This is a genomic window from Nonomuraea basaltis (genome assembly GCF_005893125.1).
In the GTDB taxonomy this organism is placed as follows: domain Bacteria; phylum Actinomycetota; class Actinomycetes; order Streptosporangiales; family Streptosporangiaceae; genus Nonomuraea; species Nonomuraea basaltis.
In genome coordinates this window covers 56,813-107,590 of record NZ_VCJS01000017.1, presented here as the reverse complement: position 1 = coordinate 107,590, position 50,778 = coordinate 56,813, and the positions used below count along the sequence as shown (strand labels likewise).

Here is a 50,778-nt window from a genome sequence, read left to right as displayed (position 1 = left end):
AGCTCACGGCAGGTCTGCCACACATCCGGGCCGACCAGTTCCCCACTCCATTCGCCCTGCATATCGACGAGTCTGACCCCTCGTCCACAGCACGACTAGAGCCCAACATCTTCAGTGATCTTCTAGGCGAGCCATACCGGGCGACCCAGCCGGTGGTGAACGCCGGCGGGGAGCCAAAAAGGTGCTCGCGAGGAAGAGGGAAAACCTGCAGACTCTAGTCATGTTGTGGGCAGGAAGGTCCGCCATCGAGATCGCCACGGCCGTCCGGCACGGCGAGGTCACCGCCACGACCGTCGTCGAGGAGCATCTCCACGTCATCTCGGAGCGGGATCCCAGGGTAGGAGCGTTTCGACGGGTCAGGGAGCAGGCCGTGGAGGAGGCCCAGGCCGTGCAGAAACGCCGTGACCTGGCGGAGCTGCCGCTCGCCGGAGTGCCGGTGGCCGTCAAGGACAACCTGGAGGTCGCGGGCGAGCCGACCCGCGGCGGATCCGCCGGGACCGCCGACTCGCCCGCGCCGCAGGACCACGTGACGGTGGCACGGCTGCGCGCGGCGGGCGCGGTGATCGTCGGGCTGACGAATCTGCCCGAGCTGGGGCTGACCGCGTTCGGCGACAGCGCGTACGGCATCGTCCGCAACCCCTGGAACCCGGCGCGCACCTCCGGCGGCTCGTCGTCGGGCAGCGCCGCGGCCGTGGCGGCCGGCATGGTGCCGATCGCGCTCGGCAACGACGGCATGGGCTCGTTGCGCATCCCGGCCGCGGCCTGCGGCGTGCTGGCCATCAAGCCGGGCACCGGCCTGGTGCCCGGGCCGGCCGACGACTGGGACGGGCTGACCGAGAACGGCCCGCTGACCACGACCGTGGCCGACCTGTCACTGATGCTGTCCGTACTGGCCGCCGACCCGGCGCTGGCGGAGGCGTGGCGCACCGGCCGGAGGGTCGATCCGCGACCGCCCATGCTGCGCTCGGTCTGGGCCGACGACGCCGAGGTGTGGGATCCGCAGCCGCCGCCGGACAGCCCGGAGCCGTTCGACCTGCGGGTGGCGTACGCCCCTCAGCCGCTGCCCGTCGGCCTGCCCATGGACAAGGAGTTTCAGGCCGCGGTGCGCGCGGCGGCGGAGACGTTGCGCGTGGCCGGGCACACCGTGGTCGAGCACACCCGCAGGCTGCCCGCCTGGCTCGGCCACGCCACGATCGCCACGTGGCTGTGCCGGTCCGCCGCCGCGGCGGAGGGGCTGGACCGGCGGAGCCTGGAGCGGCGCACCCGGTCGCTGGCCCGCGCGGGCCGGGTGCTCGCCGCGCTGAAGCTGAACGGCGTACGCGGCCGCGAGCGCTGGCGCGCCTACGGGGCCGACCAGTGGTTCGGTGACGCGGACGTGCTGATCACGTCCGTCCTGGCCACCATCCCGCCCAGGGCGGAGCGCTGGGGCGAGCGCGGCTTCCTCCGCAACGCGCTGGCCAACGTCAGGTTCGCCCCCGCCGCGAGTCCCTGGAACATGTGCGGCTGGCCCGCGATCACCGTCCCCATCGCCACCCACTCCAGCGCGATGCCGATCGGCGTCCAGCTCGTCGCGCCGCCCGGCGGTGAGCCCCATCTGCTCGGCCTGGCCGCCCAGCTCCAGTCGGCCCACCCGCTCGTCAGAGCGCCCGGCTATAACTAACAGCTCCTCGCCGCGCACGAGCCCGACCTGATCGTTCCCGCCACCGGCCCCGACGACGTCGGACAGGCCGTGGCCCGCGCCGCCGCCGACCTGCCCGTCGCCGTCCAGGCCACCGGCCACGGCCTCCCCGTCGCCGCGTCGGGCGGCCTGCTGATCACCACCGGCCGGATGAACGGGGTCCGCGTCGACCCCGCCACCGCCACGGCCCGCGTCGAGGCAGGCGCGAAGTGGGAGCGCGTCATCGAGGAGGCCGCCCGGCACGGCCTGGCCCCGCTGTCCGGCTCGTCCCCTCAGGTGGGCGCGGTCTCCGGGCACGGACACGAACGCCCTGCGCCCGGCGCACGACCGGGTCGCGCGGGCGCTGGCCCCGTGGGCCACCGGCGGGCGCGTGCTCAACTTCCTGTACGGCGACAACGCCACGCCGGCGGAGGTGCGCAAGGCGTACGAACCGGAGGACTACGAGCGCCTGACCGCGCTCAAAGCCCGGTGGGACCCGCGCCACCTCCTCCGCCTGAACCACAACATTCCTGCCTGAACCAGCTCAGATCCCGACCGGATGCCAGACGGTCTTGGTCTCCAGGAACCGCGTCATCCGCCCGATCCTCGGATCGGCCGCCCAGTCCTCCTGGACCGGGCGCAGGACGCGCTTGAGGTTCTCCGCCGCCTCCTGCTCGCACCTCAGCGCCAGGTCGGCGTCCGTCACCCCGGTCAGGTCGATCCCGTTGACGTCCATGTGCGCCGCCAGCCAGGGAGCGAGCTCGGCCTGCCGTCCGGTGAGGACGTTCACGACGCCGCCGGGCAGGTCGGAGGTGGCCAGCACCTCGGCCAGGGTGATCGAGGCCAGCGGCGACGGCTCGGAGGCCACCACGACGCAGGTGTTGCCGGTGACGATCACCGGCGCGACCACCGACACGAGCCCGAGCAGCGGATCGGCGGGCGCGACGATCGCGACCACGCCGGTCGGCTCGGGCGAGGACAGGTTGAAGTACGGGCCGGCGACCGGGTTGGCGGCCCCGTGCACCGAGGCGATCTTGTCGGACCACCCCGCGTACCAGACCAGGCGGTCCACCGCGGCGTCCACCGCCTCCAGTGCCGCCTTCTTGCCGCCGCCCAGCTCCTCGGCGAACTGGGCGCGGCGCCCCTCCAGCATCTCGGCGACCCGGTAGAGGATCTGCCCCCGGTTGTAGGCGGTGGCGCCCGACCAGCCGGCGAATGCCTTGCGCGCGGCCACCACGGCGTCGCGGGCGTCTTTGCGCGAGGCCCGCGAGGCGTTGGCGAGGAATTCGCCCTTGGGCGAGGTCACGGGGTAGGACCTCCCACTCTCAGAGCGCGGGAACGCCCCTCCGATGTACAGCTTGTAGGTCTTTCTGACGGACAACCTACTCATCGCCCCGGCCTCTCCACGTGGACTCATGCGACATCTCGACCGACAAGAAGACGTGCCCGCACCGGCTCACGCCGCAGCGGTGTGCGTACCAGCCGGTGCGTACGGGACGTCCGGCCCGGGCGAAGGCATGGCCGCGGGTGGCCTGGGCACGCCGTTTCCCGCGTCCCGGGCGGCGGTGCTCACACATCGAGGTATGCCTCCCACCCAGCAATCTCACGCTCACCCATCGAGGTATGCCTCCCCCCAGCAATCTCACGCTCACCCATCGAGGTATGCCTCCAGCCCGAGCAACCCGCCTTCGCGGCCGTAGCCGGATTCCTTGTAGCCGCCGAAGGGTGAGGCGGGGTCGAACTTGTTGAAGGTGTTGGCCCAGATGACGCCGGCCCGGAGCTGGTCGGCCATCCACAGGATGCGCGAGCCCTTCTCCGTCCAGATCCCGGCCGACAGCCCGTACGGGGTGTTGTTGGCCTTCTCGACGGCCTCGGCCGGAGTGCGGAAGGTCAGCACGGACAGCACCGGGCCGAAGATCTCGTCCCTGGCGATCGTGTGCGACTGCGCGACCCCGGTGAAGACCGTGGGTGGGAACCAGAAGCCGCGCTCGGGCAGCTCGCACGCCGGCGACCAGCGCTCGGCCCCCTCCGACTCGCCGATCTCGGACAGCTCACGGATCTTGGCGAGCTGGTCGGCGGAGTTGATCGCGCCGACGTCGGTATTCTTGTCCAGCGGGTCGCCCACGCGCAGCGTGCCCATCCTGCGCTTGAGTGCCTCCAGCAGCTCGTCCCGGATCGACTCCTGCACCAGCAGCCGCGAGCCCGCGCAGCAGACGTGGCCCTGGTTGAAGAAGATGCCGTTGACGATGCCCTCGACGGCCTGATCGATGGCGGCGTCCTCGAACACGATGTTGGCCGCCTTGCCGCCCAGCTCCAGGGTCAGCTTCTTGCCGGTGCCCGCCACGGTCCTGGCGATGATCCGGCCGACCTCGGTGGAGCCGGTGAAGGCCACCTTGTTCACGTCGGGATGGGCGACCACGGCCGCGCCGGTCTCGCCCGCGCCGGTCACGATGTTGACCACGCCCGGCGGCAGGTCGGCCTGCCGGCAGATGTCGGCGAACAGCAGTGCGGTCAGCGGCGTCGTCTCGGCCGGCTTGAGCACCACCGTGTTCCCGCACGCCAGCGCCGGCGCGATCTTCCAGGCCAGCATGAGCAGCGGGAAGTTCCACGGGATCACCTGCCCGGCCACGCCCAGCGCCTTTGTGCCGAACCCGGCATAGGCCAGTTTGTCGGCCCAGCCTGCGTAGTAGAAGAAGTGCGCCGCCACCAGCGGCACGTCCACGTCGCGCGACTCGCGGATCGGCTTGCCGTTGTCCAGTGACTCCAGCACCGCCAGTTCGCGGGCGCGTTCCTGGATGATGCGGGCGATGCGGAACAGATATTTGGCCCGTTCGGCGCCGGGCAGCGCACTCCAGACCCCGAACGCCTTGCGCGCGGCCTGCACCGCCCGGTCCACGTCGTCGGAGGTGGCGGCGGCGATCTCGGCCAGCGGCTCCTCGGTCGCCGGATTGATCGTCTTGAAGGAGGGGCCTGAGCCGTCGGTGAACTCGCCGTTGATGAACAGCCCATATGACGGCTGGAGATCGACGACGTCGCGGGACTCGGGCGCGGGGGCGTACTCGAAGATCGCCATCATCGGTCCAGGGTGAAGTAGTCGGGGCCGGCGTAGCGGCCGGTGGCCAGCTTCTGGCGCTGCATCAGCAGATCGTTCAGCAGCGAGGACGCACCCAGCCGGAACCACTCCGGCGTCAGCCAGTCATCGCCGGCGGTCTCGTTGACCAGCACCAGGTGCTTGATCGCGTCCTTGGTCGTGCGGATCCCGCCGGCCGGCTTGACCCCCACCTGGCGGCCGGTCGCGGCACGGAAGTCCCGCACCGCCTCCAGCATGATCATCGTCACCGGGAGCGTCGCCGCCGGGGACACCTTGCCCGTCGAGGTCTTGATGAAGTCGGCGCCCGCCAGCATCGCCAGCCACGAGGCCCGCCGCACGTTGTCGTAGGTCGCCAGCTCGCCGGTCTCCAGGATCACCTTCAGGTGCGCCGCACCGCACGCGGCCTTGACCGCGACGATCTGCTCGAACACCTTCAGGTAGTCGCCGGACAGGAACGCGCCGCGGTCGATCACCATGTCGATCTCGTCGGCGCCCGCGGCCACGGCCAGCGCGGTGTCGCTCACCTTGACCTCCAGCGACGAGCGCCCGCTGGGGAACGCGGTCGCCACCGAGGCCACCTTCACCCCCGACCCGCGCAGCGCCCCGGCCGCCACGGCGACCAGGTCGGGATAGACGCAAACGGCCGCCACCTGGGGCGCGCCGCCGCCGGGACGCACCGCCTTGGCGCACATCGCGCGCACCTTGCCGGCCGTGTCGGCGCCCTCCAGCGTGGTCAGGTCGACCATGGAGATGGCCAGGTCGATGGCCTGGGCCTTGGCGGTGGTCTTGATCGATCGGGTGCCGAGCGTCGCCGCCCGCTGGTCCGCGCCGACCCGGTCGACACCGGGCAGGCCGTGCAGGAATGCCCGCAGAGTCGCGCCGGACGCGGCGGCCTCCGCGAGCGAAGTAGTCATGGTTGACACCCCCTCAGCATCGCCGACCAGGGCCGCCAGCTCCAAACCGGACCGCCTTAGGGCCATCGCCGCCCAGGTCCTAGGTATGCCGTACGCCTGCGCGGCCCAGAGATAAGGCATCCACCCGATGTGGCGTACCGGGCCTTAGACCGAGTCTTAAAGAAGTCAGGAAGAAGCACGAAATACCAGGAGACATGAGATGCACCCCGAGATCGAATACGAGCTCATGAAGAGCCACGCGAGCGAGCTGCGCAAGGCGGCGGCCGAGCACCGCCGCGTACGCGAGGCAGAGAAGGGAAACAAGTCCGAGCGCCGCTCGTTCTTCGGCAAGCGCCGTTCCTCATGACCGCCCCACGAGAGCCCGGCCACCACCTCCCTCGTGGCCGGGCCTTCATGCCCCCGTAGTGGGGGCCGCCATGCCCCCTCAAATGCGTCGAAAGTAATCCGTGAGGCATGACATGCTGGATGACATGCGGGGACGATCTGTCAGTCCCGTCTTCGTCGGACGGGAAGAGGAGCTGGCGGCTCTCTCTGAAAGCCTCGACGAGGCACGAAAAGGCAAGGTGACAGCCGTCCTGCTCGGGGGCGAGGCCGGCGTCGGCAAGACCAGGCTCGTGCACCGCTTCGCCGAGCACTGCGCCGCCGGGGGCGCGCAGGTGCTGTTCGGCGGCTGCGTGGAGCTGTCCACCGAGGGTCTGGCGTACGCGCCCTTCACCGCGGCGCTCCGGCAGCTCGTCAGGGAGCAGGGCCCGGCGGCGGTGGCGGCGCTGCTGCCCGAGGGCGCGGAGCGCGACCTGGCCCGGCTGCTGCCCGAGTTCGGCGAGCCCAGCGGCCACGGCGAGACCGACACCGGCCGCGCGCGGCTCTTCGAGCAGTTCCTCACCCTGCTGGAACGGCTCGCCGACAGCCGCCCCACCGTCCTCCTCATCGAGGACATCCACTGGGCCGACCGGTCCAGCCGCGACCTCATCGCCTTCCTCAGCCGCAACCTGCACATCCCGCAGGTGCTGATCGTCATGACCTACCGCTCCGACGACCTGCACCGCCAGCACCCGCTCAGGCCGGTGCTGGCCGAGCTGGGCCGGGTGCACGGCGTGCACCGGCTCGACCTGCCCCGCCTGTCGCGCGACGAGGTCGCCCAGCAGATGACCGGGATCCTCGGCAAGGTCCCCGAATACGGCAGCGTCACGAAGGTCTACGAGCGCAGCGAGGGCATCCCGCTGTTCGTCGAGGCCATGCTGGAGAGCGGCGAGGACTGCACGTTCCCCGAATCCATGCAGGACCTGATACTCAACTCCGTCGAGCGGCTGCCCGAAGAGACCCAGCGGGTGCTGCGCATCGCCGCGGCCGGCGGCATCCGGGTCGGCCACGCGCTGCTGGCCGCCGTGAGCGGCCTGTCCGACGTCGAGCTGGAGACCGCGCTGCGCCCCGCCATCGCGGGCAACGTCTTACAGGTGGCCGACAACCGCGCCTACGTCTTCAGGCACTCGCTGATCCGCGAGGCCGTCCACGAGGAACTGCTGCCCGGCGAGCACCAGCGCCTGCACGCCAGATACGCCGAGGAGATCTCCAAGGACCGCACGCTCGTCCCGATGGGCCGCGCCCCTGTCGAGCTGGCGCACCACTGGTACGGCGCCCGCAACGACCTCTGGGCACTGATCTCCGCGTGGGAGGCGGCGCAGAAGTCTTTCAAGGCGTTCGCGTACACCGAGTCCGTGCCGCTGCTAGAACGAGTGCTCATGCTCTGGGACCGGGTGCCCGGCGCCGCCGAGCGCATCGGCGCCGACCACACCGCCGTGCTGGAGCGGGCCGCCGAGGCCGCGAACGCGGGCGGCGAGGTCGACAAGGGCATGAAGTTCGTCAAAGCCGCCCTGTCCGAGCTGGACGAGACCCTCGAGCCGGGCCGCGTCGCGCAGCTGATGGTGCGGAGAGCCGGGTTCAAGACATCCAAGGGCCATATGAGCGTCATCGAGGACCTCAGGCACGCTCTCCGGCTCGTCCCCGAGGAAAGCCTCGACCGGGCCGAGGTCCTCGGCCCGCTGAGCCGCCAGCTCATGCTGCGCGGCGAGAACGACGAGGCGAGCGAGATCATCGCCGAGGGCCTGCGGCTCGCCAGGGAGCACGGCGACCGGTGCCTCGAGGCCGACCTGCTGCTGAACCTGGCGCTCGGCCACTCGCTCAACGGCGAGCTCGAATCCACGATCATGGTGAACGAGCAGGCGCTGGAGATCGGCCACGAGGAGCACTCCGGCCGCATCATCACCCGGGCGATCGGCAACACCGTCGACGCGCTGATCGACATAGGCCGCGAGGAAGAAGCCATACGCCTGTCCGAGCAGGGCTGGGAGATCGCCAAGAAGTACGGCAGACTCCGCGGCAGCGGCCTGTTCATCATGAACAACTGGGCCGAGGCACTGGAGTCGATCGGCCGCTGGGACAAGGCCGTCGAAATCGTCGACACCGCGCTCAGCCATGGCCCCCACAGGAAAACGAGGTACTGCCTGCTGCGCGTGCGCGCCGACATCGCCCTGGCCAGGGGCGAGCTGCAGCTGGTCGAGAGCATCCTGTCCGAGATCGGGGTGCTGAAGGACCGCGCGGAGGACTGGGTCCAGGACATCACCGCCAACGCGCGCTTGCACATCGGCTGGCACCTGCTCAGGGGTGAGCCCGGCGCCGCCCTGGCCGTGGCCGAGCGGGTGCTCTCGCATCCCCGGCAGTCGAGCAAGGCCATGCTGGGCTGGCAGCTGCTCGCCCTGCTCCGCACCGTCTGCGACGCCGCCGAGGCCACCGAGCCGGAACGAGCCGCCGCGGTACGCGCGCACGCCGCCGAGGTGGCGGCCGAGCTGTCGGTCATCGGGCCGGTCGTGGAGGCGTACCGGCTGTCGTACACCGGCGACTTCGACGCCGCGGCGGCCGCCTGGGAGCGGCTCAAGCGCCCGCACAACCAGGCCAAGGCCCTGCTGCGGGCCGCCACGGCAGCCGCGCGGAGCGGCGATCGCGAGGGGGCGGCGACCCGGCTGGCCCAGGCGCTGCCGCTGGCCCGGGCGCTGCGTGCCACCCCCCTGATCGAGGAGATCGAGACGCTGTCGCGGCGCGTGGGCGGCGGTCCGCAGTCGGCACAGGAGCCGTCGGAGCTGCTGACGCCGCGCGAGCTCGAGGTCTTGCGGCTGGTCACCCAGGGCAGGACAAACCGGGACATCGCCGCCGAGCTGTTCATCTCGGCCAAGACGGTCAGCGTGCACGTGTCGAACATCCTGGCCAAGCTCGGCGTCACAACCCGCGGCGAGGCAGCCGCCGCCGCACACCGGTTCTCCCTCCTGGTCTAGGGAGTACGGACCGCGCTGCGGCCTCTGTCCGTCCGATCACCGCGGATCCATCGTCGGCGGTGATGATCGGCCGCTGGACGAGGATCGGATGCTCGACCAGCATCGTGTTCATAGAGGTGAAGGTCCCTGGCGGGCAGATCCACGTGCAAATGACGCCAGGCGATCACCTGACGGCCGCCTGTGGGCGAAGGCCGTCCATCACGACGGTGATGAAGCCGTCAATGAGCTCTCGCGACGCGGGCCGTGACCGTGCGATCGCGTAGGCGACCTCGCCAAGCAGCACCGAGACGACGGCGGGATCGACGTCGGTGCGGATCGCCCCGTCCTGCCGAGCGCCGGCGATCATCTTCTCCACGGCCTGTACGAGCCCTGCCCGCAGAGCCGTGGTGGCGGGCAGGTTCAGGCCGCCCAATTGCTCGCTGATGGGGTGGTGCGCGGACTGGAAGGCGACCAGCTCGGCGAAGAACGTCCGCAGCGCCTGCTCAGGGCCGGCCTCGGCCGGCAGGTCCCTGGCACGTTGAACCACGGGTTCGAGCAGGCCGGACACGGCAGCGTCGATGAGCGCCTCCTTGCCACCGAAGCTGCGTACGACGGTCGCCGCCCCCAGCCCCGCCTCCTTGGCGATGGCTTCGACGGTGAGGGTGGCGCCCGGTCGGGCCAGGAGCGCCTTGGTCGCCTCAAGCGCGAGCCGGCGGTTGCGTACGGCGTCGGCCCTGCGTCCAGTCTCTCCCGATGTTGACATCTGGAATGACCCTTCCATATCGTGCAACTGGAATGAGCATTTCAGTTATCGTATCGCAGAGGAGACCCGATGAACGGGCGGATCCTGATCTCAGGGGCGAGCATTGCGGGGCTGACGCTGGCGTACTGGCTGGCCAGGCACGGCTTCCACCCCACCGTGATCGAACGCGCGCCGCGCCCACGTGTCGGCGGCAACGGGATCGACGTGCAGAACCTGGCCATCGACGTGGTGGAACGCATGGGGATCATGCCGCGCGTCCGGGCGGCGGCGGCCGACGTCCAGGGCATGAAATTCGTGGACGCCCGCGACCGCGCCATCGCTCGCATCACCCTCCCGACCGGCGGCGTGGAGGTCATGCGCGGCGACCTGGTGGCGATGCTGCACGAGATCACCGACGCCGAGTACGTCTTCGGCGACTCCATCCGTGACCTGAGCCAGCACGCCGACGGCGTGAGCGTCTCCTTCGATCGCGGGCACACCCGCCGCTTCGACCTGGTCGTCGGCGCCGACGGCCTGCACTCCGCGGTCCGCAGGCTGGCCTTCGGCCCGGAGTCGCACTTCATCCAGCACAAGGACCACTACTTCGCGTTCGCCGACGCCGGCACCGCGCTGGGCGAGGACCGCTGGGTGACCATGTACAACCTGCCGGGCAAGATGGCCGGGATCTACCGCTCGGGTAACCACCCGCAGGCCAAGGCGTACTTCATCTTCCGTTCGGGGCCGCTGACCTTCGAGCACCGCGACGTCGAGCAGCACAAGCGCCTGATCAGTCAGGCGTTCGCCAGTGAACCGACGTGGCGGATCAAGGAATTGCTCGCCGCCGCGCTCGCCGACCCCGGCTTCTACTTCGACGCGCTGAGCCAGGTGCGGATGCCGTCGTGGTCGTCGGGCCGGGTGGCGCTGGTGGGCGACGCCGCCTACTGTGCCTCCCCGGCTTCAGGCGCGGGCGCGGAGCTGGCCTTGATCGGCGCGTACCGGCTGGCCGGGGAACTGGCGGCCGCCTCCGGGGACCACCGGATCGCCTTCTCCCGCTACGAGGACGCCCACCGCCCGCTGGTCAGGCAGAAGCAGCAGATCGGTCCGAACGTCCGCCTCATGGTGCCCAAGACCGTGGGCGGCATCCGGGTTCGCGACGCGGCCGCCCGGCTACCACTGATGCGGGCTATGGCGGCGGCGGAGCGCTTGATGCGGGCCAAGGGCTCCATGAGGCTGCCGGATTACGCCTTGGCCTAGAACATCGCCTCCGCAAGCAGGACCATGCCGAAAAGGGCGAACGCCGCCGCGGCGCCGTAGCGGATGACCTTCTCCGGCAGGTGCCTGCCCAGCAGGCGGCCGACGAGGATGGCCAGGGCGTCAGCCGCGACCATGCCGACCGTCGAGCCGATCCAGGTGCCGACCCAGCCGTGCTGCGTCGCCAGCGTGATCGTGGCCAGCATCGTCTTGTCGCCCAGCTCGCTCAGGAAGAACGCCACGGTCACCGCGATCAGGGCGCTCCTGGTGACGCTCTGGGCCTTGCGCGACTCCTCCTCGGTCAGCTCGTCCCCGCGCAGCGTCCACACGGCGAACCCGAGGAAGGCCACCCCGGCCACCACCGAGATCGCCGTCGTCGGCAGCGCGTCCCCGACGAGGCCGCCCACGGCCACGCTGAGCAGGTGCACGACGGTCGTGGCGATCGTGATGCCCAGGAGCACGGGCCAGGTCTTGAAACGAGTGGCGAAGGTCATCGCCATGAGCTGGCTCTTGTCACCGAGCTCGGCCACGAAGATGACGACGAGACTGATCCAGAACGCTTCCAACGGTCCTCTTCCGCGCGACCGGACCGGAAGCTGGAACCCAGGGAGTTTCGGGCACGACTTCGGCCCGGCAGCGTCTTGTCCACATGACTGCCAGGCCGAAGGTCTCGTCCGCCCGCGAAGGCCCGCGTGACCGGACGCGAACGCGCCAGCATGTCGATCACGCGATTGGGACTACTCCCCTTCGGAATTCCAAACCACCATAACAGCCCAAACCGGGGCACCTATTCCGGGGCGGGCTCGTCTCCAAGGCTGCAGCCGACGAGCACGGGCTCGTTGACCAGCGTGACGCCGAACTTCTCCCGCACCCCGTCCCGCACCTCCCGCGCCAGCGCGAGCAGGTCGGCGGTGGTGGCGCCGTTGGGGTTGGTCAGGGCGAGGGTGTGCTTGGTGGAGATGCGTACGGGGCCGCGTTCGTACCCCTTCGGGTAGCCCGCCTGCTCGATCAGCCACGCGGCCGGCACCTTGATCGTCCCGTCGGGCAGCTCGTAACGCGGATGATCGGGCGCGCGAGTGGCCAGCACCGCTGCCTCCTCGGCTGTCAGAATCGGGTTGGTGAAGAACGAGCCGGCGCTGCGCGTGTCGGGATCGTCCGGGTCGAGCACCATACCCTTGCCGCGCCGCAGCCCCAGAACCGCCTCACGGGCCTGCCCCAGCGGCACCCGGCCGCCGAGCTCGACCTGCAGCCTCCCGGCCAGCTCCTGGTATGCGACAGGCCCCGACACTTCCGAAATATCCAGCGCGTACGTCACCGCCAGCACCACGTACCGCGCCAGATCCCGCTTGAAGGCGCTGTCCCGGTACGAGAACCCGCACTGCCGCGCCTCCAGATCGATCACCTGCCTGGTGCGCCGATCGTAGGCCCGCACGCACCTGATGGTCTGGGAGACCTCCTGCCCGTACGCGCCGACGTTCTGGATGGGCGTCGACCCCACCAGCCCGGGGATGCCCGACATGCACTCGATGCCCGACCAGCCCTCCGCCACCGCGCGGGCCACCAGCGGGTCCCAGTCCTCGCCCGCCTCGACCGTGACCAGCACCTCGTCGACGTCGCGCGAGACGGCCACGCCCGCGGTCGCCACCTTGATGACGAGCCCGTCGAACCCGTCGTCCGACACCACAACGTTGCTACCCCCGCCGAGCACCAGCGTGGGCACCGCTTTGCTGTCGGCCTCGGCGATCAGGGACACGAGCTGCTCCGCCGTGGTGGCTTCGGCGAATTCGCGGGCGGGGCCGCCCAGGCGCAGCGTCGTGTACGGCGCGAGCATCTCCATGGGCAACTAGCTTATGAGGCACTCAGCATGCGGAGCACCCCGTCATAGTTGCGCCGCGACTCCCGGTCCAGGTAGCCGGCGGGAACCTCATGCGCCCCCAGCCGCTCCACCGGCAGCGGCCCAGGGGGCACGACCAGCTCGCCGCGCAGGCCGAGCGAGAGCTCCAGATCGGCGTTGCGGCCGTAGTGGGCGTCCTCGGGCAGCGCCCCGAGCGCCGCCGACCTGCGTACCGCCATGAGCTCGCCGGTCAGCGCCCGCACCTTGCCCGGCCCCGCCTCGTGAGCGCCGCCGCCGGACGGCTCCGCGCCCCGCCACCCGGCGCCCACCGCCCCGTCCACGATGGCCGCGACCAGCGGGGTCAGCGCGTCGCCGCGCAGCACGACGGAGGTCTCCATCAGCACGTGCACGTCCGACTCGTCCAGCCGCAGCAGTTTGGTACGGCTCTCGCCCCAGGTCGCCGTGCCCCCACGCCAGTGCGGCGCCTCGGCCACGTGCCAGACGGTGATCCGCTCCGGGTACCGCTCGGCGAAATCGGCCAGCACGTCACCGGCGCGGTCGATGTTGCCCAGGTCGAACGCCAGCACCTTCGCGCCGGTGTGGTCGATCACCGACTGGACGCACGCGCGCACGTCCGCGGGCCAGCCGTCGACGAGCAGGCCCACGGTGGCGGTGACACCCCTGGTCTCGACGCGCTGCCTTTCGACGTTGACGCCCAGGTCGTCAAGGCGGTTCGTGGCGAGCGTGGCGTCCCAGGCGCGCTGGGCGTGCAACATGCCGTCGCCCGGGTCGCCGTGCTGCCCGGGGTCCCCGGAGAAGCCCAGCTCGGCGGCGGGGTTGACGCGCGCGTGCGCACCTCGTGGCTTGGCCCCCGCCGTCCCCACACCGGTCGCCGCACCGGCCCTGCGAGGGGTCGCCGCCGCACCACCGGCGCCGGTCGCCGCACCACCGGCCGCCGTGCCCGGCTCGCCTGCCCCGACCGCCGCACCGCCCGCCGTGTCCCGTCCGGTCCCGGAGCCGCCCGCCACCTGCTCCATGCGGGCCGGCCGCAGATGCCCCGGAGGCTTGGCGTCGGTCACGGCGGACATGGGGATCGACCGGACCGTAGGCCATACCTGTCGCACAGCTTCACTCATAGGCACACGGGTACCCGAGAGCCGCCCGACATATCATCGCGCGTCAGGACAGGCGGCGATCCATGGGTCAGGACAGCTGAACCACCGCACGGGCCTTGGACAGCACCCTGGCCTCGCCCGACCTCGCCGTCAGCCCGACGACCACCCGCTTGTCCTCGAGCTTCTCCTCCACGACCCCGCTCACCGAGATCGTGGCCCCTTGGTCGTCATCGGGCACGACCACCATCGACGAGAACCGCACCCCGAAGTCGACCACCGCACCGGGATCTCCTGCCCAGTCCGTGACGAACCGCCCGGCCTGCGCCATGGTGTACATCCCATGCGCGATCACATCGGGGAGCCCGACCATCTTGGCGAACCGCTCGTTCCAGTGGATCTGGTTGAAGTCGCCGGAGGCCCCGGCGTACATCACCAGGTCGGGCCTGCGCACGTTGTAGTCCACGGCCGGGATCTCCTGCCCGACCTCGACCTCGTCGTACTTCACCGTGGCAGCCATCAGCCGGCCCCTCCGCGCTCGACGATCGTGTTGTAGGTCACGCAGACCGGCTCGCCCTCGACGGTCGTCACGTCGCTGCGCACCGTCAGCAGCTCGTTGCGCCCGGCGGTCCGGATGTCGGTGATCGTGGCGGTGGTGACCAGCTGGTCGCCGGCGTAGATGGGGCGGGCGTACTCGAAGCGCTGCTCGCCGTGGACCACCATGGCCAAGTTCAGGCCGAGGTCGGGATCGACCAGCGCCCCGCCGCCGCTCTGCAGGCTGAACAGGATGGGGAACGTCGGCGGCGCGATCACGTCGGGGTATCCGGCGGCCTGGGCGGCCTCTTTGTCGCGGTAGACAGGGTTGCTGTCACCGATCGCGGCCGCGAACTCCCTGATCTTCACCCGGCTGACCTCGTAGGGGGCGCCGGGCGGGTAGGTCCTGCCCACGAAGTCACGGTTCAAGGCCATCAGTGCTCCCTCGCATGTCCTTCATCCGAGCGCTGCTGAGGCCGACGGTAACAGAACAAGGTTCGGCTGTCGCCGGTGATGGCCGCGTCTTTGCCGCCGCCCGGCGATCTTGCGTACCGGGCTGTCGAGAGGGCAGACACGACGAACCGGCGCCCAGGCTAGGGACGCCGGTTGTGCGAAGTGCAGGAAGGAGAAGCTGCCCGGAGAACTATCGGGTCTCGCGGTGCGCGCGGTGGCAGCGGCAGTTGGGGCAGTATTTCTTCAGCTCAAGCCGATCCGGGTCGTTGCGCCGGTTCTTCCGCGTGATGTAGTTGCGGTGCTTGCACTCCTGGCAGGCCAGCGTGATCTTCGGCCTAACGTCGGTGGCAGCCACTTGGGAGTGCCTTTCTACGTTCGGGACATGGACACACCCGTACCCAGGCCGATCGACCTGGGATTGGGCAGTAGCGGAGGCCGGACTTGAACCGGCGACACAACGATTATGAGCCGTTTGCTCTGCCTGACTGAGCTACTCCGCCTTTGAGACCGGTAAGGACCCGGCCCGTAGAGGATACCCGAAGCAGGGAGCACATTCGTAACTCGCCTGATCGAGCAGGGTGACCCCCAGTATGCCTCAGGAACCCCCGAGATCCGAAATCCACATACAAAGCCCCACCTGCCGGTGAGATCTGCCGAACCCTACCGCAGGTCTTGGGCAGACGCGCTGGCCAGCGTAGCAGCGGGAGACCAAGAGCGACAACAGCGGGGAGCGATGCCTTCGAGGCCGAGCAGGTAGGCCAGCGGATGCTCCTGATCACCGATGTCACGCCGACGTGCGAGCAGACGCTCAACAGGTATTCGGGGATCTGCAGGCGCGGGTCCGTACAGCCCACCAGAGGGACGCCGACGGGGAAGACCGTTCCCCGGAATGCCCGATGGCGGCCTCGGCTCGCGCCGACGCCTGGACTGTCGAGACGGAGCCGATCTCTTACGGCTCCCATAGCGAACGATCCGCACGCGGGTGCAACCCGACCAGGATGTGCTTGCCGGCCGCCGCGAGCCGCTCGGCGGCGGCCAGGAGCAACTCGGTGCCCGGGCCGAGCGGCCGGATTGGCCGGATCTGGTGACGCTGGTGACCACCGGGTGGCGGTCGGCTCGCCTGATCAGAGCCTCTCCAGCCGGCCGGCTGGCGCCGTCCGCTCGGTGCATGCTCAGCACGTGACCCGGGTGGCGCCCACGACATCGTGCGGCAGGACACGGGCGAGTACCGGCAAACGGGGCACGAGCATCACAAGGGCAGCCATCGCGGAGACAGGAAACCCGCGACGGCCCACAAATAGCGGAAACCCGGCAGCAAGAGACGTCCGCGGCCCAGTCGGGAATTATCGAGAAACTTGAAGATGGCTTGACCCGACGCGCCGCGTAACCAACGCCCACCGCGGAATAAATGCTAAGGAAATCGGCCAAAACCGAAGACCCCAGGGTGCTGGGGATCTTCAGGCATGGACTCCAAATGCAGCAGCCCTCGGCCGACGACCGGAGCAGCGAAGGCTTACTTATGTTTCGAACTCGTGCAGGCAATGAACACTGAGCCGATGGATCGGGCCCGAAGCACGGAAAGGAACTATAAATATGGCTGACCAAGAAGATCGGCATGACGAGAGCCAGCTCGGCAAGGAAGATTATCATCTTCTTTTGGAAGCGGTTCGCCTCGTTCCGGGACTCGAGACTGCGGCACAGTTCACCAAGCTAGCGATGCGGAAACTCACGTTCCCCCTGAACTCTCCCGAAGATTTGCGTCCGCTGTTCGATGGCGTAGATGGAACAATCAGCGGCACCAAGCAGGAGATTCCAATATCGCACCTGTACAAGCACATCCCCTCCCAAATGTTCCCGATCACCAGTTACACGGATCTGATCGGTGTCGCGCTCAAACCGCGCCCTCGCAAGGAGCCGGGCGAAACCGACGACGGCACGACGGGCGATTCCGCCGAGCCCGAGGCCCTCAAGGCGACCGCAAAGCCCAACGCCGAGCCAGCCGAGCAGGCGCACGCCTCGGCCGAGGTCGCGGAGCCCTCCACCACGCGGACTGACTCTGATCTCACACTGGTCCAGCCGTCGGCCACGGAGGTCGGCGAGCTCGCGCCCGTCGGTGCCGACCATGACGGTGACCGGATCACGGACGGCAGTCCCAACGGCAGCGCCGAGAAGAAGCACGCCAACGTAGTCGTCGAAGACGCCGAGCTGATCACGGTCGGTGAGGCTTCCGGAGAGGAGAAGGACGACATGGCATCTCAGCCGGCTCTCGAGGATGAAGCGGTCGCTTCGAACGGCAACGCGCCTTCGGCGTTCAAGCAGGAAATCCCTTCCGCCCCGGAGCAGGAGACGCCTTCCGCTCCGCAGGAATCGCCTTCCGCGGAGGACAGCGGCACGGCGGAGCCGGCGCGGGCACAGTACCAAGCGCGCCAGAAGGCAGCCCCACGGCCAGGCTTCAGCACCGCCTCCCGGCAGGGAGGGTCCAGCATCGCCAGTCTCGACGCCGCATCGCTACTCAAGAGCCGCAGCGACGTGCCCACCCATGGCTGGCGCAAACTGATCTACAAAGTTTCAGGTGGCCTGATCAAGCCGCGCGAGTCCTCCGAGATGCGTCACCGCCGTGAACTGATCGCCCGCGCCCGTACCCGGGTCTCCTCGGGGCACCACCGGGTCGCCGTGCTCAGCCTCAAGGGCGGTGTAGGAAAGACCACCACCACGGCCTGCCTCGGCTCCATCCTCGCCCAGGTCCGCGGCGACCGGGTCATCGCGATCGACGCCAACCCCGACCGCGGGACCCTCTCGGACAAGATCCAGTTGGAGACGCCCGCGACAGTCCGCGACCTGCTCAACGAGCGCGACCGGATCCAGCGTTACGTCGACATCCGCACCTTCACCTCGCAGGCCCCATCCCGCCTGGAGATCCTCGCCTCCGATCGCGATCCGTCAGTGTCCGAGGCGTTCACCGCGTCCGACTACCAGGCGGTGTCCGCCATCCTCGAGAACTTCTACTCGATCTGCATCACCGACTGCGGCACTGGTCTGCTCCACTCGGCCATGTCCGGTGTCCTCGGCCTGGCCGACCAGCTCGTCCTGGTCACCTCTCCGGCCGTGGACTGCGCCCGCGCCACCTCCGCGACGCTGGACTGGCTGGTGAACCATAAAAACGAAAGCCTGGTCCGCTCCGCCACGGTGGTGCTGTGCAGTGTCCGTCCCCGGTCGAAGTCCACCGTGGACCTCGACCAGCTGGAGGCCCACTTCGCGGCCCACTGCCGCGCCGTGATCCGCGTACCCTACGATCCCCACCTCGAAGAGGGCGCGGAGGTCGACCTCGAAAGGCTGCAACCCCGGACCCACGAGGCGTTTCTCCACCTGGCCGCCTCCGTAGGCGACGGCTTCGCTGATCCGCAACCCTGAATGCGGTATGGTCGGCACGCCCAGCGTGCTCATCGCTCAGATATCGCTCACAACATCAAACGCCCGGCTTCAGGATCTCTGAAGGCGGGCGTTGTATCAGACTATGAGCCCCCAAACGGAATCGAACCGTTGACCTTCTCCTTACCATGGAGACGCTCTGCCGACTGAGCTATAGGGGCCTGTCCGGCGCTGCGGACAGGTGTAACCATACACGGCACTCAGCGATGATGCGAACTCGTTTGGGCCTCCGCGATCCTCTCCGAGTCCCGCCGCGCCGGCAGCTCGATCACCTCGCACAGATCGGCCAGATCGACGTAGCCGGCCACCTCCGCGACGGAGGAACAGTCGGCGACCACCCACCCGTGCCTGCGCACCCGGAGCACCTGCCGCCCGGCCCGCACGGCACCCATGACCTCGTAGCCGTCGAGGCCGACCCATCGCCTTTCCATAGCGGCACACAGTAGCCTTCGGGTCTCTCAATTTTTGCCACGCCACAGGCGTTACAGCTATACCGACTCGGTACGCGCTCAGAACCGGTAGAAGCCCGCGAAGTCCTTCAGCCGCGCGATGTCGTCGATCCGCACCACGGCCCCGGTCTCGGGAGCGTTCATCATCCTGCCCTGTCCCAGGTAGATACCAACGTGGTGGGTCTTGACCGACTTTTTCGTGATTCTTCCGAAGAAGATAAGATCACCAGGTACGGGCGCCGCGTCCACCCGGCGCATCCTCCGTACGTGATCGTTGGTGCTCCCCGGCCCGAGCACGTCCTCTCCGTGCGCCAGCCGCCGCCACAGCCAACCGCCGTCTCATCCCGTCCCCCTTGCCATCGGGCTTCGGGATTTATCCTGCCTTATCTGGATTTCAGGGTGAGTTTCACCGAGCCAACGGTGATGTTCACGCCGACCGCGCCCTTCGCCCTGCGCGGCTTGGTGGTGAACGTGAAGGTCGCCTTCTCGCCGCGCGGCAGCTCCGCGATCGTGCAGCGCACCGCCGTACCGCTGAACTTGCACCCGGGCGCCTTGACCACGCGCTGCCCGCCGAAGGCCCGCCCGGAGACGTTGACGTTCGTGACGGGGTGCGGGCCGGTGTTCGCCACCGTGACCGTGTACGTCTTCCTGCTCCTCGCCGCGCCCGTGACCGACACCTCGGCCGGCGGGTTGGCCATCGCCTTGAGCTGGGACTCCGAGCCGTTGAACGAGTTACCCCCGCCGACCAGCGGCCCCTTGTCCGCCGACTGCCAGAACGTGTGCCTCTTCCAGCTCTTCGGCAGCTCGCCCGGGTCGCCGCCCCAGCGGGCCAGCCAGAGCGGGTTGGACCTGAACTTGGCGGAGTTCCCCGTACAGGTCTGCCACCAGCTCGTGGTGGTGTAGATGACCGCGTGCCGGCCGGTCCGCTCCCGGTACCTCTTCGTGAAGTCCTTGAGCCAGGTGACCATGTCCGCCGCGGACAGGCCGTAACAGTTGTTCTTCCCGTTCTTGTCCTTGTACGGGTTGTCCTCGATATCGAGCACTCCAGGCAGGGTCTGGCCGTCGGCCACCCAGTTCCCGCCGTTCTGCAGGAAATATTCCGCCTGGGCTGCCCCATCGGATTCGTGCGGCTGCGCAAAGTGATATGCGCCGCGAGCCAGCCCGGCCGCCGCGGCGCCGCCGAACTGGGCCTCGAAACGCGGGTTACGGTAGGTCGTCCCCTCGGTGGCGTGGACGAACGCGAACTTCCCGCCTCCCGACGCCACGCTTTCCCAGTCGATGTCGCCGGTCCAGTTACTGACGTCGACCCCGGCAACACCATCCGCTGCCTCGGCGACTCCGCCGCCCATTCCAAGCGCCGCGATTATCGCGAATAACCCAAGACGTTTCACGCCGGAGATCATTGCGGAGTTAACCGCAATTCCGCAAGCCGTGGCGCGAGCCAGAGTCGTCTTGCCCGGCCCCGGCAACCCGTTCACCAGAAGCACCGGCATGCCGCGCCGTCACGCTCGAGCCCTGTCTCCACCGCCCGCCTAATCGACCTGCGAAAATTTCTCGCCAACTCCCGAGAAACCGCACCTCAGAACCCCAAAAATCGCCGTCGCCGGCACACCGCCCCACGCACGTTTCCGCAGGTAGGGGCCGTTTATGAACGTGACATTCGCGTTTGTCAAACCCGGTTTTCCCTGCGCAAACTGGATCCGATCCTCTTTCGAGGCCCCGACCTGGGGTTTCTTCGCCATGCCCGCAGGAGACCGACCATGATCCACGCCCGGGGACTGACCCGAGTGTTCAAAGTCAAGAAGGAGACCGTCGAGGCCGTCCGTGGCATCGACCTCGACATCGAAGCCGGCCAGCTCGTAGCGTTCCTGGGCCCCAACGGCGCGGGAAAATCCACCACGCTGCGCATTCTCACGACCCTCCTGCCGCCCACCTCGGGCACCGCCACAGTGGCCGGCCACGACGTGGTCAAGGACCCGGCCGGCGTGCGCTCCCGCATCGGCTACGTCGGTCAGCGCAACAGCGCGGGCGAGGGCTTCCTCGCCCGCGACGAGCTGGTCACCCAGGGCCGCTGCTACGGTCTGCCCGCCAAGGAGGCGGCGGCCCGCGCCGACGAGTTGCTCGGCCTGCTCCACCTGGAGCCGCTGGCCAAGCGGCGGCCCGGCACGCTCTCGGGCGGCCAGCGCCGCCGCCTCGACATCGCCCTCGGCCTCGTCCACCGCCCCGACCTGCTCTTCCTCGACGAGCCCTCGACCGGGCTGGACCCGAAGAGCCGCGCCGAGATCTGGGAGCACATCCTCCGGCTGCGGGAGGCGTACGGGACGACGCTGTTCCTGACCACCCACTACCTGGAGGAGGCCGACAGCATGGCCGAGCGGGTGGTGATCATCGACAACGGCCGGATCATCGCGGACGGCACCTCCGAGCAGCTCAAGAACGACCTGGCCGGCGACCACATCACGATCACCACCAGCACGGAGGAGGAGGCGCGCAGGGCCGCCGGGATGGGCAACGGGACGGCCGAGGGCACGACCGTGCGCCTGCGGGTCTCGAACGCGGCCGCCGCGCTGCCCGACTACCTCCGGACCCTGGACGGGGCCGGCATCAAGGTCACCACCGCCGAGACCACCCGCCCCACCCTCGATGACGTGTTCCTCAGTCTTACCGGGAGAAGCCTCACCGATGACAACATTCCTGCGTGACACCACGACCGTTTTCTCCCGCGAATTCAAGCCCGCCCTGCGGGATCCCGCAGGGCTGCTGTTCGAGATGGGACAGCCGCTGCTGTTCCTGTTCCTGTTCGGGTCGCTGCTGGACGGGGCGGTCGGCTCGTCGTGGCAGTGGTTCGTGCCGGGGATCCTGGTCATGATGTGCCTGACGGGCCCCATGTCCGCCGGCTACACGCTGCTGGTCGAGCTGATCGGCGGCTCGATGGAGCGCATGCTGGTCACGCCGCTGAACCGGACGGCGATGCTGGTCGGCAGGGCCATGAAGGCGATGATCGTGCTCCTGGTCCAGGCCGTGCTGATCATCCTGCTGGCGCTGCCGCTGGGCTTCGAGCTGTACGTGGCGGGCGTCCTGGCCGGCCTGGCCCAGCTGGTCGTCTTCGGGGTCGGCCTGGGCGCGTTCTCGTTCGTCCTGGCCGTCAAGTCGGCTCCGGGCGGCACCCTCTTCTGGATCGTCAGCCAGTCGATCCTGTTCCCGCTGCTCCTGCTCTCGGGCGTGCTGCTGCCGTTGGAGACCGCTCCGGCGTGGATGCGCGCGATCGGTCAGGTCAATCCGGTGACGTACATCGTGGACGCCCAGCGCGCCCTCTTCGCCGGCCACCTCACCGACCCCTCGATCCTGTACGGCACCGCGTCCGCCTGCCTGATCGCCGCCGTCGGGCTGTACCTGGGCAACCGGGCCATGCGCCAGGGCGTCGTCTGATCAAGGGCTGATCGCCAGGAACAGGAACGCGGCGAACAGCACCAGGTGCACTCCGCTCTGCATGAGCGTCGCCCGCCCCGGCACGACGGTGAGGGTCGAGACGACGACCGTCAGGGCGAGCAGCACCAGGTGGGTGCCGCCCAATCCGAGAAGCAGCGGCCCCTCGAGCCAGATCGACGCCACCGCGATGGCCGGGATGGTCAGCCCGATGCTCGCCATCGCCGACCCGAGCGCCAGGTTCAGGCTGATCTGGACCTGGTCGCGCCGGGCCGCGCGGACGGCGGCGAGCGTCTCGGGCAGCAGCACCAGCAGCGCGATCACGACGCCCACGACGGAGTGGGGCAGCCCTGCCGACGACACCATCAGCTCGATCACCGGCGACTCGACCTTGGCCAGGCCGACCACCGAGATGAGCGCCACCAGCAACAGCCCGAGGCTGGCCAGCGCCGTACGCCCGGAGGGCCGTGGGGCGTGCTCCTCCTGGTCGGGCGGCGCGCCGTCCCGGGCAACCGGCAGGAAGTAGTCGCGGTGGCGTACGGTCTGGGTCACCACGAACAGCGCGTACAGCGCGAGCGAGGCCACCGCCGCGAAGACGAGCTGCGCGGGCGAGAACGCCGGCCCTCGCGCGCTCGTCGTGAACGTGGGCAGCACCAGGCTCAGCGTGCTGAGCGTGGCCACGGTGGCGAGCGCCTTGCCCGTGCCCTCGGCGTTGAACGCCGCGATCCGCCGCTTCAAGGTCACGGTGAGCAGGGACAGCCCCACGATCCCGTTGCACGTGATCATCACCGCCGCGAACACGGTGTCGCGGGCCAGTGTCCCGGTCTGCTCGCCGCCGGAGATCATGATGCTGACGATGAGCGCCACCTCGATCACCGTCACGGCCACGGCCAGCACCAGCGAGCCGAACGGCTCTCCGACGCGATGCGCGATGACCTCGGCGTGGTGCACGGCGGCCAGCACCGCGCCGGCCAGCAGCAGGGCTACGACAATGACCAGTGCGGTCGGCAGCTCCCGCCCCCAGGAGAGCCCCAGCACCAGCAACGACAGGGCGGGAATGAGAACGGTCCACAGCCTCAAAACGTTACGGATCACGTACAGGGTGCTCTCCCGTCTTTCACAGATGACACAATGGAATCACCCCTGATCATGCCTTGACATCCGTTTTATGGGGGAATGAAAGTGACCTGGTGGCCCATCTGATCGCGACGACCACCGTGCCCTGGATCCCCGTGGCGCACCGCCTGGACGTCCTCCTCTCCGCCGCCCTTCCGCCCCCCGATCAGACCACGTCGGCGTTCGCCTTCGTCTCGGACGGGCTCGGCAGGACCCTCATGACCTGCGTGGACCGGGAGGGGCGGGGCTGGGACATCCCGGGCGGCCACCTCGACCCGGGCGAGAGCGCGATCGACGCCGCGGTGCGCGAGCTGCACGAGGAGACCGGCCTGCGGCTGCCGGCCTCCGCCCTGTCCGTCTTCGCCTGGCAGCGCATCGAGCTCCTGGACGCCCCGCCGGCCGACTACCGATACGCGCCTTTGACGTACATGGCCATGTTCCGAGCCGTCCTGCCGGGTCCGGGCACCCCGACGCGCCCGCCGGCCGGTTCGGAGAGCACCCACGCCGACTGGCTGCCCCGCGCGGAGATCGAGCGCCTCTGCGGCCCCCGTACGTGGCTGACGCTGCTAGAAGGTACGGGCCCGCTCTAGATCGGCTCCCCGGTAGAACCGCTCGGGAATCCGCGCGAGCGTGGACGGATGCACCTGCGGCCCCAGCCCGTACAGCTTCTGGAAGCTCATGATCAGCGGCCGCCAGGCGTCGGGATCGATCCGATCGCTCGTCCCCGCCATCCGGATCTCCTCGTGCACCCAGACCCGCTGCACCCGCACCTCGAACGCCAGCACCCCGCCGTCATCGCCCACCGGATGCACCGCCTCGACCACGGCCTCCATGCTGACCGGACACTCGGCCACCCGCGGCGGCGCCACCGTCTCGGACGGCGTGGCGGTCAGCCCCGCCCGCTGGAACTTGTCCGGTACGTACCGATACCCCCGCTCCTGCTTCCGCTCGGGAACGGGATCCGACCCGGTGGTGAGCGCAAGCCGGTCAACGGCCGCGGCGAGTGCGTCGGAGGGCAGATTGAGTACGCACTCGCGCGCCCTGACCAGGTTCTGCGCCGTCTTGGCCCGCGATCCCAGCCCCAGCATGGCCCGCCAGCCGAGCCAGAAGGCCGACGACATGGGGGCCAGGTTGGGGGTTCCGTCGTCGTTCAAGGAGGAGATCAGCACCACCGGCGTGCCGAAGTAGAGGATGTTCGGCTCGATACGGGTGTGCTTGTCGACAACAGTGCTCATGGGCACCACTGTCGCCGCCTGTCACGGCGCCGCGCTGGCGGCCATCGGACGTCTCGCTGCCGATTTCAGGACCGATGTTGGCTCAGTGCCGCCTTGACCTCCGGCCACTCATCGGCGACCACGGAGAATATGGCAGAGTCCCGGAGCTTTCCCTCCTCCCCCGGCACCCACGAGGGCGACCAACTTCGCAACACCCCCTCGAACCGGGCGCCGAGCCGCTCGATCGCCCGCCGCGACCGCATGTTCCGCGCATCCGTCTTGAGATCGACCCGCGCCACCCCCAGCACCTCGAACGCGTACGTGAACAGCAGGAGCTTGGCCTCGGCATTGATGCCGGTCCCCTGCGCCGACGCCGCCAGCCACGTCCAGCCCACCTCGATCGCCCGCAGCTCCTGCCGCCCCGGCCAAAACCGGGGATCCCAGAACCCCGTGCACCCCACCGCCCTGCCGTCGGCCACCCGCACCTGCGCGAACGGCGTCAGCCCTTCGCGCTCCCGCTGGGCCGCCACATAGGCCTCCACCTCCCCAGCCCTCGGCACCACGGTGAAGTCGTAGGCGGACCGATCCTCCTCGGCCGCTCGCGCCAGATCCGCCGCATGCCCCATCACCAGCGGCTCCAGCCGTACGAGCGATCCATGCAGCACCGGAACATCGAGCCGAACGCTCATCGGAATCCTCCTCATCGTTCCTGGCGTTGGCACCTTGCCCGCTTCCGCGAGCGGGCAGGTTGCCGGACCGTCACAGGGCCAGGTCCCTCGGATCCTCTGGATGACATCTCGGTGCGATGGATCATGCCCGACCCCACGAACGCACGTCAACGCGGGAACTCTTTCCGAACGCTTCCCGTATAGTGTACGGTACGGCATACGGTTCAAGAGGGAGGCACGCATGTATCAGCCGGGCAACGAGGAACTGAAGAGCGTCGAGGAGTGGTTCACCGAATACGACACGCTGGCGGAGCAGGGCGCGATCGAGAGGCTGGCCGATCTGGCGGTCTTCCCCATGAACCTGGCCACCGACGTGCCCGAGGGCTACGCGACCGTACGGCAGTGGACGCGACCGGAGTACATCGAGGCGATGAAGGACGCCATGGGCAGTGGCACGGCGGGTCTGGAACTCGAGTCGAAGAGAACACCGCACTTCCTCAGCCCGAACCTCGTGGTCGTGGAAACCGAGGCGACGATGACGATCGAAGGCCGGAGGCAGAGCATGCACTACGCCGACCTGCTGGTGCGCACCGAGGATGGGTGGGCCTTCCAGACGATGATCCAGGCCGGTTGGGGACACGGCTGGCCGTCCGCGAAGCGCGGCTGATCTCCAGAGGACGGCTCTTAGGGGTGAGCCAGCGAGGTTAGGGGTGGGGAGCCACCGAGGACCGAGTCACCGTGGAATCGACCTTCCACCCCACTCCCCTCGGAGAGGCCATGAGGCACGCCGTGTGCTCCTCTAGGCGGACCTGTCATCCGGCGGGGGCATGAACTTGCCGTAGCGGACGGCGCGGGTCTGGTCCCCGCCGGGCGGCTGGGACTGGCCCTGCGGGGGCGCGGGGTGCCCGTACTGGCCGCCTCCATACTGGACGTTGCCGTTGTTCGGCGCCGATCCGTACGGCCCGGCCCCATAACCACCGGCGCCGTAACCACCGGCGGCGTAGCCGCCAGGGCCGTAGCCGCCCTGTCCGTACGCCCCCTGCGCCGGCTGCGCCGGAGGAGACACCTGGGCCTGGGCCGCCGGGAGCTGCTGCCACGGAGGCGGCGGCACCGCGCCGTACCCGCCGCCGGGTGGGGGCGAGACGTAGGACGGCACAGTGCGACGGCGTCGACGTCCGCCGAGAACCTTGGCCAGGACCACGGTGATCACGATGGCGACCAGCACGCCGGCCCCGATCAGCACCCACATCAGGATCGGCTTGGGCGACTCGTCCTTGCCCGCGGAGACCGCCTGCTGCGCGTCGCTGATGTACTTGGCCACGTACGGGTGGTTCGGGAAGAGCGCCTGGACCTCACGGAACTTCGGCAGCGCGTCCGAGTAGTAGTGCCGGAAGTAGTCGTTGAGCGCCTCGTTGTACCGGGTGGTCGTGATGGCCTGGGCGGGCTTGATGTTCTTCTCGCCGAGCTTCTCCTTGATGATGCCCACCGGCAGGACGAAGCTCTCGCTCTCCGAGGCCTCGCCGGTCTCGCTCACCGTGCCGGCGATCAGCATGCCGATGACCTTGCCGTCCTTGCTGAACACCGGGCCACCGGAGTTGCCCTTGTAGGAGGGCGCCTGGGTCTGGATGTACGGCACCCCGCTCTGCGTGCTGCGCTTGGCGTTGTACGGGCCCTCGGTCAGCGCCGGCTCCAGCTTGGACTCGAGGCTGAAGAACGGCGTGTTGGTGACCAGGCCGGGGAAGCCGCTGATGTAGAGCGTGTCGCCGGTACGCACGTCGGCGTCGTCGCCGAGCGGCACGGTCGGCAGGTTCTGCTGGCCGTTGACCTTGAGCAGCGCGAAGTCCTTGCCGGGGTAGCTCTCGCCCACCGACACCAGCTCGGCCGGGACCGCCTTGGCGGTCTTGTCCACGCCACCGCCGGGCAGGCTCTGCATCACCGACAGGCCCTGCTTCAGGTTGCGGAGCTTCATGTGGTTGGTGTTGAACGTGACGTAGATCTGCTGCGCGAGCTTGACGATCTCCTCGTCGGCCTCGATGCCCTGCAGGCCGCTGATGATCTCCTTGGCGTCCTGCTCGTTGAACTTGGCCAGCGCCTGCTGCGCGAACAGCTGGCTGAGCTCGGTCTCGCCGACCTGGACGCAGTGCGCCCCGGTGACCATGTACCCGTCGGGGGTGACCCACCAGCCGGTGCACAGGCCGCCGACCTCGGCGTCGACCGTACGCTCTGGGGTGGTCTCGGTGAGGTAGGTGTCCACATCGGCCGCGATCCGCTGGAACAGCCACTTGGCGATACTGCGCTCGTCCGAGGAGATCTTGCCGGACTGCACGGTCGCGGTGGCCTGCTCGACGAGCTGGTTGAACGCGGTCTGATTGATCGTGCTGGTCGGGACGGCGACCGTACCGGTGTAGGTGAAGCTGGTCAGCTGGACCGCCGGCTGGGTACGGGCGGCCAGCCAGGTGCCGACGGGCACGTCGGGCCGCTCATCGGGCGCATCGTCAGCCGCCGCCGGCAAGGCAGGCAGCGCGACCGCCATGACAACCGCCGCGGTCGCGGCGATCTTCGTCAACCTTTTGCTGAAATTTCCGCTCACAGCCGGAAATGGTGGGGTACGGCTCTTGTGGGCGGCTTGGAAGCTACTTGGGGGCACCAGCGCAGACGTGCCGAGGTCGAGTCACTCCCCAGCTGCCGTTACGGAACTCTCGGCGTGCACGTTGGGGGGACGCTACCGCATGGAAAACGTCTCCGCGCCGACGACGACGAAAACCCGCACTGCCCGCACGAAGACCACCCCGGCGAGAACACGGCTGGTCCAGGATCAATATTGGGTTTCACCTGTGTGCGGAAGTTCAATAGGGTCGAGCTATGACGATCTTCGGCCCCGTCATCGACGTCCGGCCCCTCTTCCCGCGTGAGCGGGAGGCCATGCTCGACCTGCTCCGCGCCCTGAGCCCGGCGGACTGGGCAAAGCCGACGATCTGTCCAGGCTGGAACGTGCATGACGTCGCCGGACACGTGCTCAACGACTACATGCGGCGCCTGTCAGGCATGCGCGACGGGCACGGCGGCGCCGTCTTCGCCAACGACGAGACGCTTCCCGCCTTTATCGCGCGCACCAACGAGGAGTTCGTCCGGGCGTCCCGCCAGCTCAGTCCGCAGTTGCTGATCGAACTGCTCGACCACCTCGGACCACAGCTGGACGCCGTCTGGGCGGCACGCGATCTTGAGGCGCCCGCCGGCCTGAACGTGTCCTGGGCCGCCACTGACATCGACAGCGCCACCTGGCTCGACATCGGCCGCGAGTACACCGAGTTCTGGGTCCACCAGCAGCAGGTACGCGACGCCGTCTCCGTTCCCGGAGCCACACAGCCCGACCTCATGGCGCCGGCACTGAACATCTTCGCGCGCGCCTTGCCGTACACCTTGAGGATGCACGAACGCCCGGAGGGCACGGTGGCTCACCTGGACGTGCACGGGCCGGCAGGCGGGCAATGGAGCACGGCCTGGCAGGACGGCCGATGGCGGATGGTGACGCCCGGCAGAGAGCCGGCCGCGCGCGTCTCGATGGACCAAGACACCTTCTGGCGGCTGGCGACCCGAGGCATCACCGTCGAGGAGGCCCGCGAGCGCTCGAAGCCGAGCGGTGACCCCGAGCTCACCGCCGCCATGACGACCTTGCTCGCGGTCGTCGCCTAGGCCAGGGGCTCCGCCTCCAGCACATTGGTCAGTGCCCCGCCACAGCCCCAGCGCCGCCTCCTCCGACCCCCGCGGCCGGCTCTTCGCACCGGCACGCGGTCCGTCCTCACTGTTACCGACATGGGCTGAGAGTGCGTGTTGGTGCGCCGTCGGTCCGCTGTCAGCGGCGACGGCCATTGTCGTATGTGCAGGCCAGACGTACGAGACATCGAACACGAAGCCCTCGGCGTCGGACCCGGAGAAGCGAAGGAAGTCTTCACCCGCGACGACAGCGGCGCGGTCGTGGGCATCGACCTCGCCGGCCGGCTGTTCAGCCGGGTCCCGGCCACATCCTGATCAAGCGGACAGGAGAGGTGTATCAGTACATCTTCGTGGTAGTGCGCTGGACGACGGCGGGGGCCAGGCGGACGCGTTTGGCCGTGACCCGGTGGCCGCGGGTGTCGGTGACCCGCACGGCGAAGGGCCCCCGGCCCATGCCGGACTCGGCGATCCAGTAGTTGTAGTCGGCCCGGGCCAGCTTGCGCCACGCGCCACCGGCGGCCTTCACCTCGACCGAGGTGAGCGGGTTGCCGTGGTCGATGACCAGCAGGGCCAACCACCACTGCGACGACCCCTCCTTGACGCGGAAGGAGAGCGGTCTGCCGACTCGCGGGTTGCGGACCGGGCGGTAGGTGACCCCCACCATGCCCTTGCCGGGGTCCGCGACGCGGGCGAAGGCCGTGCGGCTCAGGTCGATGTGCCCCGCCGGGCACTCCGGGCACTGGTCGACGACCTTGACCCGGACGGCGCCCCTCGGACCGGTGACGTTCAGGTAGCCACCGCAGGCGGCCGCGGCGGCGTACTCGCCGGGGGAGAGCGCGACATAGAGATTGCCGGCGGGAGGCGACGGATATGAGCAGTTGCCGCCTCCAGACTGGAGTTCGTAGAAGGTCGCCTTCCCCCTGATCGCGTTTCCTCCGACCGCCTTCGCCGGCACGCGGGTGGCCGCGGCGCTCTCCCCGCTCCGGGCGGATTGCGCCAGGGCAGGGGCTGGGAGGAGCGAGGTCGCGGCGAGCGCGGCCGCTAAAACGGAGGGAAAGCGTCGCATCCGGGTTTCCTCTCGTGGGGGGATGGATGCGACGGTAGCGAAATCGGTACATCTCGGTACGGCAAAGCATCAGATATCCAGATGTGCGATCTCTGGCCGGGCCCTTGTACCCGAACCCGGCGGCCAAGCGGGCTCAGGTGTCACCGGAGGACGGCTGTGTGACCGCGGCGCACGTACGGAGCCCACCGGCCAGGAGGAGCGGCGGCACCGGCAGAGGCATTCCCCGTGCCGTTGCCATTGATGAGCCACCTCTGGTGATGGATGTTGGTGGGACAGGTGGCAGCGACCAGAAGCGATCCACGAGGAGTTCGACATGAGCCATGCGGCGCCCCCTCCGGTCACCATGCCTACCCGGCGTCAGCGCCCCCTCGATCCTCCGCAGGAGTTGGAGAAATGGCGCGAGGAGGCCCCGGTCCGCAGATTGCGGTACGCCGACGGCCACCTCGGCTGGCTGGTGACCGGCTACGCGGCGGCCCGTGCCGTGATGGGCGACGGCCGCTTCAGCACCCGCCCCGAGCTGCACCATCCAACGACGCCGCAGATCGGGCGGCACCAGGCCGTCCGCCGGCCACCCGCGTTCTTCGTACGCCTGGACCCGCCCGAGCACACCCGCTACCGCAAGCTGCTGACCGGCCAGTTCACCGTGCGCCGCATGAAAGTGCTGGAACCGCGGATCGCCGAGATCACAGCCTCCACGCTCGACGCGATGTTACGCAGCGGCCCGCCCGCCGAGCTGGTGCGCGACTTCGCGCTGCCGATCCCCGCACTGGTGATCTGCGAGCTGCTCGGCGTCCCGTACGCCGCCCGCGAGAGCTTCCATCGGCAGGCTTCGACGCTCGTGTCGTTGGATGTCAGCACCGAGCAGAAGCAGCAGGCGATGGACGAGCTGAACACCTACGTGCGCGCCTTGGTGGCCGACAAGCGGGCCCGGCCGGGCGACGACCTGATCAGCGGCCTGTCGTCCGGTGGCGAGCTCACCGAGGACGAGCTGTCCGGCGTGGCCATGCTGCTGCTCGTGGCCGGGCACGAGACGACGGCCAACATGCTCGCCCTGGGCACGTTCACCCTGCTCGGCAACCCCGGCCAGCTTGCCGCACTGCGCCGCGACCCCACCCTGGTGCCGGGCGCGGTGGAGGAACTGCTGCGCTATCTCACGGTGGTCGACTTCATGGTCCGGACGGCGCTGGAGGACGTGGAGCTCGACGGTCACACGATCAAGGCGGGTGAGACGGTGACGGTTTCCCTGCCCGCGGCCAACCGAGACCCGCTGCGGTTCGCCGATCCCGGGGTCATGGACATCACCCGGGACGCGACCGGCCACCTGACGTTCGGACACGGCATCCACCAGTGCCTGGGCCAGCAACTCGCCCGCAACGAGATGCGCATCGCCCTGCCCGCATTGCTCGACCGACTGCCGGGGCTGCGCCTGGCGGTGCCCGCCGAGGAGGTGCCCATGCGGTCGGACATGCTGGTCTACGGCGTACACCGGTTACCGGTGACCTGGTAGCCAGGTCTCCTCGTCTTTTGACGGCCAGCACGGCAGAGGCCCAAGCTGGTGTCTCGTAAGATCGCGCTCATGGCAGAGGGCGTCGTGCTGTGGGATTTCGACGGAACACTGGCGGTCCGGGATGGCATGTGGCGCGGCTGTCTAGTGGAGGCGCTGACCGCTGTCGCGTCAGGTCACAAGGTAACCGACGCCGATGTGACGCCAGGGCTACGCGATGGCTTCCCCTGGCACCGCCTCGAGACGGGGCACCCGGCCCTGAGTACTCCTGATGCGTGGTGGCAGGCGTTGCACCCGCTCTTCGTGAACGCTCGCGGGAGTGGTCAACTCCTCGCTGGCCGGCTGGGAGAAGCCGCGCCGGCGGATCTTCGAGGCGGCTCTGGAGCAGGCCGGATGGCCCGAACGTGTCTGGATGATCGGCGACAATCCGGTCGCGGACATCGCCGGAGCCCAAGCTTCTGAGATTCCCGGCATCCTCGTCACCCCGAGTCGGGATGGCCTGCGACCGGCGGTGCAGCGAATCCTGACCGAAGACCCGCCGGCCCTGTAGCCGCTGGTTGACCGCCACCCCGTTCGGGCAGGCGAACCCGAAGTGGCTGAAGTCAGGCATCTTCCGGGGATCGGGATCCGGGTGGAGCGCGAGATCGAAGCGGTCCGCGTCCCTGATGATCACGGTGCCGTCCGGGTACTCGCTTGCGGGACCGGCGCCGAAACCGAAGTATTTCTCATAGAAACGCCGTGACCGCTCGATGTCGCGCACGGCTAAGGCGAGGTGATTGAGCCGCATGCCGCGAAAGTAACTCCACGGCAGCCACCCGCGCGACTCGATTTCGCGGTCCTCTCAGCGCTGCGCGAGCACGACCCGTCAGCGCTGCCTATGACCGCACCGCTGAGCCGGCCGAAGACCGCTACCCGATCTCGCCGAGGTCGAAGGCGACGTCGGCGAGCCGAACCGTCCGCACCTCCGGATCGTCGAGGAGCTTGCGCAGGTCGGCGAGTTTCCAGCGGTCGACGACGAGCCCGTGCACGACGCCCTCCTCGGCCGCCCCCGCGAGCCACCAGTCGCTCAGCTCGAACTCGCCGAGGTCGTCCCCCTCGTCAAGCAACCCGACCCACCTGCGGAACTCCGCCAGCGCCGCTTCGGGCTCGGTCTCGCACTGATAGGTGAGATCGGCCCGGATGTGGTCCTCGGTCATGTCACGGTTCCAGACGACCGCGTTCAACGAGGCCGGGTCAGTGGAATCGTCGTAGGAGGACGGGGAGTAGATGTAGGAGACGTCCGCCCCTCCGCAGATCCTGTGCCTCCGGTTAAAGGCGACGAGCCGCTCGGTGGTCATCGAGTGCGCGAACCCCACGACCGCGACGGCGTCGAGCGTCTGGGGAAGTCCGTCTATGGTCTTCCGGGCCTTTTCCGCCAGCTCCCCGTCGACGCCGGGGTCCGCCTCCACGGAATCGATCGCGCCGGCCAGGCTGCCGGACGGCCCGTCGAGGGAGGAGGCCCGGACAGTGCCGAACAGGTCCTCAACGATCTCGTATCCCGTCCCGCCCTCGCCGGGACCGGCCCGGCGCGGCTCCCCCCACAGCATGTAGGTCATCTCCAGCAGCCCTCCACCAGCACCGTAACCGTGCGACAGGCGCTTGTCCGGGTTCGCGACGCGGGCGGCCGTGCCGTACACCCGGGCCATCCGCTCGTTGTCGGAGTCGATGAACACCCACACAACCCGGTCGGCCGCGCTGAAGGCCAGGAACAGCGCCGCGGTGACGGCCAGGACCTTGGCAAGAGACCTGGCCACATACGCCCAGTCGGGTTCCCTCACGTGCAGCACCGCGCGCTCCTGCGATCTAGATCAAATCGGGTACGGCGCACCATATCTCCCCTGTCCGGAGCGCTGGCTGGGTGCTGAAGGCTCGATGCTTCGCCGGCCGCGCTGATGCGGGCCGGATGCGTGAGCGCGGTCCGGGCGCGGAGCGCCGCGGCGGGCTCAGCCGTTGACGAAGGTGAGGCTGGTCGCGTCGTAGCGGGTGCCCGCGACCTGCTCGGGCGGGGCGGCGGCCTCGATGGCGGCGAGGTCCTCGGTGGACAGCTCGACGGCCAGGGCCGCGAGGTTCTCCTCCAGGTACCGCTGCCGCCGGGTGCCGGGGATCGGCACCACGTCGTCGCCCCGGTGCTGCACCCAGGCCAGGGCGAGCTGGCCGGCGGTGACTCCCTTCGCCGCAGCCAGCTCGTTCAGCTTCGCGACGATCGCCAGGTTCCGTTCGAGGTTGCCGTCGGCAAAACGCGGCTGGCTGCGCCGCACGTCGGTCTCCGCCAGTCCCTCGACCGAACTGTACCGGCCGGTCAGGAAGCCGCGCCCGAGCGGGGAGAACGGGACCAGGCCGATGCCAAGATCGCGGCAGACCGGGGCGACCTCCGCCTCCAGGTCGCGGGTCCACAGCGACCATTCGCTCTGCAGCGCGGCGATCGGGTGCACCGCGTGCGCCCGCTGGATGGTTCGCGCGCCGGCCTCGGACAGCCCGAGGTGGCGGACCTTCCCGGCACGCACCAGCTCGGCCATGGCACCGACGGTCTCCTCGATCGGCACCTGCGGATCGACCCGGTGCTGGTAGTAGAGGTCGATGTAGTCGACTCCGAGCCGGCGCAGCGACGCCTCGCACGCCTGCCGCAGGTAGGCGGCGTCGCCGCGGATCCGGGTGGGCTCGCCCAGGCGGTTGGCGAAGCCGAACTTCGTGGCCAGCACCACCTCGTCGCGGCGCCCGGCGATGGCCCGTCCGATCAGCTGCTCGTTGTGCCCGGCGCCGTAGAAGTCGGCGGTGTCCAGGAAGGTCACCCCGAGGTCGAGGGCGCGGTGCAGCCCAAAGCGCAGAGCGGTAGAACGCGCCGTAGCACGAGGTCGGCCTCTTGTTGATCAAGGAAAAGGTGGAGGACCAGTGCTCGTGCGCCCTGCGGGCAGCACGATGCGCCGCCGCTTAGCGAAGGGCTTGTCCGCCCACAGCGGACGATGAAGGGAAAGGGGAGTGCCCGCTCCTTTCCACTTTCAACGTATAGCGCACCGGGGGGCTTGCGGCAAGACCCGGGTCGTGCTGCAGAATCGTCGGCCTAGGCCAGAACCTGCGGAAACGGGGACGCGAGGTGCGTGTGTTGTTGTCGACGTACGGGTCGCGTGGGGACGTCGAACCGCTGGCGGGACTCGCGGGGCGGTTGCGGGAACTCGGTGGGGAGGTGCGGGTGTGCGCGCCGCCGGACGAGGAGTTCGCCGCGGCGGCCGAGGGATGTGACGCGCTGGTGGCGACCGGCTTGATGCCGGCCGGCGCACGGTCGGTGGCCGAGAAACTGGGCATCCGCTACGTGTACGCGTGCTTCCATCCGTTCGAGCTGCCGTCGCCGCACTACCCTCCGTCGCCGCGGCCGGGCCGGCCGTTCCCACATGAGGTGACCGACAACCGGGTGCTGTGGGAGCTGGACGCCGAGCGCGTGAACGCGTTGTACGGCGAGGCCCTCAACAGCCACCGGGCGTCGATCGGCCTGCCATCGGTGGACAACGTCCGTGACCACGTCTTCACCGACCAGCCGTGGCTGGCGGCAGACCCGACCCTGGGCCCGTGGGAGGAGCTGACGGATCTCGACGTCGTGCAGACCGGGGCGTGGATCCTGCCGGACGAACGCCCACTCCCGGAAGAGTTGGAGGCGTTCCTGGACGCCGGCACACCACCGGTGCACGTAGGCTCACTGATTTTCTTAGAAATCCTTAGTGATCACGGTTTGATCGCAGCAGACCTCGCTCGCCTTACCAGGGCCTCCAGGCGTCTCCGTGCTGCCGAATGAGTGGGGGTGATTCGGAGACGATGGTGGTGACGGAGGTGGCCGTCAACGCCCGTCGACGTCCATGCATCGCTCACCTGTTCGACACCGGGTCTAGAGGATGGTAGTCTGATGGTCACTCAGAGTGAAAGTCGGTGGGCGGGGGTGCATGGTGGTGCGGGGATGCCGGTTCGCTCAAGCGGGTGTGCCGACCGCGCCCAGCGAGCCCGCGGGGCAGGCCTTCAACAGGGACGGGGGCTGCTGGTGAGGCGTAAGCCGCCGCTCGCCCCAGGTGAGACCACGCAGACGGCCTGCGCCCGCGCACTGCTGCGCGGCGGTGTGGACGAACTCAGCGGCGAGCTGCTGTCGCCGGGCGTGCTGGCGATGCGAGTCGGCTGGTGCGCGGAGCTGGTATCCGGCATCACACAGGCCCTGCTGGCCGAGCACTGGAACAGCGCCGACGTCGCGCAGCTGGCCTCCGGTGTGGACGCGGGCGGGCAACGCCTGCCGTCGCAGGCGTGGATGGCGCTGCGCCGGTTGGGCTGGACGGCCGGCCCGCCGCAGGGCGTGCGGGTCAGCGACCGGATCGTGCGTATGGCCCAGGAACAGGCTGGACGGCTGCTGCGCTCCGCGCAGTGGCGGGCCGAGCTGACCGCTGGGGTACTGACCACCTGGCCCGCCGATGCGTCCAAGCGCACCACCGAGGAGTGGCAGCAGGTACGTGCCGCCCTCCCCGACGGCCGGCACCTGCCCTCCAGTGTCATCAGGGCCCGCACCCGGCAGATCGCCGCTTACGCGCAGGCCACCCGGCGGCTGCCAGCCGATGTGTTCGAGCTGGAGGGCGCGCCCCGGGCGGCGCGGATGCTGCTGCTGGCCGCCTGCGACCGCCAGCAGGCCACCCTCGAACGCTCCGACACCGACCCGCGACAGGTGCTGCTGCGGCTCCAGTTGCCCACTCGGGCCGACCCGCGCGCGTACGCGGACTGGACCTGGGTGGCCTGCCCGATCACCCTGCCCGCGATCGTTCCCACCTCGGCGGTGCTGCACCTGCCCACCCTGTGCCTTCAGGGCCAGAGCGTACGCGCCGAGGTGGCCTTCACCCACGCCGTCCCGCAAACCCGCCGCAGCGGGCACACGGTCGCGCTCGGCGTGGACTGGGGCCTGAACACACTCCTCAGCGCGGGCGCCGCCCGGCTGCACCCCGATGGGCGCATCACCACGCTCGGCGCCGGGGCCCGCTTCCACGCCGCCGGGGTACTGGCCAAACAGCACCGGCTGCGCCGCCTGTCCGAACGCCTGCACGCCAAGACCGACCAATACCAGCGGCTCGCCGACCAAGACGCCCCGCACACGGAACTGTCCGGCAAGCACGATGTGCTGCGCCGCGAGATCGGGCACGTGTCCGCACGCCGCTCCCACCTCAACGACGCCCTCGCCTGGGCAGCCGCCCGCTGGGCCGTCGACCAGGCCATCGCCGCCCGCGCCAGCGTGATCTACCTGGAAGACCTCCGCTCGCTGGAAGCCACAGGCATGGGCCGCACCCTCAACACCCGCCTGTCGCAGACCGTGCGCGGCCAGATCGCCGACCACATCCGGCACCTGGCCGCCCAGACCGGCATCGCCGTGGTGACGGTCCCGGCCAAGAACACCTCCCGGCACTGCCCGCACTGCTTGTGCCCGCTACGGCACCGCAAGGCCCCCGACCGGCCCACCACACCGGGCTGGGCGTGGGCCCTGTGCCCCAACCCCGGCTGCAGCTGGCAGGGCGACCGCGATCAGGGCGCCTGGCGCCGGATCGCCGCCCGCGGCCTGGCCCACCAGACCAAAACCGTGGTGGACCGCGGCACCGGCCAGATGACCATTCACAACGTGGTGGACACGCTCGAAGCGCGGGCGGTAATCCCCCCCGCCGCTGCCATGACCAGCCGGGCGGATCGGTCGAAGACCGGACCGACCCGGCGCCGCACCACACGCCCCGCGCCCAGGCGACGCGGGGCACCCTCCCCAGCACGGCCTGTCGGCCGGGCCGGCCAGCGTCCGGAGGGGCACGCACCAACGGGCCGGGACCGGCTGCCCCGCGCAGCCCACCGGCACCAGGGCGTGACGACGATCAGCACCCCCACCAGACGGCGGCATCGGCCGCGCGGCGCGGCGTTAGGCGCAGGTTTCCACCTGCACGCTCACACCACCCCGCCACGGTGGGCCCCACCCATGCCAGACGCTACGACTGACATGGGATCGCTAAGCTGATTAGAGACGCTTCGGCAGCATGCCCATGCGCGCCTCGACGGACGCCGCCCAGGTGGCCATCGAGGCGATCCGCACAGGGCCGCCGCGCCCGGGCCGGCGCGCCTCAGGTGGTGGTACCCCAGATCGTGGACCAGCCGTACTGGGCCGGCCGGGTGGCCGAGCTGGGCATCGGCGCGGCACACGACGGTCCGACTCCGACCCTCGAGTCCCTGTCAGTCGCGCTCAGAACGGCACTGACCCCCGCATTGCTCGTCATGGCCGCCAGGTTCGCCATGCCGGTCCAGCCGCCTTGCTACGCGCAGTGGTTGCAAGCGACCTCAGATCGGAGCTGATGACGTGAACCCGCTGACTACCAGCGCGTTTGACCTTCCCGACCACCTTTCCCCCAAGGCCGACCCGACGCTGATCGCCGGCGATGAGCAGCACTTCGCGGCCATCGCGGAGAGCCTCGAGCAGTCGATCGCCGACCTGTCCGGCCGCCTCGATGCCGAGCGCAAGGCGCCCGGCGGCAAAGGCCGGCAGGCGATGGACCGGGACATGGAGATCCACCGGCTGACCTCTCGCCTGCGCGCGCTGCGTCGCTTCGGTTTGGACCTGTGCCTCGGACACATGGTCAGCGCGGACAACCCCGAGCCCGTGTACGTCGGACGACTTGGCCTTACGGACAGCGCGGGTCGTCGGCTGCTGCTCGACTGGCGCTCCCCCGCGGCTGAGCCGTTCTTCGGAGCCACCCACGCCAACCCGATGGGTCTGGCAAGCCGCCGCAGGTATCGCTGGACCCGCGGCCGGATCAGCGACTACTGGGACGAGGTGTTCACCTCGGACGGGCTTGTCGGGCACGCCGCGCTCGACGACCAGTCCGCCTTCATCGCCAGCCTGGGCAGCAACCGGTCGGCCCGGATGCGAGACGTGCTCGGCACCATCCAGGCCGACCAGGACGCCATCATCCGCGCGGGATCCCGCGGCGCTCTCGTCGTCGACGGCGGTCCGGGTACGGGGAAGACCGTCGTCGCTCTGCACCGCTCCGCCTACCTCCTCTACTCCGACCCTCGCCTCGGTCACCGCCGGGGCGGCGTGCTGTTCGTCGGTCCGCACCAGCCCTACCTGGCCTACGTCGCCGACGTCCTCCCCAGCCTCGGAGAGGAGGGCGTGCAGACCTGCACCCTGCGGGACCTCGTCGCCGAGGGAGCCGCAGCAGCGATCGAGGCCGACCCGGACGTGGCCCTCCTGAAGTCGTCCGCGAACCTGGTGAAGGCGATCGAGCCGGCCGTCAGGTTCTACGAGAACCCGCCCACCAAGGGGATGACGGTCACGACCCCCTGGTCGGACATCGGGCTGAGCGCCGACGATTGGGCCGAGGCGTTCGAAGCATCAGAACCCGGTACTCCGCACAACGAGGCACGCGACCAGATCTGGGCGGAGCTGCTCACGATCCTGGTGGACAAGCACGACGGCGACGCCCCGGCTGACCTGCTCCGCAAGTCGCTGCTGCAGAACAGGGAGCTGCTCACGACCTTCAACCGCGCGTGGCCGCTGATCGAAGCGGCTGACCTCGTCGGAGACCTGTGGTCGGTACCCGCCTACCTGCGGATGTGTGCTCCCTGGCTCAGCCCCGATGACGTTCGGAAGCTGCAGCGCGGGGACGCCCAGGCCTGGACGGTGTCCGACCTGCCGCTCCTGGACGCAGCACGGCAGCGGCTCGGCGACCCGGAGGCGGCACGGCGTAAGCGTCGGCACAACGCCTCTGTCGCCGCCGAACGCGAGCGCATGGCCAACATCGTCGACGCGCTGCTCGAGGCCGATGACGACGGTGAAGGTGTGGTGACGATGCTGCACGGACAGGACATACGGGACGCCCTGGTCGACGAGACCGCATCGCCCAGCGCCGAACCGGACCGGCTCGCCGGCCCATTCGCGCACATCGTCGTGGACGAGGCTCAGGAACTGACCGACGCAGAGTGGCAGATGTTGCTGCTCCGCTCCCCGTCCCGGAGCTTCACCATCGTCGGGGATCGCGCCCAGGCCAGGCACGGGTTCACGGAGTCGTGGCAGGAACGGCTCGAGCGGATCGGGCTCGACCGGATCAACCTGGCCTCCCTGAGCATCAACTACCGGACGCCGGAAGAAATCATGGCGGAAGCCGAGCCGGTCATCCGAGCCGTGCTCCCGGACGCCAACGTGCCGACCTCCATCCGCCGCAGCGACGTCCCCGTCGTACACGGGTCTGCTTCGGATCTGAGCTCGATCCTCGACACCTGGCTCGCCGCGCATGCCGACGGGATCGCCTGCGTCATCGGCGATCCCACGTTCCGGGCGACGTCCCGTGTCCGGTCGCTGACCCCGGAGCTGTCGAAGGGGCTCGAGTTCGACCTGGTCGTCCTCATCGACCCGGAGGCGTTCGGCAAGGGCATCGAAGGAGCGGTCGACCGCTATGTCGCGATGACCCGAGCGACCCAGCAACTCGTCATCCTCACGAGCTCCTGACGTCGGCCGTCGTCGTGCGCCACGGCGGCACGGGCACGACGCGACGGCCGGCCGGTCGTTGCAGGCGGGCCTTATCCGGGCTGGTGTGCGGGTGTCCGTACCGCCCTCGGCATGCCGTGCAGTAGATCCCCCACGGTGGCGCTGGTGGTGGTCTCGATGGTCACCTTCTCCTCTTCATCCTCATGAGGACGCTCGTACGGCGGGGTTCGTCCTCCCGGCATGCACGGCGGAGGCGTGGTCGCGTACCAGGTCGTGGAGCCGATATCGGCTGAGGGCGGGCTCCTGCAGGAGATGAACGTCCGACAGCTGGTCGAGGAGCCGTCTGGCCTGGAGCGCCGTCGTGTCCAGGAGGACGGCGGCCGCGTCGACGCCGAAGTCCGCACTGGTGCGCGAGCCCAGCAGCCGGTATGCGCGTCGTTGGTCAGGAGAGAGCCTTCCGTAGGACAGGTCCAGGGCGGCGGTGACGCTGTGTCGTCCGGCCTTCAGTTCGGCCAGCGGGTCGTCCGCCAGCCGGTCCAGCAGATGCCGCACGCTCCAGGCGGGATGCGTGCGAAGCCGGACGGTGGCGATGCGGATGGCGAGGGGCAGCAGCCCGCAGCGCTGCACGACCTCGGCGAGGACGTTCAGCGGCGCGTCGGTGACACGCTCCCGCCCGGCCATGCGGGTGAACAGGGCGACCGCCTTCGCCACCGACAGGGTCTCCAGTGACAGGCTCCGTGTCTCGCCCAGGCAGGTCAGACGGCGACGGCTGGTGACGATCACCCGGCAGCCCGGGCCGGCGGGCAGCAGCGGATGGATCTGGTGTTCGTCGGCGGCGTCGTCCAGCACGATCAGGACCTTGCGGTCGGCCAGCACACTGCGGTACAGCGCGGCGCGGTCATCGACATGCCCGGGAATGTGCTCGCCGGGGACGCCGAGTGTGCGGAGCACGCGGGCCAGGGCCTCACCCGGCTCGACCGGTGTCATCGCCTGGGCATGGCCGTGGAGGTTCACGAACAGTTGCCCGTCGGGAAATCGGGGCGCGAGCCTGTGGGCGGCGTGCACGGCCAGCGCCGTCTTGCCTGTTCCCGCCATGCCGTCGAGGGTGACGACCGTCACCGTGTTCGCGCTCTGGTGCCCCTCCAGAACGGCCAGTTCGCGCCCTCGTCCCACCAACGCCGCGACATCGGCGGGCAACTGCCGGGGAATGGTCACCGCTGCCGGATCATCGCGTTCGGCGGGAGCCGGCAGGCCGCGAGTGGCGGCGGCCAGCGTAGCCCGCTCTTCGGTGTCCAACTCCAGCGCTTTTGCCAGCAACAGAATCGACCTGGTACGAGGCTGCCAGAGCGCGCCGGTCTCCAGCCGGCGAACGGTCCGGACGTTGAGGCCGGCCTTGTCGGCGAGTTGTTCCTGGGTCAGGATCGCCCGTTCCCGCCATCCGCGCAACAACGCCCCCAAAGGCAGCTCAGCACCGCGTACCGGGCGGAAAGTGTCTCCCTCAGGCGTCCAGCCCGCGATGGCTGGAGCCGGCCCTTTCGTCGAGGCGATGATCGGCACCTCTTTCTCTCGTCGCTCCGCCGGTGAAGAAAGCACGGCCATCGAAACTGTTTTCGCGCTGTTCAGGCCACTGGTCGGACGACATTGGACGAAATCGGACGGCAGGCGGGCCGGACAATCGCAACTCGCGATGATTTACGGCTTGTCATCCGTCATCACCGGATCCCCGCCCAACGGCACCTACTGACCGGAATGTGATTGATGGGCATACCGCGATTAGCCAGAATGAGCACCATGGGCGAGCGGGAGGAGAGCGGCCACCAGTGGCCGCGGGCACGACCGCAGCGGGGAACGCCGACAGACCTTCGGCCGCCCCGGATCCGCGGCGAACCGCAGTCGTCCGACCCCTCGGACGAGCTGTGCCCCTACCAGGGTCTTGTGCCGTTCGAGACGGGCAAGGCCGAGCTGTTCTTCGGACGCACGCGGGCCACACGCAGCCTCCTCGAACGCCTGGGACGGCGCCTGACGGAGCACGGGTCCATCCTGATGGTCTCGGGCGCCTCCGGAGTGGGCAAGTCGTCGCTGTTGCGGGCGGGGGTGATGGCGGCGCTGGCGGACGGAGGTCTGCCGATCACCGGCTCACGGCATTGGCCGCGCCTGCTCATCACGCCGACCGCGCAGCCGTTCCGCGCGCTCGCCGAGGCGTGGGCCCGGACGTTCGGCGGGCGCGTCGAGACGGTGACCGGACGATTACGCGACGATCCGCGGCGGGCGCTGTCCGAGACCCTGCCCTCGGAGGGCCGTCTCGTCCTGGTGGTCGACCAGTTCGAGGAACTGTTCACCCTGGTGACCGACGAGCAGGAGCGCCAGTCGTTCGTGCGAGCCCTGCAGGCCATGACCGAGGGCCCGCGCGGCGCGGGAGTGGTCGTCGGTGTGCGCGCGGACTACTGGAACCGCTGCGCCGCCTACCCGCAGTTCGCCGAGGCCATCCAGGACGGTCAGGTCATCGTCGAGCCGATGACGGAGCCGGATCTGCGGCTGGCCATCACCGGTCCCGCGGCCGCGGCGAGCCTGGAGATCGAACCGGGTCTGGTGGAGACCATCCTCGGCGAGCTGGGCGCCGGGGATCGTGATGAGGCCGGGACGCTGCCCCTGCTGTCGCAGGCTCTCCGCAACACCTGGGAAAGACGCGAGGACGGCGCCCTCACCGTCCGGGGTTACGAGGAATCCGGCGGGGTCCGCGACTCCGTACGACGTACGGCCGACGAGGTGCTCGAACGGCTGCCGCCGGAGGACCGCAAGAGCGCGCTCAGGCTCTTCCGGCGGATGACAGTGATCACCGCGGGCGGGCAGGTGGCGCGGCGCAGGGCGACGCTGGCCGAGATCCACGCCGCCGCGTCCGCGCACTCGGCGCAGCGGCGCGAACAGGTCGAGGCGCTGCTGTCCGCGTTCGCCGGCCGGCGCCTGCTCACCCTGCACGAGGACACCGCCGAGATCGCCCACGACGCGCTGCTGGCCGCCTGGCCCACCCTGCGGCAGTGGCTCGAACCCGACCTCGCCGCGCAGGAGGTGTACGACCGGCTCCTGGACGCCGCCGCGCAGTGGGCCGAGAACCACCGCGACCCCGCCTTCCTGTACCGGGGCGCGCGGCTGCTGGCCGTCCAGGACAGCCGTCCCCGCTGGGACCGCGACCCCGACAGCTTCCCCCCGCCCGGTCCCACCGCCGAGGGCTTCATCGCGGCGTCCACGCGGGAGGCACGGCGAGCGAGCCGGCGCCGCCGGCTCGTCATGGCCGGCCTCGCGGTGCTGTCGGTGCTCGCCCTCCTCGCGGCCGGCGCCGCCGTCGACGCGGCGAACGAGGCCGAGCTGCACCGCCAGGAGGCGATCTCCCGCCAGCTCGCGGCGCAGAGCGAGGTCACCGGCGACCCCGCCATGGCGTCGATGCTGGCCGTGGCGGCGTGGCGGATCTCCCAGACGGACGAGGCCCGCAACCGCGTGCTGTCCGCGGCGACCGGCACCGGCCGGGGCACCTTCAGCGGGGACACGAGAGGCCTCACGGCGCTGGCGTTCAGCCCCGACGGCTCGATCATCGCGACGGGAAGCGACGACGGCACCACGCGGCTCTGGGACACGGCGTCGCGGCGGCGGCTCGGCGCCCCGATCACCCGTCCCAAGTACGAGTGTTCAAGCGTCGACCTGGGCTTCAGCCCCGACGGCCGGACTCTGGCCGCGGCCTGTTACGACACCGTCCGGTTCTACGACGTGGCCACCCTTCGCGAGGTGGGCGCCCCGCTGAAACCCGGGTCGGTCGTGACGGCGTTCGCGTACAACCCGGACGGGAAGACCTTCGCGACCGGGAACAGCAAGGGCGTCATCCGGCAGTGGGACGTGGCCACGCACCGCCCGTACGGCGCTCCCATGGTCCACCCCCACGACGGGCCGGACCACACGCATCCCATTCACAGGGTGACGTTCAGCCGGGACGGGGCGACCCTGGCCACCGCCGGCGACGACGGGACCGCACGGCTCTGGGACGCCGCCACCTCGCGCCGGCTCGGCGCCCCCTTCACCGGGCACACCCAACCCGTCACCGACGTCGCCATCAGCCCCGACGGCACCGCCCTCGCGACCGTGAGCTGGGACCGCACCGGCCGGCTCTGGGATGTGGCCACGCGTAGGCAGACGGGCCGGCTCAAGGACCGCACCGCCGGTTACCACTCGATCGCCTTCAGCCCCGACGGCACGCGGATCGCCACCGGCGGGGACAGCGGCCGCACCGTCGTGTGGGACACGGCCAGCCGGCAGCAGCTGTTCGCGCTCGCCGACAACTTCAGCGGTGTCGAGGGCGTGGCGTTCAGTCCGGACGGGAAGCTGCTCGCCGCCGCCGGCGGCGACGGTGTGGTACGGCTGGCCGACCCGCAGATCCACCAGCAGATCGGGACCCGCATGCCCGCGCAGGCGGCCGTCGCGCTGAGCACCGACGGACGGACCCTGGCCACCGGAGTGCCCGGCGAGAAGAACCCCGCGATCCAGCTTTGGGACGTGGCCACCCAGCGTCCCCTCGGCCCTCCGCTGATCCCCAAGGGTGCGCGACGCGCGGTGTACCACCTCGAATTCACTCCCGACGGGCGGATGCTCCTGACGTCCCATCCGGACGGTCTGCGGCTCTGGGACGTCGCGGGGCGCCGCGAGCTCGTCCATGACGGGACGCTCAAGGGCGTGGCCAGGATCAGCTCCGACGGCCGGTTCGCCGCCGTCGACCAGGATCAGGCCATAGCGTTCTGGGACATCGCGCGCCGCCGGGAGACCGGGCCGCGCATCCGCGTGCCCGGCCACACCGACGTCATCACGGCGATGGCGATCAGTCCCGGCGGCGCGCTGGTGGCGACCACGGGCTTCGACAACCGGGTACGGCTCTTCGACGTGGCCACCCGCCGCGAGATCGAGGGCCCGCAGATCGCGGGCGGCGGCGGCATCGTCAACGCCCTGGCGTTCAGCCCCAACGGCCGGAAACTGGCCATCACGGCCGGCGACCACAGCGTCCGGCTCTGGGACGTGGCGCGCCGCCGCCCGGAGGGCGTCGGCCTGATCGTCAAGGACGGCATCACGAACACGCTCGCGTTCAGCCCGGACGGCGAGGCCCTCGCCACCGGCCTCACCACCGGCGATGTGCAACTATGGGACCTGAGGACGTACCGGCGGCTGGGCCTCCCGATGACCGGTCACACGAGCGGCGTGACCGCGGTCGTCTACGGCAGGGACGGGACGACCGTCGCCTCGGTCGCGGGCGATGACACCGCGCGGCTGTGGAACGTCCGCACGCCCCCCGACCTGGTGGCCGCGGCGTGCGCCAACGCGGGCCGCTCCCTCACCCGGGAGGAATGGGAGAATCTCATGCCGCAGGAGATATACCGCCGGACGTGTCCGTGACCCCTGGACCCACCACGGAGAGAGCAAGCATGTTCCTGCGAGGCTTGCGGCGCCGGACGGGCAGGCCCGTCCCGGAGCTGGTCGGCTTGTTCCGTTCCATCGTCGACGGCGGCCGCCGGGTCCACCCGATCGCGTCCGATTTCCTGGAACACTTCATGGACGGGTCGGGCGCCTCCAGGACGATGTCCCTGCGCTGGCTGCGCTCGTTCAAAGTGATCAAGAAGGCCGAGCGCAAGAACCAGCGCCGGTTCGAACGGCAGCTCGCCCGGGAGGCGAGGCTGCTCCGCGACGGCGCGTCCACCTGGTTGCACGACTACTGGGACGCGCGGATCAACGCGTTCATCGGCACGGAGCTGTTCTACGTCAGCAGGATGAGCCTGCTGCGCTCGCAGGGCTCGTTCGTCCTTACCCGGGACGGACAGGAGGTGCGCGTGTCCGGCACGGTCCGTCACCGCTGGTTCGACCCTTATGACTGGGATCGCGGCCGATGGGTCTACATTCCCCGGCACGGGTTCGTTCCCATCGCGGTCGGCCGGGAACTCGTCGAGGCCGACGAGGCGCGCAACTTCCTGATGGAGTCACGCCACGTCCAGGCACTGGAGGGCCTCTGGCAGGACGGCCGGTGGCCGCGGCGCGGCAGGGCGAGGTTCGAGTGGTCGCTGGTGAGGACGGCGCATTGATGACCGCAGACCGTCCCGGCCCGCCCGATCCCCTGGAGGCCGCCGGCGCGGAGGACTTCGTGCGGTCGCTGGCCCGGCTCAGACAGTGGGCCGGCGAGCCGTCCTTGAGCAGGTTGCGCTCTCTCGGCGGCCAGACGGTGGCCTCGGACGGAGCCGTGGTCGACGCGTTGCCGAAGAGCACGACCTCGCACGTCCTCCGGCAGACCGACAAGCTGCCGCGGTGGGAGTTCGTGCGGGCCTTCGTCACCGCCTGCCTCCGCTCCTGCGACTTCCCGGCCGAGCTGATCCCCGGTGAGCTCGAACGCTGGCGGGCCGTCAGGACGGCCCTGGCCGAACCGCCGCCCCCGTCCGTCGCGCCGGAACCCGTGGCGGAGCTTCTGGAGACCGCCGCCCCTGCGGCAGAGCTTCCGGAGACCGTCGATCGTCCCGGGCAGGATCACGCGGTCGAGCTGCTGGTGCGGCGAGTGGTCCGAGAGGAGGACAGGGCGCGCAAGGGGCTGCTCGGCGGCTACACCATCGCGCCGGTCTCCTTCGAGGTGTACGCCGACTCCACCCGCAGCAACGACCTGCACGCGATCGGCCGGTTCTTCGACGGCCTGCGCCCGCGGCGCCTGCTGGTCGTGGGCGAGTCGGGCGCGGGCAAGACGATGCTCGCCATCGAGCTGGTGCTGCAACTGCTGGAGTCCCCTCCCGCCGGCGGACGACCCGGTCAACCGCTGACAGTGCCGGTACGTGTGAACGCGGCCCGATGGACCCTGGGAAGGCCGTTCGAGCCATGGCTGGCCGAGCAGCTCGTGCAGGACTTCGGGCTCGCGGTCAAGGACGCCGAGCGGGTGGTGCGCGACCGCCGGGTGCTACCGGTGGTGGACGGACTGGACGAGCTGGACTCCGAGCCGTCGACGGGCTCGCCTCGCCGGGCGATCGGACTGCTGGCCGAGCTCAACCGGTACAGCGACCTGTCCGGGCGGCGGCCGGGCGCGGTCGTCGTGACCTGCCGAGCCGACCGGCACGCCGAGCTGCGCGAGGCCGGGGCCGGGCTCGACGACGCCACCCGGATCCATCTCCAGAACCTGACCACCGAACAGATCGGCACGTACCTGCGCGCCCGCTGGCCGGACGGTCATCCCTGCGCGGGACACCGCGACGGCATCCATGCCGCACTGTCCGGACCGGCGGGAAAGGCCGTTCGCATCGCTCTGGCCACACCGTGGCGGCTGTTGCTGACCGTGACCGCCGTGGAGTCCGGCGCCGACCCGGCCGAGCTGCTCCGCGCCGATCCGGACGCCGACCCCCATGAGGGAGCGGACCGGATCGGCCGGAGGCTGCTGGAGGCGTACGTCCCGGCGGCGACCGGCCTCACGCCCCGCACCGCCCACAGCACCCCGTACCAGCCGGGCCAGGTGCGAGCGTGGCTCGTGCACCTGGCGGCCCACCTGCGGTGGCAGGCCGCCCGCACCGCCGAGGCGGATCGGCCGCCGCCCGGCCTGACGGCGATCGACATCGTCCCCCACCTGCTGTGGCCGATCGGCGGCCGGCGCCGGGTCCGGGCGCTGCACTGCGTGTGCTGTGTGATCCTCGCGGTCATCGCCATGCTGGCCTTCTGGACGGGCTCGGCGGTCGACAGCCCCGGCGACCTGCGCGGCGGGCTCCCACCGGATCGGCTGCTCACCTTGGCGCTCATGGCGGGCTGGGTGAGCATAGCGACCAGCCTGTCGTTGTCGCCGTGGCCGGCCGCGGCCGGTGGGCGGGCCAACGTCCCCCGAGGGGTGCGCATGACCAGCGGTGCGCTCGGCGCCCTGACCGGCGTCCCCGTCGGAGTGCTCGGCGGCCTGGCCGGGCTCGTCCTGACCGGAGGGGCGATCTTCGGCCCCGTCTTCGCCGTCGGCGCAGGAGGGATCGGGGGGCTGGCGCTCGGAGCGGTCATCGGGCTGACCGCCGCCGGCCGGCGGGGAGCCGAGCGCATGACCGTGTCCGAGGCGGTCCGGGCCGAACCCGTCACGCTGCTGGGCTTCGGGCTGTGCGGCGCGCTCACCGGGCTGGCGCCGCTGCGGCTGGCCCACGCCGGCCCGGTGCCGCTGGCCGCGGGCGGGGCCGGGGCCTTCCTGCTGGCCTTCGCGCTCGGGGTCGCCTTCACGATCGCCACCGGGGGCTGGAGCAAGGACGCGGAGCTGGCCCATCCGCGGGAGGCTCTCCACCGCAACGCGACGATCGGACTGGCTTTCGGCCTCACCGGCGGTGTCGCGGCCTTCCTGGTGTTCGTCATGAACCAGGACGTCGTCGAGTCGCTGGTGTGCGCGCTCATCGGCGGTGTGACCTTCGGCCTGGCCTTCGGCGCGATCGCCTGGACCCGCACCATGATCGGCCTGGTGGTCGCGGCCAAGCGCGGCCTGCTTCCGCTTCGGCTGTGGACGTTTCTCGACTGGGCCTGCGAGGCACGGCTGCTGCGCGTCAGCGGCGCCACGTACCAGTTCCGGCACCGCGAACTGCAGGACTTCCTGACTCCGTCCGGCCGAACCGACTGACGCCTTTTCGATCTGGTCGGTGACGCCTCGGCTCTGCAGGTCTCTGCCACGATCTTGCCGGACAGTCACGAGTGCGGCCGTTACACGGCGCGCTCAAGGCGCGGGCCCAAGGTGGTCGCCGCGAGCTAGCACCGGCGGGTTAGCGCTGTCGAACGTTATGGTCCAGGTCGTGGCCATTCAGCCGGCCTCCACCACACCGCACCTGCGGGCAACTCGCACAATTCCGGCGCGCACCTGGAGTGCTCGTGGCCGGTCCTCGGATACAGCAGGCGCCGTCACCTCGAAGGACGGCGCCCTGTCGACGACGCGTGATTGGGCCGTCGTTGACAGCCGAGAGCGCAACCGGGCAGACCGAGCGCGATGCTTCCCACTGGGATGCCACAGATCCACTCGATCGCATGGCCGCCGGCAAGCGATACAGCGTTACGATCGTTGACACCCTTGGCGGCCGCTGTTTGACTCGGCCCGGTGTCAGCGAGATCCTCGGCTGCTCGCGCGGCAGCACGGCTGCCTCATGAGCCCGGCGTCTATCGGTTCCGCGACCGGCGCGGCCAGATCCTTTACCTGGGGCGCGCCACCGACCTTCGGAGCCGGGTGCGGTCTTACTGGGGTGACCTGCGCGATCGCCCGCACCTGGCGGAGATCGTCGCCCGAGTCGCTCGAGTCGAGGCGGTAGCGTGCCACTCGGTCCACGAGGCCGCATGGCTCGAGCGCAACTTACTGGAAGCCGACATGCCCCCCTGGAATCGCAGGCCGGGCGGTGAGGAGACGTCGATCTACATCGTGGTCGACATGCGGCCGCACACCGCCGGGGTGCGAACGAGCCACGTTGCACGCTTCGATGGGGTCGTCGGCTTCGGTCCCTACCTCGGCGGAACGAGAGCACGGCAGGCGATCTCGGGGCTGCACCGAGCGTTCCCGCTGTCATACACGCGTGACCGGCTTACCGCCGCCGAACGCGACATCGCGACAAGGCGCGGCATCGGCCCGCAGTCCAGAAAACGGCTGGCCGCGGCCGTCATCTCCGCGCTCGATGGGACGAACGCCGAGGCCGCGCGTGAAGTGCTGACAGCGGCGCGCGATCGTGCGGCGGCGGCGCTCAACTTCGAACTGGCCGCTCGGATCCATGGAGAGCTCGCTGCGCTCGAATGGGTGACGAGCGTGCAGCGCGTCACCGTCGAAGGCGGCGGCGACCAAGACGTATGCGGGTGGGCAGACGGCCTCGGCGTCACGTTCACCATCCGCGGCGGGCGCCTCAATGGATGGGACCAGCGCGAGTGCAGTCGCTCGGCCGTCGCCCGGGCGAGAGCAGTCACGCCGCCTGAATGGGCCGAGTTCGCCCGGCGCAATGCCGAGCTGGCTGCAGCGCTCAGCCGCATCTGACTGAGCCTCCATGTTCTCCAGCCGATCGTCGACGAACAGGCAGCGCTCGGGCGCGACTCCGGCGACCTCTGCGGCGATCTCGTAAATGCGCCGGTCCGGCTTGGCCACGCCGACCCGCGCGCTTCTGTGAACCTCCTCTCCGGCACCTCCACCCGGCTCCAGCCCACGTGTACATGCCCCGCCTGTTGGGAAGACGATCCGCGCGGGGAACTGGAACAGGTACTCATCGCGTTCCCTCGCTGGGCACGACCATATCTCTACAGTCAGGTGCTTCCCATCGACAGAAGCTTTCTCGCCCGAACGTCGGGTCTTGTCGGCTGAAGAACCGCTGCCAGCGGATGGGAAGATCTGAAGGTCGTACCCGCTCAACGGAAGAGAATCCTCGGCATGGCCGTCATCCACCACACCGCCCTCAAGCCGACCAAGCTGGAACTGCTCACCTCCTGGCTACCCTCCCGGCCGTGGTACTCCGGCGGCGCGGGCGAACCGGAATTGGCCAAGGCCGGCGGCTTCCGGCTGGACGACCCGCAGGGTGAGGTCGGGATCGAGTTCATGGTGGTCACCGACACCTCCGGCACTCACCCGACCACCTACCTGGTGCCGCTCACCTATCGCGGTGCCCCGCTCGACAGGGCGGAGCACGCCCTCGTCGGCACCATGGAGCACGGGGTGCTGGGGCGGCGCTGGGCCTACGACGGCTGCCACGACCCGGTGCTGGTCGCCCAGTTGCCGGCCCTGATCGAGGGCCGGGTCCAGGCCCAGGACCAAAACACCA

At 69.8% G+C, this 50,778-nt stretch carries 45 protein-coding genes, 2 tRNA genes, 4 pseudogenes and 1 riboswitch (1 of these 52 running past the window's edge); of the genes and pseudogenes, 26 read left to right on the top strand and 25 right to left on the bottom strand.

Features of this window, described 5'->3' with window-relative positions:
* Window positions 1–220 precede the first annotated feature (220 nt).
* The 3 genes and pseudogenes from EJK15_RS11050 to EJK15_RS11040 all read left to right on the top strand — a co-directional run bounded on the left by EJK15_RS11050 (window position 221) and on the right by EJK15_RS11040 (window position 2,195).
* Entirely contained in the window at window positions 221–1,660 is a 1,440-nt protein-coding gene (locus EJK15_RS11050) for an amidase (RefSeq protein WP_138710271.1), read from the top strand.
* A 27-nt stretch (window positions 1,661–1,687) separates the two neighbouring features.
* Window positions 1,688–1,960 (top strand): annotated as a pseudogene (locus EJK15_RS11045) (FAD-binding protein); the annotation flags it as partial.
* An 88-nt stretch (window positions 1,961–2,048) separates the two neighbouring features.
* Window positions 2,049–2,195 (top strand): BBE domain-containing protein, encoded by a 147-nt coding sequence (locus tag EJK15_RS11040; protein WP_171074236.1) that lies wholly within the window; start codon window positions 2,049–2,051, stop codon window positions 2,193–2,195.
* A gap of 6 nt (window positions 2,196–2,201) precedes the next feature.
* Here the strand turns inward: EJK15_RS11040 and EJK15_RS11035 are convergent, their stop codons facing one another.
* The 3 genes from EJK15_RS11035 to deoC form a co-directional block, all read right to left on the bottom strand.
* Window positions 2,202–3,074 carry an aldehyde dehydrogenase family protein gene (locus EJK15_RS11035; RefSeq protein WP_206060786.1) on the bottom strand — a complete coding sequence of 291 codons (873 nt, stop codon included), beginning with the start codon at window positions 3,072–3,074 and terminating at the stop codon, window positions 2,202–2,204.
* 231 nt (window positions 3,075–3,305) lie between these two features.
* On the bottom strand, window positions 3,306–4,733 hold the full coding sequence (locus EJK15_RS11030; RefSeq protein WP_171074235.1) for an aldehyde dehydrogenase family protein: 1,428 nt from the start codon (window positions 4,731–4,733) through the stop codon (window positions 3,306–3,308).
* Entirely contained in the window at window positions 4,730–5,662 is a 933-nt protein-coding gene (gene deoC, locus EJK15_RS11025; RefSeq protein WP_138710268.1) for a deoxyribose-phosphate aldolase, read from the bottom strand. The genes EJK15_RS11030 and deoC overlap by 4 nt, the downstream gene beginning before the upstream one ends.
* Before the next feature lie 199 nt (window positions 5,663–5,861).
* Here deoC and EJK15_RS70435 point away from each other — a divergent pair, with 199 nt between their 5' ends.
* Together EJK15_RS70435 and EJK15_RS76240 are read left to right on the top strand one after the other, a co-directional pair.
* The gene (locus EJK15_RS70435; RefSeq protein ID WP_171074234.1) at window positions 5,862–6,008 is read left to right on the top strand and encodes a hypothetical protein; all 147 of its coding nucleotides are present in this window, start codon (window positions 5,862–5,864) and stop codon (window positions 6,006–6,008) included.
* A gap of 124 nt (window positions 6,009–6,132) precedes the next feature.
* Window positions 6,133–8,988: an ATP-binding protein gene (locus tag EJK15_RS76240; protein ID WP_276615377.1), complete on the top strand. Its 2,856-nt coding sequence runs from the start codon at window positions 6,133–6,135 to the stop codon at window positions 8,986–8,988.
* A gap of 163 nt (window positions 8,989–9,151) precedes the next feature.
* Here the strand turns inward: EJK15_RS76240 and EJK15_RS11010 are convergent, their stop codons facing one another.
* Complete coding sequence (locus tag EJK15_RS11010; RefSeq protein WP_171074233.1) at window positions 9,152–9,730, bottom strand: TetR/AcrR family transcriptional regulator; 579 nt, start codon at window positions 9,728–9,730, stop codon at window positions 9,152–9,154.
* Window positions 9,731–9,799: 69 nt separating this feature from the next.
* Between EJK15_RS11010 and EJK15_RS11005 the strand changes: the two genes are divergently transcribed.
* Window positions 9,800–10,963, top strand: a complete 1,164-nt coding sequence (locus tag EJK15_RS11005; RefSeq protein ID WP_138710265.1) for an FAD-dependent monooxygenase — start codon at window positions 9,800–9,802, stop codon at window positions 10,961–10,963.
* Here the strand turns inward: EJK15_RS11005 and EJK15_RS11000 are convergent.
* The 7 genes from EJK15_RS11000 to EJK15_RS10970 form a co-directional block, all read right to left on the bottom strand.
* A complete protein-coding gene (locus EJK15_RS11000) occupies window positions 10,960–11,526 on the bottom strand; it encodes a TMEM165/GDT1 family protein (protein ID WP_138710264.1) in 567 nt (188 codons plus the stop codon). The two genes, EJK15_RS11005 and EJK15_RS11000, sit on opposite strands and share 4 nt — an antisense overlap.
* A 221-nt stretch (window positions 11,527–11,747) precedes the next feature.
* Window positions 11,748–12,797, bottom strand: a complete 1,050-nt coding sequence (locus EJK15_RS10995) for a UDP-N-acetylmuramate dehydrogenase (protein WP_138710263.1) — start codon at window positions 12,795–12,797, stop codon at window positions 11,748–11,750.
* A gap of 11 nt (window positions 12,798–12,808) precedes the next feature.
* Window positions 12,809–13,882: a hypothetical protein gene (locus EJK15_RS10990; RefSeq protein WP_138710262.1), complete on the bottom strand. Its 1,074-nt coding sequence runs from the start codon at window positions 13,880–13,882 to the stop codon at window positions 12,809–12,811.
* 115 nt (window positions 13,883–13,997) lie between these two features.
* Window positions 13,998–14,426 (bottom strand): MaoC family dehydratase, encoded by a 429-nt coding sequence (locus tag EJK15_RS10985; protein ID WP_138710261.1) that lies wholly within the window; start codon window positions 14,424–14,426, stop codon window positions 13,998–14,000.
* Entirely contained in the window at window positions 14,426–14,875 is a 450-nt protein-coding gene (locus EJK15_RS10980; protein ID WP_138710260.1) for a MaoC family dehydratase N-terminal domain-containing protein, read from the bottom strand. The genes EJK15_RS10985 and EJK15_RS10980 overlap by 1 nt, the downstream gene beginning before the upstream one ends.
* Window positions 14,876–15,083: 208 nt before the next feature.
* Window positions 15,084–15,248 carry a 50S ribosomal protein L33 gene (rpmG, locus tag EJK15_RS10975; protein ID WP_019632658.1) on the bottom strand — a complete coding sequence of 55 codons (165 nt, stop codon included), beginning with the start codon at window positions 15,246–15,248 and terminating at the stop codon, window positions 15,084–15,086.
* Window positions 15,249–15,319: 71 nt separating this feature from the next.
* Window positions 15,320–15,393, bottom strand: a tRNA-Met gene (locus tag EJK15_RS10970).
* Between the two features lie 482 nt (window positions 15,394–15,875).
* Between EJK15_RS10970 and EJK15_RS10960 the strand changes: the two genes are divergently transcribed.
* On the top strand, window positions 15,876–16,076 hold the full coding sequence (locus tag EJK15_RS10960) for a hypothetical protein (protein ID WP_138710259.1): 201 nt from the start codon (window positions 15,876–15,878) through the stop codon (window positions 16,074–16,076).
* A 410-nt stretch (window positions 16,077–16,486) separates the two neighbouring features.
* Window positions 16,487–18,304 carry a nucleotide-binding protein gene (locus EJK15_RS10955; protein WP_138710258.1) on the top strand — a complete coding sequence of 606 codons (1,818 nt, stop codon included), beginning with the start codon at window positions 16,487–16,489 and terminating at the stop codon, window positions 18,302–18,304.
* 106 nt (window positions 18,305–18,410) lie between these two features.
* Here EJK15_RS10955 and EJK15_RS10950 read toward each other — a convergent pair.
* From EJK15_RS10950 to EJK15_RS10935, 4 genes are all read right to left on the bottom strand, one after another.
* Window positions 18,411–18,483 (bottom strand) — tRNA-Thr (locus tag EJK15_RS10950).
* A 39-nt stretch (window positions 18,484–18,522) separates the two neighbouring features.
* Entirely contained in the window at window positions 18,523–18,753 is a 231-nt protein-coding gene (locus tag EJK15_RS10945; protein WP_138710257.1) for a transposase, read from the bottom strand.
* Window positions 18,754–18,831: 78 nt separating this feature from the next.
* Window positions 18,832–19,068 (bottom strand): C40 family peptidase, encoded by a 237-nt coding sequence (locus EJK15_RS10940; protein ID WP_338089858.1) that lies wholly within the window; start codon window positions 19,066–19,068, stop codon window positions 18,832–18,834.
* An 86-nt stretch (window positions 19,069–19,154) separates the two neighbouring features.
* On the bottom strand, window positions 19,155–20,162 hold the full coding sequence (locus EJK15_RS10935; RefSeq protein WP_171074232.1) for a GH25 family lysozyme: 1,008 nt from the start codon (window positions 20,160–20,162) through the stop codon (window positions 19,155–19,157).
* A 369-nt stretch (window positions 20,163–20,531) separates the two neighbouring features.
* Here EJK15_RS10935 and EJK15_RS10930 point away from each other — a divergent pair, with 369 nt between their 5' ends.
* Both EJK15_RS10930 and EJK15_RS10925 read left to right on the top strand, forming a co-directional pair.
* A complete protein-coding gene (locus EJK15_RS10930) occupies window positions 20,532–21,473 on the top strand; it encodes an ATP-binding cassette domain-containing protein (RefSeq protein WP_138710254.1) in 942 nt (313 codons plus the stop codon).
* Complete coding sequence (locus EJK15_RS10925; RefSeq protein ID WP_138710253.1) at window positions 21,454–22,200, top strand: ABC transporter permease; 747 nt, start codon at window positions 21,454–21,456, stop codon at window positions 22,198–22,200. The genes EJK15_RS10930 and EJK15_RS10925 overlap by 20 nt, the downstream gene beginning before the upstream one ends.
* On the opposite strand, the gene EJK15_RS10920 is transcribed toward EJK15_RS10925, so the two are convergent.
* Complete coding sequence (locus EJK15_RS10920) at window positions 22,201–23,292, bottom strand: calcium:cation antiporter (RefSeq protein ID WP_206060785.1); 1,092 nt, start codon at window positions 23,290–23,292, stop codon at window positions 22,201–22,203.
* Between the two features lie 95 nt (window positions 23,293–23,387).
* Between EJK15_RS10920 and EJK15_RS10915 the strand changes: the two genes are divergently transcribed.
* Window positions 23,388–23,903: an NUDIX domain-containing protein gene (locus EJK15_RS10915; protein WP_206060784.1), complete on the top strand. Its 516-nt coding sequence runs from the start codon at window positions 23,388–23,390 to the stop codon at window positions 23,901–23,903.
* Here the strand turns inward: EJK15_RS10915 and EJK15_RS10910 are convergent.
* Both EJK15_RS10910 and EJK15_RS10905 read right to left on the bottom strand, forming a co-directional pair.
* On the bottom strand, window positions 23,880–24,548 hold the full coding sequence (locus tag EJK15_RS10910; RefSeq protein ID WP_138710251.1) for a flavin reductase family protein: 669 nt from the start codon (window positions 24,546–24,548) through the stop codon (window positions 23,880–23,882). The genes EJK15_RS10915 and EJK15_RS10910 overlap by 24 nt on opposite strands.
* Before the next feature lie 65 nt (window positions 24,549–24,613).
* A complete protein-coding gene (locus EJK15_RS10905) occupies window positions 24,614–25,216 on the bottom strand; it encodes a GNAT family N-acetyltransferase (protein ID WP_138710250.1) in 603 nt (200 codons plus the stop codon).
* Between the two features lie 8 nt (window positions 25,217–25,224).
* A riboswitch (SAM riboswitch) is annotated at window positions 25,225–25,323 on the bottom strand.
* Between the two features lie 113 nt (window positions 25,324–25,436).
* Between EJK15_RS10905 and EJK15_RS10900 the strand changes: the two genes are divergently transcribed.
* Complete coding sequence (locus tag EJK15_RS10900) at window positions 25,437–25,862, top strand: nuclear transport factor 2 family protein (RefSeq protein ID WP_138710249.1); 426 nt, start codon at window positions 25,437–25,439, stop codon at window positions 25,860–25,862.
* A 132-nt stretch (window positions 25,863–25,994) separates the two neighbouring features.
* Here the strand turns inward: EJK15_RS10900 and EJK15_RS10895 are convergent, their stop codons facing one another.
* Window positions 25,995–27,785, bottom strand: coding sequence for a S1 family peptidase (locus EJK15_RS10895; protein WP_240776893.1), 1,791 nt, complete (start codon window positions 27,783–27,785; stop codon window positions 25,995–25,997).
* A 272-nt stretch (window positions 27,786–28,057) separates the two neighbouring features.
* Between EJK15_RS10895 and EJK15_RS10890 the strand changes: the two genes are divergently transcribed.
* Window positions 28,058–28,888, top strand: coding sequence for a maleylpyruvate isomerase family mycothiol-dependent enzyme (locus EJK15_RS10890; protein WP_138710248.1), 831 nt, complete (start codon window positions 28,058–28,060; stop codon window positions 28,886–28,888).
* Window positions 28,889–29,071: 183 nt separating this feature from the next.
* Window positions 29,072–29,224, top strand: a complete 153-nt coding sequence (locus EJK15_RS70430) for a hypothetical protein (protein ID WP_171074218.1) — start codon at window positions 29,072–29,074, stop codon at window positions 29,222–29,224.
* A gap of 22 nt (window positions 29,225–29,246) precedes the next feature.
* Here the strand turns inward: EJK15_RS70430 and EJK15_RS10885 are convergent, their stop codons facing one another.
* A complete protein-coding gene (locus tag EJK15_RS10885; protein ID WP_138710247.1) occupies window positions 29,247–29,975 on the bottom strand; it encodes an expansin EXLX1 family cellulose-binding protein in 729 nt (242 codons plus the stop codon).
* Between the two features lie 313 nt (window positions 29,976–30,288).
* On the opposite strand from EJK15_RS10885, the gene EJK15_RS10880 reads away from it, so the two are divergent.
* Entirely contained in the window at window positions 30,289–31,482 is a 1,194-nt protein-coding gene (locus EJK15_RS10880; RefSeq protein ID WP_138710246.1) for a cytochrome P450, read from the top strand.
* Between the two features lie 316 nt (window positions 31,483–31,798).
* On the top strand, window positions 31,799–32,029 hold the full coding sequence (locus EJK15_RS10875; RefSeq protein ID WP_138710245.1) for an HAD-IA family hydrolase: 231 nt from the start codon (window positions 31,799–31,801) through the stop codon (window positions 32,027–32,029).
* Window positions 32,030–32,062: 33 nt separating this feature from the next.
* On the opposite strand, the pseudogene EJK15_RS77485 reads toward EJK15_RS10875, so the two are convergent.
* The 3 genes and pseudogenes from EJK15_RS77485 to EJK15_RS10860 form a co-directional block, all read right to left on the bottom strand.
* A pseudogene (locus tag EJK15_RS77485) lies at window positions 32,063–32,266 on the bottom strand (VOC family protein); the annotation flags it as partial.
* A 121-nt stretch (window positions 32,267–32,387) separates the two neighbouring features.
* Window positions 32,388–33,305, bottom strand: coding sequence for a hypothetical protein (locus EJK15_RS10865; protein ID WP_138710244.1), 918 nt, complete (start codon window positions 33,303–33,305; stop codon window positions 32,388–32,390).
* Window positions 33,306–33,461: 156 nt separating this feature from the next.
* A pseudogene (locus tag EJK15_RS10860) lies at window positions 33,462–34,355 on the bottom strand (aldo/keto reductase); the annotation flags it as partial.
* A 254-nt stretch (window positions 34,356–34,609) separates the two neighbouring features.
* Here EJK15_RS10860 and EJK15_RS10855 point away from each other — a divergent pair.
* From EJK15_RS10855 to helR, 4 genes are all read left to right on the top strand, one after another.
* On the top strand, window positions 34,610–35,302 hold the full coding sequence (locus EJK15_RS10855) for a glycosyltransferase (RefSeq protein WP_206060783.1): 693 nt from the start codon (window positions 34,610–34,612) through the stop codon (window positions 35,300–35,302).
* Window positions 35,303–35,542: 240 nt separating this feature from the next.
* The gene (locus EJK15_RS10850) at window positions 35,543–37,528 is read left to right on the top strand and encodes a transposase (RefSeq protein WP_138710242.1); all 1,986 of its coding nucleotides are present in this window, start codon (window positions 35,543–35,545) and stop codon (window positions 37,526–37,528) included.
* Between the two features lie 107 nt (window positions 37,529–37,635).
* Entirely contained in the window at window positions 37,636–37,860 is a 225-nt protein-coding gene (locus EJK15_RS74355; RefSeq protein ID WP_240776891.1) for a hypothetical protein, read from the top strand.
* A gap of 4 nt (window positions 37,861–37,864) precedes the next feature.
* A complete protein-coding gene (gene helR / locus EJK15_RS10840) occupies window positions 37,865–40,012 on the top strand; it encodes an RNA polymerase recycling motor ATPase HelR (RefSeq protein WP_138710241.1) in 2,148 nt (715 codons plus the stop codon).
* 180 nt (window positions 40,013–40,192) lie between these two features.
* Here the strand turns inward: helR and EJK15_RS10835 are convergent, their stop codons facing one another.
* Window positions 40,193–41,548, bottom strand: a complete 1,356-nt coding sequence (locus EJK15_RS10835; RefSeq protein WP_171074231.1) for an ATP-binding protein — start codon at window positions 41,546–41,548, stop codon at window positions 40,193–40,195.
* Between EJK15_RS10835 and EJK15_RS70425 the strand changes: the two genes are divergently transcribed.
* The 5 genes from EJK15_RS70425 to EJK15_RS74350 all read left to right on the top strand — a co-directional run bounded on the left by EJK15_RS70425 (window position 41,538) and on the right by EJK15_RS74350 (window position 50,003).
* Complete coding sequence (locus EJK15_RS70425; RefSeq protein ID WP_171074230.1) at window positions 41,538–41,735, top strand: hypothetical protein; 198 nt, start codon at window positions 41,538–41,540, stop codon at window positions 41,733–41,735. The two genes, EJK15_RS10835 and EJK15_RS70425, sit on opposite strands and share 11 nt — an antisense overlap.
* Window positions 41,736–41,782: 47 nt before the next feature.
* The gene (locus EJK15_RS10830) at window positions 41,783–45,418 is read left to right on the top strand and encodes an nSTAND1 domain-containing NTPase (protein WP_138710239.1); all 3,636 of its coding nucleotides are present in this window, start codon (window positions 41,783–41,785) and stop codon (window positions 45,416–45,418) included.
* Between the two features lie 29 nt (window positions 45,419–45,447).
* Window positions 45,448–46,098 carry a hypothetical protein gene (locus EJK15_RS70420; RefSeq protein WP_171074229.1) on the top strand — a complete coding sequence of 217 codons (651 nt, stop codon included), beginning with the start codon at window positions 45,448–45,450 and terminating at the stop codon, window positions 46,096–46,098.
* The gene (locus EJK15_RS10825; protein ID WP_171074228.1) at window positions 46,098–48,620 is read left to right on the top strand and encodes an NACHT domain-containing protein; all 2,523 of its coding nucleotides are present in this window, start codon (window positions 46,098–46,100) and stop codon (window positions 48,618–48,620) included. Before EJK15_RS70420 ends, EJK15_RS10825 begins: the two co-directional genes overlap by 1 nt.
* A gap of 594 nt (window positions 48,621–49,214) precedes the next feature.
* A complete protein-coding gene (locus EJK15_RS74350; RefSeq protein WP_171074217.1) occupies window positions 49,215–50,003 on the top strand; it encodes an excinuclease ABC subunit UvrC in 789 nt (262 codons plus the stop codon).
* Window positions 50,004–50,012: 9 nt separating this feature from the next.
* Here EJK15_RS74350 and EJK15_RS77135 read toward each other — a convergent pair.
* Window positions 50,013–50,405, bottom strand: a pseudogene (locus EJK15_RS77135) (HAD-IA family hydrolase); the annotation flags it as partial.
* On the opposite strand from EJK15_RS77135, the gene EJK15_RS10815 reads away from it, so the two are divergent.
* Window positions 50,391–50,778, top strand: partial view of a maltokinase N-terminal cap-like domain-containing protein gene (locus EJK15_RS10815; RefSeq protein WP_171074227.1) — the 5' portion only. It continues 317 nt past the right edge of the window; only the first 388 of its 705 coding nucleotides appear in the window; the start codon lies at window positions 50,391–50,393; its stop codon lies off the right edge, out of view. The pseudogene EJK15_RS77135 and the gene EJK15_RS10815 overlap by 15 nt on opposite strands.

Coding starts and splice junctions, on each gene's coding strand:
- EJK15_RS11050 (WP_138710271.1), top strand. CDS start 221: ATGTTGTGGGCAGGAAGGTCCGCCATCGAGATCGCCACGGCCGTCCGG.
- EJK15_RS11035 (WP_206060786.1), bottom strand. CDS start 3,074: ATGAGTCCACGTGGAGAGGCCGGGGCGATGAGTAGGTTGTCCGTCAGA.
- EJK15_RS11030 (WP_171074235.1), bottom strand. CDS start 4,733: ATGATGGCGATCTTCGAGTACGCCCCCGCGCCCGAGTCCCGCGACGTC.
- deoC (WP_138710268.1), bottom strand. CDS start 5,662: ATGACTACTTCGCTCGCGGAGGCCGCCGCGTCCGGCGCGACTCTGCGG.
- EJK15_RS70435 (WP_171074234.1), top strand. CDS start 5,862: ATGCACCCCGAGATCGAATACGAGCTCATGAAGAGCCACGCGAGCGAG.
- EJK15_RS76240 (WP_276615377.1), top strand. CDS start 6,133: ATGCGGGGACGATCTGTCAGTCCCGTCTTCGTCGGACGGGAAGAGGAG.
- EJK15_RS11010 (WP_171074233.1), bottom strand. CDS start 9,730: ATGTCAACATCGGGAGAGACTGGACGCAGGGCCGACGCCGTACGCAAC.
- EJK15_RS11005 (WP_138710265.1), top strand. CDS start 9,800: ATGAACGGGCGGATCCTGATCTCAGGGGCGAGCATTGCGGGGCTGACG.
- EJK15_RS10995 (WP_138710263.1), bottom strand. CDS start 12,797: ATGGAGATGCTCGCGCCGTACACGACGCTGCGCCTGGGCGGCCCCGCC.
- EJK15_RS10990 (WP_138710262.1), bottom strand. CDS start 13,882: ATGTCCGCCGTGACCGACGCCAAGCCTCCGGGGCATCTGCGGCCGGCC.
- EJK15_RS10985 (WP_138710261.1), bottom strand. CDS start 14,426: ATGGCTGCCACGGTGAAGTACGACGAGGTCGAGGTCGGGCAGGAGATC.
- EJK15_RS10980 (WP_138710260.1), bottom strand. CDS start 14,875: ATGGCCTTGAACCGTGACTTCGTGGGCAGGACCTACCCGCCCGGCGCC.
- EJK15_RS10955 (WP_138710258.1), top strand. CDS start 16,487: ATGGCTGACCAAGAAGATCGGCATGACGAGAGCCAGCTCGGCAAGGAA.
- EJK15_RS10945 (WP_138710257.1), bottom strand. CDS start 18,753: ATGGAAAGGCGATGGGTCGGCCTCGACGGCTACGAGGTCATGGGTGCC.
- EJK15_RS10930 (WP_138710254.1), top strand. CDS start 20,532: ATGATCCACGCCCGGGGACTGACCCGAGTGTTCAAAGTCAAGAAGGAG.
- EJK15_RS10925 (WP_138710253.1), top strand. CDS start 21,454: ATGACAACATTCCTGCGTGACACCACGACCGTTTTCTCCCGCGAATTC.
- EJK15_RS10910 (WP_138710251.1), bottom strand. CDS start 24,548: ATGAGCACTGTTGTCGACAAGCACACCCGTATCGAGCCGAACATCCTC.
- EJK15_RS10905 (WP_138710250.1), bottom strand. CDS start 25,216: ATGAGCGTTCGGCTCGATGTTCCGGTGCTGCATGGATCGCTCGTACGG.
- EJK15_RS10900 (WP_138710249.1), top strand. CDS start 25,437: ATGTATCAGCCGGGCAACGAGGAACTGAAGAGCGTCGAGGAGTGGTTC.
- EJK15_RS10890 (WP_138710248.1), top strand. CDS start 28,058: ATGACGATCTTCGGCCCCGTCATCGACGTCCGGCCCCTCTTCCCGCGT.
- EJK15_RS70430 (WP_171074218.1), top strand. CDS start 29,072: ATGTGCAGGCCAGACGTACGAGACATCGAACACGAAGCCCTCGGCGTC.
- EJK15_RS10885 (WP_138710247.1), bottom strand. CDS start 29,975: ATGCGACGCTTTCCCTCCGTTTTAGCGGCCGCGCTCGCCGCGACCTCG.
- EJK15_RS10880 (WP_138710246.1), top strand. CDS start 30,289: ATGAGCCATGCGGCGCCCCCTCCGGTCACCATGCCTACCCGGCGTCAG.
- EJK15_RS70425 (WP_171074230.1), top strand. CDS start 41,538: ATGATCGGCACCTCTTTCTCTCGTCGCTCCGCCGGTGAAGAAAGCACG.
- EJK15_RS10830 (WP_138710239.1), top strand. CDS start 41,783: ATGGGCGAGCGGGAGGAGAGCGGCCACCAGTGGCCGCGGGCACGACCG.
- EJK15_RS70420 (WP_171074229.1), top strand. CDS start 45,448: ATGTTCCTGCGAGGCTTGCGGCGCCGGACGGGCAGGCCCGTCCCGGAG.
- EJK15_RS10825 (WP_171074228.1), top strand. CDS start 46,098: ATGACCGCAGACCGTCCCGGCCCGCCCGATCCCCTGGAGGCCGCCGGC.